The organism is Acinetobacter sp. YH16040_T (assembly GCF_024605785.1).
Taxonomy (GTDB): Bacteria; Pseudomonadota; Gammaproteobacteria; order Pseudomonadales; family Moraxellaceae; genus Acinetobacter; species Acinetobacter amyesii.
This window is the reverse complement of the sequence record NZ_CP094541.1, coordinates 1,729,566-1,787,236: the sequence shown is the minus strand read 5'-3', so window position 1 is coordinate 1,787,236 and position 57,671 is coordinate 1,729,566. Positions and strand designations below refer to the sequence as shown.

The following is a 57,671-nucleotide window of genomic DNA, read 5'->3' as shown; positions in this document are numbered from 1 at the left end:
AGTTGCTGATGAAAATGGCGATTGGTCGATGCTCAATCCTTTAACGACCACAGGTGCAATAAGTGTTGTGGCAATTGATCAGGACGGTAATCGTTCTGAGGCGTTGCATACAGCGCAAATCATTTTACCGCAAGCTGTTACGATTTTAGAGTCTGGCGCGGTGATATCAGGTACTGCCGCACCAAATACGACAGTTGTGATTGAGTCGGATCAAGCGGTCTATCGTATTCAGGTCGATGAAAATGGTGATTGGTCAATAGAAAATCCAGTGGCAAATGGTGGCATGTTGATGATTGTTGTGGAAGATCAATTTGGTCAGCAATCTCCTGCGATTGGCTTGGCATTTCCATTTATTCAGACCCCGCCTGAAAATCCAAGCTATGTACTGCCAGCGCCAGAAGTGACGCTAAATAGTGAAAAACTCGAAGGTAATGTATTTCAACAGGCTAAAATCATTGTGACAGCCAATGGTCAAGAGTACGTGACGTATGCCAATGAAAGTGGTTTCTGGTCGATGGATAACCCGATTCAAAATGGCGGTTTTGCAACAATCGTGGCGGAAGACAGTCGTGGTGTTCAATCGCCTGAAATCTCAATAGCTAAACTGATACTTGCACAACCTGAATCATCAGCTGAACTTACAGAGATTTTACTGGTAAGTGATGAACTGAGTGATGAACAAACTGAAAACCAAAATGACAGTCAAATTGAGCCGATTCAATCTGTGATCAATCTAGATACGCTTTTACAGGATGCGAATGAAGTCCCAATTGTATTGCACACCGATGAACAGGATTTGATCGCATTGGGCAGCGACGTTTCAAATCCGCCCGCTATACTTCCTGCGCTTGAATATCCAAGCTTACTCATTGAAGCTCCACTGACACCGTCTGATTGGCTTGCTTAGAAATATGAACCAGCTTCCGAGCTGGTTTTTTTGGTTTAAATTGACAGATATAATTTTTATTTAAAAGATTTGGCATATGAAATATTGACTCTAGCATCGTAGATTGGTGTTCTCAAAAAATAATATGAAAAAAATAACTCATCACAACAAAGGATTAAGCGGATGATATCTCTGTATATGCCTCAATGTAAACGTTTAAAGAACCCGTTATTGCGATGGATGGATCATTATTTTAAACACATGATACAGATGCTACTAACGATTTGCGTTGCCAGTAGTATTCAAGCTGCAGAACTGAACTTTCAAAAAGTTCTAGAGCAGGAAAGAGCTTGGGCGGGCTTGAGCAGTAAAAAAGTCAAAAATAATGAAATCGAGTGGACATATAGTGAAGGAGGAGATCCACGAAAACCGACGCTGTTATTGCTACATGGTTTGTCAGGCACGCGTGATAATTGGAACCGCGTTGCCCGTTATTTAACGCCCAATTATCATGTCATTATTCCAGATCTGCCAGCACATGGAGAAACTATTGTCACAGATCAATTTGATCTATCAATTCCAAATTTAACTGAAAAATTACGACGATTTATTGATGCTGCAAAGTTAGATCCAAATTTACATATCGCAGGGCATTCGATGGGTCGTGCAATTGCCATGCTCTATAGCGCTCAGTATCCCTTAGAAGTGAAATCTTTATTGTTGGTGGATTCGGCTGGTGTCTTTAAGTCGAGCAATACAGCGTATCTAAAAGATACGGCAAAGCTTGCAGAGCTAGTGGTCAGAAAAACCGGTGATTTTGATCGCGTGATGAAGATCGTGATGCAATCTCCGCCTTTTATTCCACAAGAATTAAAAATTGGGCAAGAAAAGTTGATGATAGTTCAGTCTAAACATACCAATAAAATGGTGGAACAACTGCAAAAAATGGCGACCTTGTATACGCCAGAGTCCTTTGCTTTGGCTGCACGAGGCATTGATGCACCTGTGTTTATTATCTGGGGGAAGCAAGATCAGATTATCAATGTTGAAGTGGCAGAAGAACTGAGAAGCTTATTTAAAAAAGCCAAAAAGCCTCTGATTTTAGACCATATTGGTCATATGCCTATCTTAGAAGCGGAGCAGTTAATGGCGTTGCCATATTTAAAGTTTCTTTCAACTGTTCAATGAATCAAATCGGTAAAGTGGGTGAAAAAAAAGCGAGAAATATCTCGCTTTTTTAAACTTAATTAGACACGTTGAGTCGATTTAAGTACGTACTTTAATTTCATAGCCCGTGTATTTACGAATATTGATCACACCGGTATCCAAAATCAGATACTGACCTTTAATCCCTTGTAATTTTCCTCGAATAATCGGTGTTTTGTCCAAATTATGCGATTTGATTTTTTCAGGATATTCGTCTACCGGGTAGATAAATTGGCGTGGCAACTCATCTTCTAGCAGTTCAACGGTTTCATTAAACTCTAAGTTTTGACTAAATTCTTCGCGAATGGTTTGAATTTTTGGTGCGAATTCTTCTACCAATTGGTCGCGAATTTCGATCAGGTTGATTGGTTCTGCTTCACCTTTGAGCAATTTACGCCAATCGGTTTTATCGGCCACATGCGTACCAAACATGACTTCAAGCTTACCAGATAAGCGACGTGAACCAACTTTCATAATCGGCAAAGCTTGCGTCGCACCTTGGTCCAGCCAACGTGTAGGCATTTGACCCAGACGGGTAATCCCCACTTTTAAGGCACTCGAATTGGCTAAATAGACAATATGCGGTTGAAAGCAAACTTCATGGGCAAAATCATCTTCACGACAAGTCCCAAGATGATAATGACAGGTTTCAGGTTTCATAATGCACATATCACAAGATGCCTTAGTCTTCATGCATTTGAAGCAATGACCTTGTGAATATGATTTAGGCGTTTTTGCGCCGCAAGAAATGCAGTAGATATTTCCAGTGGCTTCGATTTCAATTTCTTGGCCAAGGCTAAACGGTAGATCAACTTCTGAGCGATCTAGAATAAATTTATACTCAACATTTGCCTTGTGTGTATGTTGATCAGTTACACTAAGGTCTTTAAGACCTGCATGCATTTTATGGCAAATGCCTTGTAGTTCCATACGAATACTCACTTCATTATTAAGGATGCGGTCAATGGCTGAACAAAATGTCATCACTTCTATGCTAGACGATTTGTCAAAAGAGCAGCCAATTTCAACCGCAATCTGTATTGGTCAGGATCTTGAGCAATACAATCAATTTCATCCAATTCAATGGCAACATTTTAACGTAACTGAGTTTTTAAATCTGCCTTTTACCCAGCGTTTTGACCTTGGATTTGTGATTCTTGATACTGAAACCATGTTGAGTTTGGATCAGCAGCAGAAAACGCAGATGTTGGTAAAATTACGAGACCTATTCGCTAAACGCATCGTAGTGGTGAGTAAATTACACGATGAACAATTATTACGTGCTTTAGGCTTTACTCAGCTCATTGATAAAACCACGCATGAAAGTGATTTTGCTTTATGGCAGTTTAATATTTTGACTTATAAACACATTCCAGATTGGTTTAACTCTAAATTTTGGGCAAATCCTGAAAACTGGGATAAATTCCGTTGGTAACAAATACTTAGCCTGTGAAAAATTGCAAAAATTAACAAACATTTATGATGGAAATGTCTTTTTCCACGTATGCTGTAACTAAGTTTATCTAGGTTTTACTGGGAAAAATAAAATGACAAATTTAAATAATATTGTTGAAATTTTAGCAAAGCAGGCCCTTGGTGGTGCGAACAATCAAAATCAACAAGGTGGCTTGGGCGGTATTTTAGGTTCGGTGTTGGGGCAACTGGGTGCAAATGCAGGCGCTCAAAATACACAAACCAATGCTCAAAACCAAGCGGGTGGTTTGGCTGGAATTCTAGGCTCTGTGTTGGGCCAACTGGGCGGTGCAGCGCAGTCGCAGCAACGTAGTAGTGGTGGCAATGCTTCAACCATTTTAGTTGCAGTGTTACCTCTGGTGCTGGCTTGGATTCAAAAACAAGGTGGCCTACAAGGTGCTTTGGATAAATTACGTGGACAGGGCTTGAGCAGTCAGGTTGATGATTGGGTATCTACAGGCCCTGGCGATAATGCCGCTGTGAATAATCAACAAGTACAAAATTTATTTGATGATGCTGAAGTGGAGCAAGTTGCACAAGAAACACAAACTCAGAAACAAGATGTGTATAGTGCAATTTCAACAGTATTGCCGCAAATTATTGACTCATTGACGCCACAAGCTGGACAAACCAATCAGCAAGAAGCGAATGCTGATATTCAACAAGTGATGAATTTGGTCTCAGGTTTTCTTAAGCGTTAATCAAAATATCGCTTTAGGTATTTAATTGAATACAAGCCAGTGAACACTGGCTTTTTATGACTTGAAAAATGGTAACAATGTGTCGCTAAGATTGTCACTAGGATGGATTAAATAAACGGTTCGACACACTGATTTTTTTGCCAATATAGTGTGATTTTTTTTGACGAATCAAAATGATTTTTGACTGAAATTCTAACTCACCAAACTCTGGTTCAACTTGCACATAATGTAGTTGACCAAACTCATCACGCACACGCGCTTGAGCCGAAAAGCCGGGACGGGCATTTCCACTTGAAATGGTTGCTAGACGACCCAGTAGGTTAACGGTTTGTTTTTTATATTTGGGCGGTACAACCTGATCCAAACAATGAATCATAAATACCGTAAAGAATATGGCAATAATCAACGCAGGTAAAATAAGATAATAAGCGGGAACGAATTGACCTTCTTTAGCGTGAATACAGAACTGAAGTACATAGCCTGCAAAGCTAAAATTCATCAGTAGAAAGAACAAAATCAGAGTCTTGGAAAATTTGACATTCAATAATGCCAATTCTTGTATGCGCTGTGGGGCAATTCTTTTCAAAACTTGGCTAGGACTAATATTGATGTAATAGCCAATGGTTTCAACCATGCCCAATAACAGTACGGCCAATAAACTTAAATGAAAGGGTATTAAGTTATAGTCTGTTAAAAATGCGGACATGGTTGTATTCCAGTGTTTATTCTTCTGTGAGGTAGATTCCACCGTCAGAATGCACGTTAATGTTCACTTTTTCAAGGGCTTGACCTTGGCATGGGCCAGAAATACATTCCCCAGAGTCGACCATAAACAGTGCGCCGTGTGTTGAGCACTCAATAAACTCTTGGTCACGATCTAGAAACTGATTTTCAAGAAACTCAAGTTCCACGTGCAAGTGTGGGCAGTTATTTTGATAAGCGTAAAACATGCCATCACGTTGGGTGATAAAAATCGTTTCACCTTCAGGCGTTTCGAATGATCGTGCTTCACGTTCAGGCACATCATCCGTCATGCAAATTTTAAACATTAAGCACATTCCTTCTGAAATGATTGTAAAAGCTGAGCATAGTCTTCAACTGCTAGGCGTGGACCAAACTGAGCCACAACTTCACTTGAGATCAAGATGGCAAGTTCAGCAGCCGTTTGATAGTCATGACCTGCATTGAGTGCATATAGGAAAGCACCAGCAAAAGCATCACCAGCACCATTGGTATCTACTGCGGTAACTTTACGACCTGGCACGGTAAATGTTGCGGCTTCATTATGAATTAAGGCACCTTTGGCACTTAATGTAATGACAATGTGTTTGCTTAGTGATTGCAATTTCGTAAGTGCAGCATCTAAATGATCTGTTTCTGTATACATCAGTGCTTCTTGTTCATTACAGAACAATAAGTCCACGCCATCATCGAGTAATTCATCTAGACCTTGACGTGCATATTGCACCATTGCTGGATCAGATAAGGTCAATGCAATTTGTACACCATTGGCTTTGGCGATTTGGCGTGCTTGTTTTACCGCAAGGCGTGCGCTGTCTGATGTTGAAAGATAACCTTCGATATATAACCATTTCGCAGTATTTAAGCTGCCAAAATCAATTTGGCTATCAGTCAATTCCGCAGTAATACCGAGGTAAGTATGCATCGTACGTTCAGAATCAGGGCTGACCAATACCATACATGTGCCAGTTACACCTTCACTGATTGATTGAGTTGCAGTTTGGATGCCAGCGTCGTTTAAACCATTTAGGTAAATTTGACCTAAGTCATCATTGCCGACACGACAACCATAAAATGCAGTTCCGCCTAAAGCACTAAAAGCAACCGTTGTATTTGCTGCAGAACCACCAGAAGCTTGACCTTTATATTCTTGAGTGGCTTTTAGATTGTTATAAAGGGCTGCTTGAGTATCGCCATCTGTCAGTTGCATCGTACCTTTTTGCAGATTGTGTTGAATTAGGAATTCGTCAGAGACTTTAAATTCTTGGTCAATAAGTGCATTACCAATTGCAAAAAGGTCAACAGTTGCCATGTTGTATGTTCACATCAAAAAAATGAAAGTGCTAAGTTTACACGAATGCTCAGGATTGCTGTAGTTTGTTGAAAAAAATTCAATTAAAGGACAAGTGTGTATAAAAATCGGGCAAATCCATTATATTTTTACATTTTTTTTGAATTAGTTGCCGTTTTAATCAGCTTTGCTATTGTGCAAATCGAAAAATTTTACTTTTATAGAGCTATAGGGTGTTCAGACTGAATCAAGATGATTTGGTCATCATAAATAGATAACAGATTAAAAGTGTGAATATATGGAAATTACGATTCGTCCAGCAGAGCAACTTCCTGCTCAAATCGAAAATATTGCTGCTTTGGCGCAGCATGAAGGCTATACATTTATACACCGTTTAATTGAAGAATATCAAAGTGGTAAAAATCGTTTTGACCAAACGGGTGAGCAATTATTGCTTGCTTATGATGGCGATAAATTAATTGCTTGTGGCGGTTTAAATCAGCAATGGGGTGATACTGGTGTAGAAGAACGGATTGGACGAGTTCGCCGTTTCTATGTGCATCCGCAGTACCGTCAGCATGGCGTGGGTAAGCAGCTATTGGTGGAATTGGAAAAGGGTGCGAAAAAGCATTTTTCTGCACTGTGCTTAAATACAGAACTTAAAAATGCTGCAAAATTCTATCAAAAGCAGAATTATGTCTATGTTGAAAGTCATCCAAATTATAATTATTTCAAATATCTAGTTTAGTTTTAAATCCAAAAATAGACTCTAAATACTGTAAATGAAGCATCCGATATCGGGTGCTTTTTTTTCATTTAGTAATTCAAAAAAAGAGTGCTTTATTTTAAGCAAAGTTTTAAGCAAAAATTCATTTTAGTTATCGAAGATATAAGCATCAAAATAACTGCATAGAGTGATGCATATGCAAGTGTATGAGCTACAAGACTACGTTAAAAAGTCCCTGAGATTACCGCACTGTTTTGGTTGACCAAAATTTTTGCGACCATCTTTGGTGAAACCAGTGTTGATGCATTGTCCATGTCCTTAAATTTGGGCTATTTACTCAGTACCTTTATTTTCGCAGGCATATTTATAAGTCTGCTATATTTTCAAATACAGTCAAAAGCATATAAATCTTATTTATATTGGGCCACGATTATTGCCAGTATCACGGTCGGTACGACCTTAGCGGATTCTGTAGATCGTTCTTTAGGGATTGGCTACTTGGGTGGTAGTTTGCTATTTCTGAGTTTGGTGCTCATATCGCTTTTCAGCTGGTATCAGGTCGAAGGGGCAATTAATCCGAGTGTAGAGAATTTGCCGCGAACACAGATCTTTTATTGGTTGACGATTACATTTTCTCAAACGCTAGGTACAGCTTTGGGGGACTGGACTTCCGATAGTACAGGATTAGGCTATAGCGGTGGCATTTGGCTATTTTGTGGTTTAATTCTATTGATGGCGTTGTTGTGCTTTTTTAGTCGGGTCTCAAAGACGATTTTATTTTGGGCTACTTTTGTTTTGACACGTCCATTGGGCGCAGTTGTCGGCGATTTTCTAGACAAGCCAATCAGTTCAGGTGGATTGGATCTAAGTCGCTTTATGGCTTCTTTTGTACTGTTGTTGGCGATTGTGATTTGTGTCTATTGGTCAATACGAAATGATAGGCAATCCATAAAACCAGTCTAAATGTTTTAGTGCGAAAACAAGTGATTTTTAAAATTAAAGTTCAAGTTGATTAAAACAGTTGGAAATGTCGTTTCGGTGAATCTAGTTGTGATTTTTTAAGGTATACTTTGCCTAATTTAAATGAATAGATTAGGAGCACACATGACTGTAGATGTCACTGAAACCATTTCTCAAACTGTACATCCCGCGTTTCAGTTGATTCGTCAACATCATGTTGAAGCTTTAGACATTTTAGTGTCTGAATATAAACACAAAGTGACTGGCGCGGTGCATTATCACTTAGCCACAAACCATGATGAAAATGTATTTTTAGTTGCCTTCCGTACGCAGCCGATGGATTCAAAAGGTGAGGCGCATATTCTTGAGCATACAGCACTGTGTGGTTCAGAAAAGTTCCCTGTACGTGACCCATTCTTTTTAATGATTCGCCGTTCACTCAATACGTTTATGAATGCGTTTACCGCAGCGGATTGGACGGCTTATCCATTTGCAACACAAAATAAAAAAGATTTCCAAAACTTGTTAGAAGTTTATATGGATGCTGCTTTTGCTGCGAATTTGAACCCGCTTGATTTTGCGCAAGAAGGGATTCGTATTGAGCTAGAAAATGGCGAAGCAGTATATAAAGGCGTGGTATTTAATGAAATGAAAGGTGCCATGAGTTCACCTTCAGATCAGTTGTATCACCAACTTGCCCATCATTTATTCCCAGAAACGACATATCATTACAACTCAGGTGGTGATCCTAAAGACATTCCTGACTTAAGCTATGAAGAGTTGGTCAGTTTCTACAAATCACATTATCACCCAAGTAATGCGGTGTTCATGACTTTTGGTAATGAGCCTGCTTATAACTTACAAGAACAGTTTGAAACGCTTGCTTTGTCAAAATTTGAAAAAGGTCAAACGCTGTATTCAAAACCTGAGCGTCGTTTAACTGCGCCTGTAACTGTAACTGAAACGTATGCAGTTGATGCTGAAGACCTCAAAGACAAAACCTATCATGTGCTTTCTTGGTTATTGCCTGAAGCAAGTAATATTAAATTACGTTTAGGTATGCGTTTGGTTGAGGGGGTATTGCTTGAAGATTCTGCTTCACCATTACGTCATTACTTAGAAACCTGTGGTTATGCACAGTCGACTGGTCCATTTATGGGCGTAGATGACTCAAACTATGAAATGACGTTCTACTGTGCAATTCAAGGTTCAAACCCTGAGCATGCAGAACAATTTAAAAATGGCGTGTTTAAAGTATTAGAAGACGTTGCGGCTAAGCCTGTTGATTCGGCTTTAGTTGAAGCGATTTTGCATCAGATTGAATTGCATCAGCGTGAAATTAATGGTGATGGTACACCATATGGCCTAAGCTTAATTCTGAATGGTTTAAGCAGTGCGATTCACCATTCAGACCCTGTGGATGTCTGGGATGTGGATACGGCCATTGAACAAGTGAAGGAAGAGTTGAAAGACCCAATGTGGTTATCCAACTTAATCAAAACTTACTTGCTTGATAATCAACATCGTGTGCAATTAACTTTGGTTCCAGATGCTGAAAAAAATGCTTTGGAAGCGGCAGCAGAAAAAGCACGTTTAAAAGAAATAGATGCGAACTTAACTGAAGCGCAAAAAGCAGAGATTATTGCGCAGACTGAAGCATTGAACATTCGTCAAGATACGCCGGATGATTTGAATCTCTTGCCTAAAGTAGGTTTAGAAGATGTTCCTGCGCAGTTACAGATTGTACAAGGTCAATTACGTGAAATTATCAGTAATGGATTAGATACGCCGTTAAATCTTTACCACGCAGGCACCAATGGTCTCTACTACCAACAAGTTTTGATTCAGATTCCTGATGAAGTGGTGCAATCGCCGTATTTCAACCTCTTGTCGATTTTGATGGGTGAAGTTGGTGCAGGTGAATACGACTACTTAGAGCTACAACAGTTGCAAACAGCTGTGAGTGGCGGTTTAGGTATGGGTGCGTCGCTGCGTTCAAAAGTGGACGACAAAGGTCAAATTAGTGCTTGGCTGACTCTAACCACTAAATCATTGGTGAATAATCTTGAAGCTATTCGCTTATTGAAATTGGCTTTTGAACAGCTACGTTTTGATGAGAAAAACCGTATCGTAGAGTTATTGCAACAACGTAAAGCACGTTGGCAGTCACGTGTTTCTGGCTCTGGTCATAGCTATGCAATGCAAATTGCAGGTCGTCAACATAGTGCATTGGCGTTACGTGATTATCATAATACAGGCCTAGGCGCGCTGAACTGGTTGTCAGAACTTGTCAGCAAAATTGAGCAAGACGACACGGCTTATAATGCCTTGATTGATGAGCTTAAGTTAATTCATAACCGTTTGCTTAAAGCACCAAAACAATTCTTGGTGGTGTGTGAAGAACATCATTCAGACCGATTGGTTGAGGAAGTTCAAACCATTTGGGATAAAGTGGCGATTGACGATAACCCACATGCTTTAACTCAAGTGAATTTTGCAGATAGCAACAATGACGAAGCTTGGCTCATTCAAGCCAATGTTCAGTTCTGCGCTTCAGCATATCCTGCGGTGGAAGTGTCGCATCCTGATGCAGCACCTTTAATGATTTTGGCGGCTTATTTGCGTAATGGCTTCTTGCATAGCGCGATTCGTGAAAAAGGTGGTGCTTATGGTGGCGGAGCAAGCTATGACGGTAATGCATGTTCATTCCGTTTCTATAGCTACCGTGACCCACGTTTAGCTGAAACGTTTAAAGATTTTGACGCAAGTGTGCAGTGGCTACTGAATGCTGAACAACAACCGCATCAGCTAGAAGAAGCGATTTTGGGTCTAATTGCTAGCATGGATAAACCGGGATCACCAACGGGTGAAGCTATTACAGCTTGTTATGCTTTATTGCATAAACGCACTCCAGCTTTCCGTCAAATGTTACGTGAACGTCTTTTGAATGTGACTTTGGAAGATCTAAAACGTGTTGCTGTGGCGTACTTGGTTGAACAACAACCGACAAAAGCTGTGGTTGCACCGGTGGCTAAGCGAGATGCTTTGGTTGAGCTTGGTTTCGAAATAAAACAAGTGAATTAAAACAAAAAAGGGGTTTTTATGGCGTTCAAATCTCTTGAGCGTACGACATTGCAACTGAGCCTCATTGCGCTCAGTTCAATGTATGTCAATACTGTAAATGCACAAAATGCGGAAGTGGCTGTTAAACCAGCTACCGCTGAAGCATGTGTGGCACTTGAGTCAAATGCAGAGCGATTATCGTGTTATGATGCTTTGTTTAAAGTGCAACCTGCTGAAAAAGAAATGTTGGTTTCTGAGCGTCAAGCTGCCCAAGAAATCAAACCTGAGCCGACTGAAAAGCTGACTTTGAAAGAAAAAGTCAGTCATGCGTTTACGGACCGTTTATTTGCTGTAGAAGCACCGAACCTCAATCCAAATCTTTCACTATTGGATAGTCGTTGGGAGCTTTCTCCAGAAAGTAAATTGGGGACGTGGAATATTCGTGGCTATCAACCTGTGTATTTAATGCCGGGATATTGGACTTCGGATAAAAATGAACGTCCATCAAGCCCGAATGAAAACAACACGGTACAAGCCGATCAGGAACAAAACCTGAAATCGATGGAAGCCAAATTCCAATTGTCATTAAAAACCAAAGCTGTTGAAAACTTATTTGGTGATAATGGTGATATCTGGTTGGGCTATACCCAGTCTTCTCGTTGGCAAGTCTATAACGAAGACGAATCACGACCATTCCGTGAAACCAACTATGAGCCTGAAGCCAGTCTGGTTTTTCGTACCAACTATGAACTGTTGGGTTTGAACTGGCGTATGCTGGGCTTAACCTTTAACCATCAGTCTAATGGGCGTTCTGATCCCTTATCGCGGAGTTGGAACCGTGTCATGTTAAATCTAGGATTTGAACGTGACAATTTTGCACTGATGTTACGTCCTTGGTATCGTTTCGAAGAAGATACCAAAGATGATAACAACCCTGATATTACCGATTATGTGGGACGTGGGGATTTAACAGCATTTTATCGTCATAAAGATCATGACTTTAGTTTGATGTTACGTCATTCACTGAAAGGTGGTGATGATTCACATGGCGCTGTGCAGTTTGATTGGACTTTCCCAATCAATGGTAAATTGCGCGGCACAGTTCAATTGTTTGATGGCTATGGTGAAAGCCTGATTGACTATAACCATCGGGCAACCTACGTCGGTGTTGGTGTGTCATTAATGAATTGGTTTTAATGATTGCTCAATAATTAATTTACGGACGTAAAAGTAATTTCGCATTTTTAAGATGCTTTTAAGTCTAATCGACGGAGTCTTATATCTAGGGATTGAATAAAGGGATTAGCCTTCGGCTGGAGGTACTTTTGTTTCGGCAAAAGTACCCAAAACCATTGTCATCCGCAAAACTCGCTCTCTAGCGTCTATTTACTTAAAGTATCGCAAAAACATTTTTGATTAGAAGTCATCCTGTCTCAAACACTTGCGGATGACCTTACCGCGTATCGTTCTTTCATTTGAATCAAATTACGCTACTGATGTTACTATGTAACATCAGTAAATAAAAAAACCATGCTATGGCGTGGTTTTTTTTATGGCGGAGAGAAAATGTACAAATCAACCGATTTGGATCTCAGAAGGTGGGTGTTTTAACCGACTCTTCTTCGGTGTGGCAATCAGATAGGCCAGTGTTAAGGGGCCAAGTCGACCTGCGAACATTAATAACATCAGGGCAACTAAACTAGCAGGTTGTAAGTCGCTGGTGATGCCACGAGATAGACCAACGGTGCAAGCAGCGGATACCGCTTCGAACAACAAATCTAAAAAGCGTTTATCAGGTTCGAGAAGCAATAGACTGAAAAAGCCAATGAAAATCAACGTTACTGTAATGAAAATCACCGCTAATGCTTTAAAGGTGGTTTTTTCTGAAACAGAGTGGTTAAACACACGTAGTTCGTCTTCACGTCTTAAAAAACTGACAACACTGAGCACAACAATAATAAACGTTCCGACTTTAATGCCACCGGCCGTACTGAGAGAACCACCACCAATAAACATTAGTAACATCGTGACGAGTGATGATGCATCGCTCATGCTTTCCATGGGTAAGCTGTTAAAACCGGATGAACGTGGAACCGTTGCATGGAACCAAGCATTTAGGGCTTGATCACCTAGTGACATCGTGGCTAAGGTTGCAGCATTATTGGCTTCTAATAACCAAATGGTGATGAAGGCAAAGACATTTAAGCCTGCAATGGTCGATAAAATCAGCTTGCTATTGGTGCTGAGTTTTTTCCAACTTTTATTGCGCTTAATGTCCATCAGTACCAAAAAGCCGATACCACCGATGATATAAAGCATACTGATGGTAAATGTAATGAAATAACGGTCAGCGAAGCTCATTAAACTATTGGGAAATAATGAAAATCCACCATTATTAAATGCTGAAACACTATAAAAGGCAGCATAAAACAGGGCCTGGTTAAAATTGTATTCTTGCATCCAAGCGATGGTCAAAATAACCGTTCCCACCATTTCAAAAAAGAGTGAATAAAGCAGTACGCCTTTAATAGTCATGGTCACTTTGGCAAGGCTGGTTTGTCCAATGGTTTCTTGAGCCATAATTTGTTGTTTTAGCCCAATTTTAGGGGACAAACTCATAGCGGCCAATATCGCAAAGGTCATAAAGCCGAGACCGCCGCATTGTAGTAAACCCATAATCACGACTTTACCAAACACAGTATAGGCTTCGCCGACATTTACAACCGAAAGTCCTGTAATGGTTACGGCTGAGGTCGCTGTAAAGAGGGCATTGATCCAACTTAAATCGCCATGATGTGAATAAGGGAGTTTTAACAGCAAGGTGCCAATGATAATGAGCCCAAGAAAACCCAATGCCAAAATACTGGGTGGGCTGAGATTAATGGTATTACGCTGTTTATTGTGAAGTTTCATGTTTTTTTACTGTCATCTTGCGTGATTATGTGCAAAAGGAGCTCGACGCTGATTACAAAGTTGCTTTAAAGTGTTTAGCCAGTCGACGTAAATGTTCGAGTAAACCTTCAACCACTAAAATATCGCCTGTTTGTAAAATCAGGTTCGGATCTAAACTATATTGAAGCTGGGTGCCACGTTTATGCAAAATCGCCTTCACTTCAGGGACATGATCCATTATTTGATTTAGACGCGTGCCTTGTTGTGATTCTTTAATTTCAACTTTCACCAAATAATGATCATCTTCGAGCACCATGTAGCGACTCACCATCGGATAACTCAGTGACTGGGCAACACGGACGCCCATATCTTCTTCAGGATGGATGATTTTGCTGATGCCTAAATGGGTTAAAATCATGTGATGCGCTTTGGACTTGGCTTTGGCCCAAATTTTGTTGATCCCCATGTTTTTAAGATGGAGCACACATAAGATGCTGGCTTCAATATCTTCACCAATTGCGACTACGACTGCTTCACAATTTTGAATATTGAGTTCTTGTAAAACGTGTTCATCTGTTGCATCAGCAATCACTGCATGGGTCAGTTGGTCCGAAATACTTTCAACAAACTTTTTGTTGCTATCGATTCCAATGACATCGTGTTTTAAACCCATGAGTTCAGTGGCTACAGTTGCGCCAAAACTTCCTAAGCCAATCACAGCGAATTGTGCCATGCCGTATTCCTAAATTATTCTAAAGTTATTGAATATGTTGATGTTAGCTTGTTCAGCCTAGAGCGGCTATGAAAATTTACATAATCCATCTAAACCGAAAAGTTTTAATTTTTAATTTCTTCAGCGTTTTGATAGGCATAAAGTTCAGCAATATTGGGGCAATTTTCCATAACTTGTTGGTATTTAAAAATTTCATAACCTAATTTGTTTTTTAGAATGTATTGAAATTGATGCTGATCTTCTTTAATGACATTTAGGGTAGCTTTACGAACGAGCTCGGAATTGTTCTTTAAACGGTTTAAGCCATCGCATGAAAATTCACGGATAATGGCTTGAACAGATTCGGGAGCGGTTTGATCACTTAGCTCATCAAAGCGAATATATACAATGTAATTTGGATATTGATTCAACATTTCAGCCTGCGCGGTATAGCCGTAAATATTTTCTAGATTTTGCGTACGTGACTGATTTGGAATTTGTTTCATACTTTGACGAATCTTATCTTCCTCTTGCTTAAGTTGATAAGCCGGATATGCATAAAAATATCCACCTAAACCCACAATGACGATCATAAATAAGGCATAAAAATTCAATTTTAAATATCCATTTTGTTTTATTTTCAATGGATTATAGGGTATGGTGAATTTAACAACAATGACAGCGTTGATGAATTAATTTGATGAATTTATTTATTTTGATTCAGGAAATAGTTGATGCAAATAAAAAAGCTGGAACCTAGATCCCAGCTTTCATATAGAAATTTTACTTATTTCAAGAAACGTTGATAACCGAGGTTATTGGTAATCTCAACATATGGATAGGTAATATTTTCCAATGTTTCAATTAAACCATCTGGGTTTTGTTTCGCATCCGTTGCTTCCATACCCACCAATACACGGCCTTCAGCAGCACCGTGGTTACGGTAGTGGAATAGGGTGATGTTATGCGTTGGGCCTAGACGTTCTAAGAAAGTCAGTAATGCGCCCGGACGTTCGGGGAATTCCACGCGGAATAGGCGTTCATTTTCAATATCGGCATGACCGCCAATCAAATAACGGATATGGAGTTTAGCCACTTCATCATCGGAAAGATCGTCTACATCGTATTGGAATTTCAAAGTTTCAAAAATTTCCTGACGTTCTTTTTCGCCATTTTTGAGACTAATACCCACAAACACTTGAGCGGCACTTGAGTAGCTTGCGCGGTAGTTAAACTCAGTGATGTTACGGCCTTGTAGTGCACGGCAGAATTTAAGGAAAGAACCTTTTTCTTCTGGAATGGTCACAGCAAAGATCGCTTCTTTACGTTCACCCAGTTCGGTACGTTCTGCAATGTAGCGCAGACGGTCAAAGTTCATGTTTGCACCGCAAACAATCGATACCATATTTTTACCTTCTAGACCATGCTCAGCTACATACTTCTTAATACCTGCAAGCGCCATTGCACCTGACGGTTCTACAATGCTGCGGCATTCATCAAAGGTATCTTTAATCGCTGCACAGATTTCATCGGTATTTACCAGTACAACTTCACGCTCAACAATAGGGCCTGAGTTATCTGATTTTTGTAGCTGAATCACTTCAAATGGTTTTTCACCAATTTGAGCAACTGCTGTACCGTCGGCAAATAAACCTACAGATGGAAGAATGACACGTTCATTAGCTTCAAAGGCTGCTTTTAAACATGCTGATTCGTCATATTCAACAGGAATGACTTTAACATGCGGTGCCACATCACCAAGATAAGCAGCTACACCGGCAATGAGACCGCCACCGCCCACAGCAACAAATACATAGTCTACATCACGCCATTGACGCAAAATTTCGTTGGCAATGGTTCCTTGACCGGCCATAACGAGTTCGTCGTCATAAGGTGGAATAAAGGTCATACCTTCATCTTTTGCACATTGGATTGCGTATTTATTGGCTACGTCAAAAGAATCGCCATGCAGAACCACTTCACCGCCTAAGCGTTTAACCGCTTGTACTTTAATGTCTGGTGTGGTTTTAGGCATAACGATAATGGCGCGAATACCCAACTTTTTACCAGATAACGCCACGCCTTGAGCATGGTTACCTGCAGAAGCCGTAATAACGCCACGTTCCAACTGAGATTTCGGTAATTGACTAATACGGTTGTAGGCACCGCGTAGCTTGAAAGAAAAGACAGGTTGTAAATCTTCGCGTTTAAAGCGAATGTTATTGTTTAGTTTTTCACTAATTCGTGGCGCTGCTTCGAGTGGGGTTTCGATTGCAACGTCATAGACCGTTGCCTGTAATATTTGTCGAACCAAACGAGACAGCATGTTAATTTTCCATCTAACAGTTTAAAATAGGGGTTTATTGTAACAAACCACTGTACATTTGGGCTGAAAAATCAGCGTCTAATGTCAAAAAATAGTTGAGCCAAGTTATGAGTCTGTATGCAACCCAAGATGAAAAGAAACAAGCTGCCGCAAAAGCTGCGTTAAAGCATTTGCCAAAGGGCGGTATTTTGGGTGTTGGTACAGGAAGTACTGTGAACTTCCTCATCGAATTATTGCCAGAGCTTCAACTCGAAGCTGCGGTTGCAAGTTCTGAAGCAACTGCACAACGTTTGAAAAAATTAGGCATTGAAGTGGTTGATATGAACCACGTTGGCGGTTTAGATGCCTATGTGGATGGTGCAGATGAAATCGACCGTCATATGCACATGATTAAAGGTGGCGGCGCTGCGTTGACTCGTGAAAAAATCGTGGCGTCTATTGCGAAAAAATTCGTTTGTATCGTAGATGATTCTAAATGGGTTGATCAGTTGGCACGTGAATTTCCGCTTCCTGTAGAAGTGATTCCAATGGCACGTTCTGCTGTGGCACGTAAAATCGTTTCTTTAGGCGGCGACCCTGTATACCGTGAAGGCGTAGTAACAGATAACGGTAATGTAATTTTAGACGTACACAACTTAAATATCCTAAATGCATTGGAACTTGAAAAGACTTTGAATGACATTCCAGGTGTAGTGTGTAACGGTATCTTTGCTCTAAACAAAGCGGATATTGCTGTTGTTGCAACTGATAACGGTATTGAAGAGCGTACTGCGGTTTAATCTATAGAAAATTTAATTGTAAATTGAGTTTCGATTTATATTAAATTTCTAATGGAAGTTCCCTCTCCTTTGAGGAGAGGGTTAGGGAGAGGTCAATTTAAAAGTCCCCTCATCCTAACCTTCTCCCTAAGGGAGAAGGGACTCCTAATATATTTTTGAAAATATTTAAAATTCAATTTTATGCATTATTAATAAGCTTTTAAAAAGAATAAATGACACCAAACCTTCCTGAAATTCAAATCACTCGAAAATTACGTGCCACACGCTTAAGATTGCGAGTAGAACCAACTCAAATTAAATTAACGGTTCCCCAGTTTTGTACACAGCGCCAAGTTCAAGATTTTCTGAAACAAGCAGAACAATGGATGATTGAGACATGGCAGAAGCAGCAGGAAAAAACAGGGCAGATTGATAAAACGCTTCCAGCTGAATTAAAACTATTCAATTTAGAACAGCCTTTAAAGGTTATTTATAAAACGCAAAAAAACTCATTTATCTTGGATGAAGAAAAGCATCAGCTTTTCATCAGTGATCGGCAGCCTGAGCAATATTTAAAAAGCTTTGTGATTGCTTATGCCAAAGAGTATTTACCAATTTATTTAAAGCAAGTGAGCAGTGAAACAGGCTTAAAATATGGTGAGTGCTCGATTCGTCAGCCCAAAACTCGCTGGGGTAGTTGCTCTGCAAAGCATGACATTATGCTGAATAGCGGCTTGGTGTTGCTCCCATTAGAAATTACGCGTTATGTGGCTGTACACGAGTTAGCGCATACTCAGCATTTTGACCATAGCCCAAACTTTTGGGCTGAAGTCCAAAAGCATGATTCAAACTATAAAGATCATCGGAAAACTTTAAAAAGTGGTGTGATGCCGTGGTGGTGGTGCTAGTATATTTTTCATAAAACCTAAACTGATTGGGTGTATAGTTATGAAAAATAGAAAAATTCTGGGATTAATTTTACTTGCATATTCAGCACCAATTTTTGCAAATAGTTTTCAAGATCGGGATAGCTGGCAAAAAAAAACCGAAGTAATGATGGTTGATGATATTGATCTTAAAACAGATGAGCTGATTGAGCAGGGCTATGTTCCTGTGATGAGTGAAACATTTAAAAGTGTATCTACAAATAGGGGCTACAGCGATAGCATGTGGGACCTGAAAAATAAAGGAAATCAATTGGGGGCACAAATCGTTATTTTCACTAATACGCCTGTAGAGAGTGGAAATTATTATAGGTATAGAAATTCAAAGCCAGATTCATATCCGTTTTTAGTTGGTGATAAGTTGACAAAAATAACTAATCATGCGAAAAGGTTTTTTTAGTTAACAGATGTTCACACATGCCTCGGATTGTTTCTGTACCACTTAGTTTAGAACAGCGAGAACGACTCATTTTTCTGGCCAAACATGCAAAACATTGGCGTGAAAGACAACGTGCCCAAACTATTCTCTGGCTTTCCGAAGGTAAAAGTGTTGCAGAAGTTGCCACTCTACAAGAACGTATCCCAGAAACCATAAGGCTACAACGCCGACGTTGGGAATTGTATGAGTTTGAATCGATTAAAGAAGGTCATCGCTCAGGTCGACCCAATACATTGATCTCAGACTATCAGGCGAAAATCTTAGATTGGGTCAATACAAGTCCACTCAATGCAGAACAAATCCGAGTCAAACTACATGAAGAATACGAAGTGTCCGTGTCTGTTGAAACCATTCGTAAGTTTTTACGTGATTCAGGTATGGTTTTCAAGCGTACCCGTCATAGCTTGAAAAAAAAGAGATCCGATTGTATTTGAACAAGCAACACAGCAGATTGAAGAATTACGAGAGCAAGCGGCACGTGGTGAAATTATATTAGGTTATGTTGATGAAACAGGGTTTTCATCTACACCTGATAACCGCTATGCGTGGACAAAGATAGGTAATGTTCATGCGGTTGATGCAATAAGATTAAAACGAGTTAATGTCATGGGGTGTTTGCTTTCAACGGGGAAACTGGTGACAAGTTGTTTACAAGAGTCAGTTACAAGCACTTGGTTTTATGCCTATTTAACTGGAATAGCTCAACAAGTTAAACAGACGTATAACCTTCCATTGGTTCTTATTGTTGATAATGCCTCGATTCATAGAAGTAAAAAGATGGCTGATTACAGAGAGCTACTTAAAACTAACTTTTCGACGAATCTGTATTTTATTCCAGCTTATAGCCCTGAGTTAAATCGAATCGAGATGGTATGGAAGCAGATGAAATATTATTGGCGAGATTTTCAAGTCATGACAGCTGATAAAATAGAGCAATGGGTGGAGAAAGTATCAAACCAATTCGGAAAAGAATACATGTTTACTTTTTAATGACAACTTAATCAAAAAAGTGATTTAAATATTTATCCTGTAGGAACTATTGAGGCAGTTCCTCATCGTCTTGCGAACAGGACAGAATATTCCTCACGATATTTTTATAAATATAATTCAGTAACAGGAATTTATCCCACCATATTGTCTTCTAAGGATAAAATTAATAATGGCCTTCAGGGCGGAGTGATTATACAAAAAGTTCAAGCTGGCTCTCTAGCCAAAGGCGTTATTTTGCCGCAGGATATTATTATAAAAATGAATGATGATAATATTAATGATGTCAGTGCATTTGTTGAAAGTTCAAACTATTTAAGAGGAAACGTTGTAAAGTTTGAAATTCTGAGAAATGGACAGAAAATACCTTTAGAAATTAGTTTGAAACAATAATATTTGGCTGGAAGGTGGGACAATTGCACTTTTCATCCAATTTAAGTTTGGTGCTCTCTGAAAATATGTTTTTTCTTAAATTGATAAAAAGATCCGAATTGCAATAAACCCAAGCAAAACAGTTCAGAAATCCTCAACTTCCTGTCATACTACGCAGTCATCAAATGGATACTTTGAATAGAGGTAATGAGCGTGATTTCAGTAGGTATTGTCGGTGGTACAGGTTACACAGGTGTTGAATTACTGCGTATTTTACTGCGACACCCAAATGCGGAAGTGAAAGTTTTAACTTCGCGTACTGAAAATGGCCGCCGTGTGGATGATATGTTCCCAAGCTTGCGTGGACATACAGACCTTTGCTATTCAGATCTAAATATTGAAGAACTAAAACAATGTGACGTTGTATTTTTTGCGACGCCGCATGGTGTAGCAATGAAACACGCAGAAGAGTTAGTTGCTTCAAATACTAAAGTGATTGATCTTGCTGCTGATTTCCGTTTGCAAGACTTAGCTCAATTTGAAAAATGGTATGGCCTAGACCATGCATGTCCAGAGCTATTAAAAGATTCAGTTTATGGTTTGTCTGAATTAAACCGTGAAAAAATTCAAAAGGCTTCAGTGGTTGGTAACCCAGGTTGTTACCCAACAACTGTTCAGCTCGGTTTAGCGCCAGTATTAAAAGCTGAAGGATTAGTGAAACCTGAAAGCATTATTATTGATGCAAAATCAGGTGTGTCTGGTGCAGGTCGTAAAGCCAGCCTAGGTATGATCTATTCTGAAAATGCAGATAACTTTAAAGCTTATGGTGTAGCGGGTCACCGTCATCATCCTGAAATTGTAGAAGCCTTAGAAAATATTTCAGGTCAAAAAGGCGTATTTAACGAAATTTTATTCGTACCGCATTTGGTACCAATGATTCGTGGCATGCTGAGCACAATCTACATTGATTTGACAGACGCAGGTGCTTCTGCTGATTTACAAAGCTTATATGAACAGTTCTATGCCAATGAGCAGTTTGTAGATGTGATGCCTGCAGGAAGCTCACCTGAAACACGTACTGTGCGTGGTGCGAACCAATTACGTATTGCGATTTGCAAACCTCAGCCGAAAAAATTAGTGATTTTGGTGGCTCAAGACAACTTGGTGAAAGGTGCTGCAGGTCAAGCCGTACAAAATATGAACTTGATGTTTAGTTTTGCTGAAAATGCAGGACTTCAAGGCATTGGTTTATTACCATAAGAAACGATTTAAAACTTCACACACATTTAAAACTGGATTTAAATGTGTGCCTTGAGTGAACTAAAAATAAGAGATGACGATGTCGAATACAGAATCTAATTTCAAGTCAGAACCTGAAAACAGTGAAAAAACGCCTTTTATGAAGACGAATATGCCACTGGCGATTGGTGCAGTTGTACTTGCATTGAGCAGCGGTTTGCTCGGATATAGTATCGGTCATCGTCAGGGCTTAACAGTGGTCGGTTATGATGCAGATGCAGAGCAACTTGTTGATGTGGTGCAAAAGCAAAAAACTGAATTAGCAGGGCTAAATAAAAGTTTGAATGCGGCAATCCAAGAGCGTGATGTCGCTGTAAGTAATTCAAATGATTTATATTTGGCTGTTAAAAAAGCACGTGATGATCAAGAATTAACCGGTAATTTAGGTGTTTTGTATCGTGAAGTATTGCGCCAACGTGGTGGTATGCCTCTTGCAGTACAACATTTAGCGATTAAACCATTACCTGAAAATGCGTATGAATACCAACTTGATCTCGTTCAAGTTAGCCCATCAAAAAGTAATGTATCTGGAGGCGTTGAGCTGCGCCTAATTAAGGGTACAGAAGTACTTGCAGTGCCTTTAGAAGACAAAAACTTTAACTTTAGCGAAAGTGAACGACTCACTGGACGTTGGACCATGCCTAAAGGCTTTAGTCCAGACTTTATTGAAGTGCGTTTAAGCGGTTCTAAACCCGTTATTCGCCGTTTTAGCTGGTCGAAAGGTCAGCCTGTTGAAAATCAATCTGCCTTCCTTTCAGAAATTCCTCAAACTGAAGCAAGTGCAAACTAAGTGTGAAACCTAAATCCTATGCGAATCAATAAGCGTCAAACGTGTTTATCTGACATTAAAAATTCATTTTACCAATCTGGTTTAGTGGACTGGCATCTAAACCCGACTCTCAGCCAAGGTACGCAGGATGATGGTGATTCAGACATTCAAGTATTGACTGCGCCACCTGAGTTAAAGCGTCCTCCTATGTATGCTGTCGTTTTAATGAACGATGATTACACCCCAATGGACTTTGTAATTGAAATTTTACAACAATACTTTGCTTTGAATCTTGACCAAGCCACTCAAGTAATGCTAACTGTACATTATGAAGGAAAGGGTGTTGCAGGGGTTTATCCGCGAGACATCGCAGAGACTAAAGCAAATCAGGTCAATAATTACGCTCGGTCGCAAAGTCATCCATTACTTTGTCAGATTGAGCCAAAAGATTAATAAGGGGATTACATGCTCAGTCGTCAATTAGAAGTATCACTACGTTTGGCTGTCAGCATGGCTCGTCAAAAGAGACATGAATTTTTGACGGTAGAACATTTATTATTGGCTTTACTGGATAATGATTCCGCTGTTAATGCATTGAAAGCATGTGGCGCAGACATTATTGTGCTTCGCAAAGAACTTGAAGAATACGTAGAACAACATACCCCTAAGCTTGGCGAAAATAGCGATCAAGCGCCACATCCTACAGAAAGTTTTGATCGTATTTTGCAGCGTGCAATTTTCCATGTGCAATCGAGTGGTAATGACCGCACTGTAGAAGGTGCAGACATTTTAGTTGCGATGTATTCAGAGCGTGATTCATTTGCGGTGTATTTACTTAAACGCCATCAAATCAACCGTTTGACATTAACGCAGTATTTGTCTCATGGCACACGTAAAGACGAAGTCCAAGCCGAAGAAGAAATCGAAGAGCTCGATGGTGAAAACACCACGTCTTCAAATTCTGGCCCATTAGAGCTATATACGACCAATCTGAATGTTGAAGCTCAAAAAGGCAAAACAGATCCACTGATTGGTCGTGAAAAAGAGATTGAACGTACAGCTCAAATTCTATGCCGTCGCCGTAAAAATAACCCACTTTTGGTGGGTGATCCGGGTGTAGGTAAAACTTCGATTGCTGAAGGTTTGGCTTGGCTCATTGTAAATGGCAAAGCTCCTAAACCGCTTGAAAATGCAGAAGTATTTAGTTTAGACATTGGTGCTTTAGTTGCAGGAACTAAATACCGTGGTGATTTTGAAAAGCGTTTAAAACAACTGTTAAATGCATTGAAGAAAAAGCCCGAAGCTATTTTATTTATTGATGAAATTCATATGATCATCGGTGCAGGCTCAAGTATGGGCAGCACGATGGATGCATCGAACCTCATCAAACCAGCTTTGGCGAATGGTACTTTACGTTGTATCGGTTCAACGACTTTCCAAGAATACCGTCAAGTTTTTGAAAAAGATCATGCATTATCTCGTCGTTTCCAAAAAATTGATGTCAATGAACCATCTATTTCAGAAACGATTGATATTCTGCGTGGCTTAAAAGGCAAATTTGAAGAATTCCATCATGTGAAATACGAAGATCAAGCGTTGGTTTCTGCGGTTGAACTATCAGCGAAATTTATCAATGATCGTTTCTTACCTGATAAAGCCATTGATGTGATTGATGAAGCTGGTGCGCAGCGTCGTTTAAAAGCTGAGCAAGATGATACAGTCATTTCAGTTGAAAACATTGAAGATATCGTTTCGAAAATTGCGCGTATTCCACCGAAAACTGTCTCTAAAGATGACAAGAGCGTTCTTGAAAATCTTGAGCGTGATCTGAAACGTGTGGTGTTTGGTCAAGATGAAGCGATTGAAGCGCTTGCATCGGCGATTAAATTATCTCGTGCAGGTCTTAAAGCACCAGATAAGCCAGTGGGTAATTTTGTCTTTGCGGGTCCTACAGGTGTGGGTAAAACTGAAGTCACTAAGCAATTGGCAAAATTATTAGGCGTTGAACTTGTACGTTTCGATATGTCGGAATACATGGAACGTCATGCCGTATCTCGTTTAATTGGTGCGCCTCCGGGTTATGTAGGTTTTGATCAAGGTGGTTTGTTGACCGACGCGATTCATAAAAATCCGCATTGCGTACTTTTACTAGACGAAATTGAGAAAGCGCATCCAGATGTCTTTAATTTGTTATTACAAATTATGGATCATGGTTCATTAACGGATAACAATGGTCGTAAGTCTGACTTCCGTAACGTCGTGTTAGTGCTGACTACCAATATTGGTGCAGAATCAATTTCACGTGTGAGCATTGGTTTCATGGATCAAGATAACAGTAATGATAACCAAGACGCGATGAAAAAAGCCTTCTCTCCGGAGTTCCGTAACCGCTTAGATGGTGTTATTCAATTTAAAGCATTGCCAACAACTGTCATTGAAAGTGTGGTTGATAAGTTTTTAACAGAGCTTCAGGCACAGTTAGATGATAAAAAAGTGGTTCTTGAGGTTGACCAAGATGCACGCGAATGGATGGCAGAGCAAGGATACGATCGCTTGATGGGCGCTCGTCCAATGCAGCGTTTAATTCAAGAGCATTTGAAGAAACCGCTTGCTGAAATGATTTTGTTTGGCGAGCTTGCGGAACATGGCGGTAATGTTGGTGTTTCAGTGAAGAAAGAAAATGGCAAAGCTGTGGGCTTAAAACTCGAAGTGTTTGAAGACCAAACCGCTGAACCTGCTTAAGTAATTTAATTAACGAAAAACCCGTGCTTGCACGGGTTTTTTATATTTATTCGACGCTAGATTTGGGTTTCTCAATGATGGACATACCATTAACAAAAGTGCTGACCACATTTGGTTTATTTGCACTGACAGCATTGATGGAAATTTTAGGCTGTTACTTCCCATATTTGATTTTAAATCAGAAAAAATCGCAGTGGTTATGGATTCCAACAGCGCTTGCATTGGCTGCATTTGTTTGGTTATTGACGTTGCATCCAGCAGCTTCGGGTCGTATCTATGCAGCCTATGGCGGAATCTACATTTTCTCTGCATTGCTGTGGTTGCGTTTTGTCGATCACGTAGTTCTAACACGTTGGGATATGCTAGGTGGCGTCATTGTGTTGGTGGGCGCAGCTGTGATTGTATTACAGCCTCAAGGTTTAATTCGTTAAGTTAAACAATGCAAAAGTTAAACCAAGAGCTGTAAGAAATTAGATATTTATTTAAATTTGCACTCTGTATTTTTAATGATAATTTCGTATTGATTGCTACCCGAGCTTAGATCCATTTCAATTTTATATGGATTAACACGTTGAAATTGATGCTCGAATAGTAATTCACAGTTTTGGAGTGAATTATGCTTGATGAGTTGCTTCACCTTATGTTCACCGACTGATTGTTCAAATTGCGCAAAATCAGGGGTGGTGATAATACCATCAATTTCAATCTTATCCGCTTCAATTTCCATTTTTTCCATCAACATATTCTGATCAACTTGATAGGGAAGAGTGCGTGAATCTTCATCACTAATGGCAGCCAGTATTTCGTTTAAACCTGTTTTATTTTTAATTTTAAAATTGCTATCTAAAATCTGATTTTTCACCAAGTATTGATCTAATTCACTTGGTTCACCAGCAAAGCTAAAAGTAGATAAGCTCAATCCAAGAGCCAATAAGCAAATATTTCTTAAACGCATAATCTTAATCACTTATAAAAGTTATGGTTTTATTAAAGCATGCAAAAACAAAAAAAGCACCCGAAGGTGCTTTTTTATCTAAGTAAAACCTTAGTCTTTTTTAAGATTTTCGTTAATTAAGAATTCAACAAGTGCTTTTTGTGCATGTAAGCGATTTTCAGCTTCATCCCAAACCACAGCATTTTTGTGGTCAAGCATATTTTCAGAAATTTCTTCGCCACGATGCGCAGGTAAGCAGTGCATAAATAGGCAGTCAGCGTGAGCAAGATCCATCAGGCGTTCATTCACTTGATAATCAGCAAACGCTTTTTCACGAATTTTTTGCTCTTCTTCTTGGCCCATACTTGCCCAAACATCTGTAACGATTAAATCTGCATTAACTGCAGCATCTTCGGCAGAATCAACAAGTTCCACACAGTGTGCAAATTCAGATAAAAATTCTGCTTTAGGTTCATAGCCCTTAGGTGCAGCGATTTTTAATTTAAAGCCCCACATATGAGCCGCTTCAATATATGAGTTACACATATTGTTGCCATCACCAATCCAAGCAACCGTTTTACCTTCAATAGAACCACGGTGTTCAACAAATGTTTGAACATCGGCAAGTAATTGGCAAGGGTGGTGATCATCTGTTAATGCATTGATGACAGGAACTTTTGAATAAGAAGCAAAACGTTCAACAATGTCATGACCAAAAGTACGAATCATCACAATATCAAGCATGCTTGAAATCACACGTGCAGAATCTTCTACTGGCTCGCCACGACCTAATTGAGAGTCGCGAGATGAAAGGAAAATTGCGCTACCACCAAATTGGCTCATTCCTGCTTCAAACGATACACGTGTACGGGTGCTCGATTTCTCAAAAATCATGCCCATGACTTTACCAACGAAAGGTTGGAAAACTTCATTGTTATGCTGTTTGCGCTTGAGTTCGATACCGCGCTGTACAATTTGGTTAAGTTCTAAAGTCGATAAATCGCGTAAAGTTAGAAAGTGACGTAGAGCCATTGTTACTCCACAATAATTGCTGAATCAAAGAACAAAACAACAATTAGTTGTTGGTTGGTTAGAGAAAAAGGAATCGATTAATATACTATAAGAGAGGTAAATTGCAAAAAATCTAGCGCTTTTGGTGACCGTCTAGGAAACGATCGACGCAATAACTGATGTAATTGATTGTTTCTTGATCATTTTCATCAATGCTGATGCCCATGAGAACGCGCCATTCTAAATTACGCAGAATCCCAAAATAAAACTGAGCCGAAAACAGCGGGTTTTCACAATACAGCAAACCGTGTTGATGTGCTTGATATAAAATTTCGGCAACGGTGTTCTGAATTTGTTTCGGACCTTGCTCATGAATATAACGTGCTATTTCAGGATTACGTCCTGTTTGTTCTAAGACTAACCGCATAAATGCCGCATTTTCAGGCATCACGATATGCTGATGAAAGTCACTTAAAGTATTGATGAGATAAGCACGAATATCGGTGTCAGGGCTCACCGTAAATGGTAGGCAAATATCTTTGAAAAATAAGCAGCGACGATAGTCACAAATGGCCTTAAATAATCCGTCTTTATTACCAAAATATTTATAGATTGACGCTTTTGAACCACCTGCATGATTCACGATGTCATCTAATGAAACTGCATCAAAACCACGTTTTAAAAAAAGCTCCGTAGCACTTTCTAAAAGCGCAACACATCGTTCATGTCCGCGCCTCGTTTGTGGCTGGTCATGCGTTAGAGGTTCAATGTGTATTAAATCTTGCATAAAGTGATAATTTTTAACAAAAAAAGAGCTGATTTGACGATAATTATAGCAAAAAAATTAGTACTTTTCTGCTTTGCTTATAAATCAGAGATCTTTGACTAAAGAATAACAACAGATAGGTGACAAGTGAAATATTTGACTAAAGTTTTAGAGTTAATATTCTACAAAGCCATAGAGTTGGAAAAAAATATGGATATACTCAAACTTCGAAAATTAAAGTAAATGCCGTGGAAAGGAATATGACACAACAAACGTCTGCAGGCTTAAGATTTAGACAAGCATTGGAAGTAGAAAAACCATTACAAATCATTGGCACAGTAAATGCCTATGCAGCAATGATGGCAAAAGAAGTTGGCTATAAAGCCATATATTTATCTGGTGCAGGTGTTGCGAACTATTCTTATGGTTTACCTGACTTAGGCATGACCAGTTTAGACAATGTTTTGGAAGATGTTCGTCGTATTACTGAACGTGTAGATACGCCATTACTTGTCGATATCGATACAGGTTGGGGCGGTGCATTTAATATTGCCCGCAGTGTGAAGCAAATGATTGCAGCAGGTGCAGCAGCGGTTCATATTGAAGACCAAGTCGCACAAAAGCGTTGTGGTCACCGTCCGAACAAAGAAATCGTGTCACAACAAGAAATGGTTGACCGTATTAAAGCGGCTGTTGATGCAAAAACCGATTCAAACTTTGTGGTGATGGCGCGTACAGATGCATTACAAAAAGAAGGTTTGCAAGCAGTGATCGACCGTGCATGTGCCTGTGTAGAAGCAGGTGCAGATGCGATCTTTGCTGAAGCAATGACTGATATTACCATGTACAAAACTGTCTGCGATGCTGTTGGTGTCCCTGTACTGGCAAACATTACAGAGTTTGGTGATACCCCTTACTACACCAAAGAAGAACTAGGCGAGCAGGGTATTGCAATGGTGCTTTACCCATTATCACCAACACGTGCAATGCAAAAAGCGGCACTCGAAGTAATGCATGCGATCCGCAATGACGGTACACAAGTCAATGTACTGGATAAAATGCAACAACGAAAAGAACTCTATCAATTCCTCGATTATCACACTTTTGAAAACACCTTAGATAAATTGTTCACTGAAGGAAAATAAAAAATGGCTGAAGGAAAAGTACTCACGGGCGCAGGACTGCGCGGACAAGTAGCGGGTAAAACTGCACTTTCAACTGTAGGCAAAAGTGGTGCGGGCTTAACCTATCGTGGTTATGACGTTCAAGACTTGGCAGAAAACTGTCAGTTTGAAGAAGTCGCGTACCTGATTTTCTTTGGTGAATTGCCAACAACAGAACAACTAGCAGCATACAAAGCCAAACTCAAATCATTGCGTCAATTGCCGCAAGCATTGAAAGAAGTATTAGAACGTATTCCTGCTGACTCACACCCAATGGATGTGATGCGTACAGGCGTTTCAATGTTAGGTAACCTTGAAACTGAAAAATCATTCGATGAACAACAAGATGTTGCAGATCGTATTTTGGCAACGCTTCCTGCGATCATTTGCTACTGGTACCGTTTCAGCCATGATGGTGTACGTGTAGAAGAAAACACCGATGATGATTCAATCGGCGCTCAATTCCTACATTTACTGCGTGGCGAAAAACCAAATGAATTGCACGAGCAAGTGATGAACGTATCACTGATTTTGTATGCAGAGCATGAGTTTAACGCATCTACATTCACAGCGCGTGTATGTGCATCAACATTGTCAGATATGCATTCATGCATCACAGGTGCAATTGGTTCACTACGTGGCCCATTACATGGCGGTGCGAACGAAGCTGCGATGGAAATGATTGAAAACTGGACGTCTCCAGAAGAAGCTGAACGTGAAATGCTCGGCAAACTTGAGCGTAAAGAAAAGATCATGGGCTTTGGTCATGCGATCTATAAAGACAATGATCCACGTAATGGCATCATCAAAATTTGGTCTGAACGCCTAGCAAAAGACGTCGGTGATACTGTGCTTTATCCAGTATCAGTACGCTGTGAAGAAGTGATGTGGCGCGAGAAGAAATTGTTCTGTAATGCAGACTTCTTCCATGCATCTGCATACCATTTCATGGATATTGCAACCAAATTATTCACGCCAATCTTTGTGATGAGCCGTGTAACAGGTTGGGCAGCGCATGTGATGGAACAACGTGCGGACAACCGTATTATTCGCCCAAGCGCGGACTATACAGGCCCTGAACTGCGTAAAGTGGTGCCGATTGCAGAGCGTTCTGCGGCATAATTTTAAAGTGAAATAAAAAAGCCTCAAAAGAGGCTTTTTTATTATTTGTTAATTGAGTTAACAATCTATTTGGTTAATAAAACAGGATCTTCGACGCTATATCCCGTTTCAAATGGAATCCCTAGATATTTAACAGTCACTAAATAAAAAGGCTTTTGCACTACACGATAAGTTTTAGAGATTTTTAAACCTTCTTTATACGTCTCAGCCTTTTGTATGGCGCTTTTATACTGCGAATTTTTAATACGATATTGATAGGTCCATTTATCAATGGTTTCATTCGGGTCATACCAAGATTTTGCAGTGCCATTCATGGTTGTTAATAACTGTATTCGAGCATTATTGTTATTTACTGGTGTTAATTTGACTAAACGTTTTTTTATTTTCGCGATTTCTTTATCAAACTGGGTGCTGTCTTGATCGTAATCAATCCGTTTTGTCTTGGGATTAATATATAAAGATCTCACTGTAATTAATTGCGTCGGTTTTTGGCTATTTAATTGATAATAATATAATTGTGGTAAACGACCACGACCATCTTCAAAATGACGCATTAAATAGATTTTTTGGTCTTTTTTATCAAAACCTAAAACCTCAATGGTTTGAGGGCCGCCTACCGTCGCGAAAGCAGAGCAGGAAATTAGGGTGCTAATTGCGAATGCATTGAAATGACGTAGCTGCATTTTCTTGTCCTGATAAGTAAATTCCTCAATACAGTATGCGATGCAAAATGATATTTAAATATGAAGATTATGTATGTTTTATTCTGCATTTAAGATGTCTAATACACTGTGAGCAACATTTTCAGTTAACTGATCTAAGCGTTCTAAAGCCGTACCCAAAATAAAATAATGATAATTATAGATACGACCATCATGTAAAATTGAAATATAAAATGTTCCTTCGGGTTTTTCTACGGTTGCACTGCCACCGGGTTTGAGTAATCCAGTGCAGGCCACCACAAAGTCCGCATGTAAAAATAGTTGTTGTCCTTGCTCAGCCATCGCTTGAGTCACTTCTGCGGATTCGGCCGTAAATTTTTCTATTAGTAGAGGATCTACTTTTAAAATTTCACGCTTGATTGATGGATCATAGCTCACTAGTCCACCTAATAAGATATCTGCACCACTATTCTTATAAATTGAAAATTGACTACATAAATAACCAGAGCTTGCACTCTCGATAAACGCGATAGTCATGGATTTTTGTTCTAAAGCATCGCAACACTGTTTAAGCATGTGCTTACCCCAAAGTAGAATGGTGAATGATCATTAGTATTCTTAAAATTTTAGCATTGATTTCGCTCGCCTGTAATTTCACTAAAAGTCTAAGTTGGTACTGTGTGTTGTGGAATTCACGAAAATAGCGTGATTGTTTAGAAGCTGTACGAAAATATGAAATAAAGGTTTCTTCGGAAGGAAAACGATGTTAAAACTTAAAATAAAGAGCGTAACAAAAGTAGGTTTATTTCAATGAAAACGACTGTTAAATATGTAGTATTAAAAAGCCTAGACTATCAATTGGGCACGCCACTTTTTCAAGAAGAATTAGACGCAGATAGCCTGTATTTTGATCAAATTCCGGCTGTAATTCAGTATCAAAATCATCAATTCAAAGTGAAAAGCAAAGAGTTAAAGCGTGTTTATTTGGCGGAAGAAAATGAAGACATGCAAACCATTATTGTGAAAGTACTTGCCGTTTAATTTCGATCAATTTGTAGTATTAATAATACAGTTCTCATTGAGTTGGGAACTGTATTTTTGTATTTGCCTGATTCAAACTTTAGATAAGTCTAGATTCAAAAGGGATATGTATTTTTTAATGATCACTTGATCCATAGCTCTAGCTATTCGACCAACGGCTATTTAATCCCCGAGATATTATTGAGTATAATTTATTTGTTTTTTCATGGGGGAAGAAATAATAGATCTCTTTCATAAATCAAAAAACGATCTTCTTTTTGGTTAATATTTGCACTCCGGATTTCTTAGCATTCGTGCATAATCTGCGGATGAAATACATCGATTCAAACAAGCTTTCTGATCCTCAGTTCAAGCGATACACAGGCATCTCATGGTCAACTTTCTATTTGATGGTTGAGCAATTGAAGAAACATGTCCCTGCCAAAGGCAGACCGCCCAAGTTAAGCCTGGAAGACCAGGTTCTGCTCTGTCTAAGCTATTGGCGGGAATACCGAACCTTATTTCACGTTGCGACGAGCTACGGGGTTTCAGAGCCCACAGCCTCAAGAATTGTCCGTCATGTTGAAGACTGCCTGATTCGGTCCAATCTCTTTAATTTACCCAAAGATTTACCCGAGGGCGAAGGCATCGATTGGAATGTTGTGATCGTGGATGCCACAGAAATTCCAATCCAAAGGCCTAAAAAAACAGAAGAAAAGCTATAGCGGCAAGAAAAAGACCCACACTTTCAAAGTACAGGCCATCATTCATTATCAAACTCAAAAAATCCTGAGTTTATGTACGAGTCGTGGTGCCGTACATGATTTCGAACTCTTCAAACGTAACTTGAATCAGATTCCTGCAGGTGCATTTATCCTTGCGGATAAGGGTTATCAGGGAATTTATACAGTGTATCCGAATAGCTTGTTGCCATTAAAAGCAAAGAAGCACTGTAAACTGGATTCCGAACTAAAAATCTATAATCAGGAAATCAATAAAAGAAGAATTGGAATTGAGCATGTATTTGGCAGTTTGAAAACCTTCAAAATTCTTGCTGAGCGATATCGCAATCGAGGCAAAAGACTAGCATTGAGATTCAATCTAATTGCTGGAATTTATAACTTGGAGCTGAGTGAAAAATGACTTATGAAAGAAATCTATTGATGAAATTTAGAATTTCACATGATTAAAAATGATCAATTTAAAAATGGCACATAGTGATGAAAAAATTAACTTTGTTAGGTTCAATAACTTTGGCTTTGTCTGCGGCGGTTTCGCCAAGTGTATCTGCTGCACCAGTAAAACCCATTCAGTTTGCAAAAGGTGCTATTGGTACTACAGTTGCAGGATCATTTAAAGGCTACGATGACATTCAGTATAGTTTGAATGCTAAGGCTGGACAAACTTTAAGCTATAAGCTGACAAGCAATCATGATTTAGCCCAAATTAATATATATGCTCCTGGTGATAAACCAGGAAAAACAGAAGCTTTAGTGATTGGATCTACAACAGGAGTATCTGGAAAATTCAAGCTGCCAGAATCAGGCAATTATTTGATTCAGATCTACCAAATGCGGAATACGGCACGGAATAATAGAACGGTTAATTATAAATTGCATGTTGAAGCAGTTCGCTAAACTTACTTTATCTGGATCTGGATAACTTAGAAAGTAACCGAAGAAAAACCAACTAGATGAAATTATATAAGTGATAAAAAAATATTCAAAAAACCACCAAAAAGTGGTTTTTTGAATTTTGTATTAATTGGAAAATTATAAGAAATTAAGAAAAATGATATTGATAAATATAATGAATTTAGAATGAAGACATTAAATTGATCGTTTTCTTAATTTAATAAATTGCTTAATATTTAATTTAGTATCTAAAAATATGATAACATGTGCACATTCTAAACAGTGGCTTAGATTGAGTCAGCCTTTAATTTTCAATTTATGCACATGAATATTTTTAATATTTATCGTATAGAGCGAAATTACAATCGCCAGCACTCATCTTTACAAGCCTGTTTCTTCCGCAGTTAGCGGATATCTCTTTGATCAATTTTGATCTGTCTTACAAATAAAACGGAATAGGGAAGGTATGTCTTCATTGAAACCGTCATGGTATTCCAATGTGAATCCAAATGTGTTTATTAGCACAGTTGTTATTATCGGCATTTTCATTGCCATTGTATTTTTAGCTCCCAATGCTTTTGATCTAATTACTAAACAACTAAATCAATGGGTTACAAACTCATTCAGTTGGTTCTATGTGTTATCTGTAGCCATTTTTCTAATAGTGCTTATTTATATTGCCTGTTCAAATATGGGTAAAATTAAATTAGGTTTAGACCATAGCCAACCAAAATATAGTAATAGCTCCTGGTTTGCTATGTTATTTACTGCTGGTATGGGTATTGGCTTAATGTTTTTCGGTGTCGCGGAGCCAGTGATGCACTATGTATCACCTCCAACTGGTGATCCTGAAACGATCCAATCAGCGCAGCAAGCCATGCGCGTAACCTTCTTCCACTGGGGACTTCATGCATGGGCAATCTACACCATCGTTGGCTTAGCGTTAGCTTACTTTGCTTATAGACACAATCTACCTCTAAAAATTCGCTCTGCGTTATATCCTCTCATAGGAAAAAAAATCTATGGTCCAATCGGTGATGGTGTAGATACCTTTGCGACGATCGGTACTGTATTTGGTGTCGCAACGACATTAGGTTTTGGTGTAACCCAAATTAACTCCGGCCTGAATTATCTATTCAGGATTGAATATTCAACGACGACGCAACTAATTCTAATTGTCATTGTTACGGCTATGGCCTCTTTGTCCGTATTTATGGGCTTAGACAAGGGTATTAAACGATTATCAGAGATCAATTTAGGCTTAGCATTAACCCTCTTATTATTTGTATTTTTTGCTAGTTCAACAATATTTATATTACAAGCGACTATACAAAATGCTGGCCAGTATTTTTCAAACTTATTCAACATGACCTTTAATTTATATGCCTATCAATCTGATGGTTGGATTGGTGGTTGGACAATTATGTACTGGGCATGGTGGATTTCATGGTCGCCATTCGTAGGTATGTTTATTGCGCGTGTGTCTGAAGGACGTACTATTCGTGAGTTTATTGTAGGTGTTTTACTTATTCCAACAGGCTTCACGCTGATCTGGATGGGAGTCATGGGGAATGCTGCACTCTATAGTATTTTAAACGAAGCGAACACCTCGCTGATTTCTGCAGTGCAACGAGATTCATCCGTTGCGTTATTTGAATATTTAGGGACCTTGCCATTCTCAGGCGTAATGAGTTTTGTGGCGACCATTCTGGTCATGTTGTTTTTTGTGACTTCGGCAGACTCTGGGGCTTTAGTTACAGACTATCTAACTGCAAAATCTGAAAACTCTCCAACTTGGCAGCGATTGTTTTGGACAACGTTAATGGCTGTACTTGCGATTGTTTTGTTGTTTGCAGGAGGTTTAGGTGCTTTGCAATCTGCAACAATGTTGAGTGCATTACCATTCACTTTTGTAATGCTTTTAATTTGCTGGGGCTTAGTCAAGGCTCTACATTTAGATGCAACCAAGATGCAAGCATTACAGGATGCGCGTATTACACCTAAAGCAATTCATAATCCAAGAAGTTGGCAGCAACGTTTAGGATTGATTATGCATTATCCGCATACACGTGAAGAAGTTGAACAATATATTGATACAACGGTAAGCCAGGCATTTTCAAATCTACAGAAAGAGTTTAAGCGTCGTCATTTAGATGTGACGGTAAACACGATAGATGATGGCTTGCAGCTTCGTGTAAACCATCAAGATGAGATTAACTTTATCTACCAAGTAGTTGTCCAAGAAAAAAATACACCAAGCTTTATGATTGATTCAGGAGAAATTACGCAAGATTATCAAGCTGAAGTATTTTTGAGGGAAGGTGGTCAAAATTATGACATCATCGAATGGACGCAAGAAGATATCTTGCAAGATGTCATTGATCAATATGAGCGTCATCTGCATTTTTTAAATTTAGTTCGAACTAAGAGCCAATAGATAAAAAACCGCCCAAATGGGCGGTTTTTATTAACATATGAAAGTTTTATAAGTAAAAATAACATATTGTTTAATAAATAGAATAATGAGGAAATTTGATATTTTGATAAAATTATACAAATTTTGAAATAATTTAATTAAAATAAATTTGTATACTCGCCATATCCTAACCAAGCCTTTTAGATGCAAAAGTATACAACTCTGAAAAGTTTATAACCTATTGTAAATACAAAGGAATACAGCTTGATGCTTAACATTCCAATCCATTCCAAACTCGGTGGATTCTACTTTTTCTATTATTCAATAGTGGGTACATTCATGCCGTATTGGAGTTTGTATCTAGAGGATCAAGGGTTTAATTATCAAGAAATAGGTATTTTATCTTCGATTGCAATTGTCACACGTTTTTTTGCACCGTTTATTTGGGGTTGGATTGCAGATAAATCCGGCAAGCGCATGCTTTTAGTTCGAATAGCAACATGGATGGAAGCCTGTATTTGGTTTCTGATTTTTATAATTCCCAATAGTTTTCAGTCTGTTGCATTACTCATGCTGGTTTTTAGTTTCTTTCAAAATGCCATATTGGCTCAATTTGAAGGAGTAACTTTATTTTGGCTCGCTGAGCGTCGTGCAGAACTTTATGGAAAAGTCAGAAAATGGGGATCAGTTGGTTTCATTGTTGGGGTATTTGGAATAGGGGCTTTGCTAGAAATAATACCTGTTTCCATGCTTCCTATCATGTTGTTATGCATTGCATTTCTCGCATTTATTTGGTCATTTACGATTAAAGAGCCCGCTACTGCACCATCTTCACAGAAAAAACTTGAACCACTTTGGCCTATCTTAAAACGGCCTATTGTAGCGAGTTTTTTTATCATTGAATTTTTTCTGCTCTTTTCGCATGCACCGTTTTATAGTTTTTATAGCAATTACCTTAAGCAGGCTGATTTTTCGACGAGCCAAATCGGTTTTTTATGGTCTGTCGGAGTCATTGCAGAAATCATTATGTTTGCCTATGCCAATGTCTTTTTTAATCGATATTCTTGGCGTAACTTAGTGCTCATTTGTTTGGGGCTAACAGGGATGCGATGGTTGATTGTAGGCTTATATCCGGCGGTGTTTATCACTCAATTTGCTGCGCAAACGATTCATGCCTTCAGTTTTGGATTATTCCACTTAATCGCGATGCGAATCATTTTTCAAAATTTTACCGCAAGTCAACAAGGGCGAGGTCAAGCGCTATACAGTACCATGTGGGGCTTAGGTGTTGCGAGTGGCAGTATTTTAGCAGGTCGATATTGGGACATGCTTTCGGGACCCGTTATTTTTATGATCGCAGGACTGGCGGTTCTACCTGCCATGTTTTTGGTCGTGGGCTTGCCTAAAACGATTCAAAAGCCAGCTTGAAGCAATTCAGTATATTGATAAGTCTCAATGGACTAAAATCACCTGATTACGGCCGAGCTCTTTGGCTTGATATAAGGCCTGATCGGCTTGATTAATCATACTTTGCAAACTTGGAGCATTGGGCAAAGACTGATGAATCAGACCAATACTCACCGTAATATAAATCGTATTTTGTTCATCAATGAAAATAGGTGTGGTTTCAACGACTTTTCGGATACGTTCAGCGATACCTTGGGCTTCAGGTGCTGCAATGTTGGTAAGTAATATACTAAACTCTTCACCACCTATACGTGCAAATAAATCTGTTTCACGCAAATTCTTACGTACAATACCAGAAAATTCCTGTAAAACTTGGTCACCGACATAATGCCCATATTGATCATTCAATTGTTTAAAATGATCAATATCTATCATGATAATGGAAAAGTTAAGCTGAATTTGGTTTTGTAGGTAAAGCTCACCTTGCTCGAAAAAATATCGACGATTCATCGCATGCGTTAAACTATCATGATTTGCAAGGTATAAAACTTCTTTATACAGTTCGTGCCGATTGCGGCTAATAATACAAAGAATTAATGGAGCGATTATCAGCATGGCAAGGCCAATGCGTACAGAAATGGCTGTAGACAAGTAGGTGAGTGATGAATCATGTAAATAGAAGGCATTTAAATTGTAATAGGTCGCTAAAATGACTACGGCATTAATCAGAGATAGGGTAAATAATCGATAGGTTAAAGCTGCCCAAATCAGAGCCGCTAAAGGGTAGAGAATTGCGCCCGGACCAGTAGTCACTGTCGTTAAAAATACGCAGAAGATAACCGCAATAGCTGGAAATATCTTGTTGATTTGAAAGCTTTGATTGCGTCGGTCTTTGCAATACAGTTTAAGATCGGCCAGTTTAGGAAAAGACAGAATAAGCGGTAATATAATCAGCGCATTTAATATTTCAGTAATCCACCACATACCAAAATCAATCGACAATCGATCGGTCGACATAAACGTGTTGGGGATATAAGGCACAGTGAAAATAGCAAAAAGAGCACCTGCAAGGCATCCACCACAGGCGATGATGACAATCATGGTCAGAAAGGTGAAACCTTTATTATAGTTTTGATAGTTCACCTGAAAATATCGCATAAAAAATAGCGATACCATGCTGTTGGTTAAATTTGAAAAAGTGAGAAATAAAGTGAGTTGGAAATAATTGCCCGTCACTAAATCTGCGAGCATATAACCGGTAAATGCACCTAACGATCCTCCCAGATTACTCAGTTTAGGGAACCTTAAGAATATTGCTAACAATACTGCATTCGCAGGCCAAAAAATCGCTAAATAGCTTAATGGGCGGCTGAAAATACCGACTAAGCAGCAGCAAAGAATAACTGCAGCGACTATGACAAAAGCCATGCTGTGGCGTGCATTAAGCGGAGCAAGACTATTCGAATGCAGTTTCATTAGCTTATGTAAGCCTAAGTTAAATATGGGAGAATTCGTTTTTTTCGAATATTAAACGATAAAAAAGATTTTATATTATTTTATTGTAAATAGTGTGATTTGTTTGGCATTTAGCTGATTTGTAGTTTCGTTAACCGAGATTGATTTTTTGGATAAATAGGAAAAATGATTGTTATGAAAATGTGATAAACCGCGGATTTGTAAAAAAATGTGTTACTTTAAGAGCATGATTTATATGACTGATTAAATGTATGAAAATAGCATATCTTACAGTTTTACTCATGTTGAGTTCATCGTTGGTGATGGCGGCAGATAATAAGAATACAACTCAAAATTCAGAGGCTAAAAATCAAGTTGAAGCGGTGAATAGCTTTAGGGTGACAACACGTTCTGAATTGGTCGGCTTATGGGGTATGGAAATTCCGACCAATAAAAAGTGCGTTGAATATTATAATTTTAAGAGCAATAATGATGTTGTGATCAAAAGCGGTGAAGAGTGGTCATCTGGGGTATATGACTATCAACCTGCGCAAGATCCGAATGTGCAAATTCCAGCACTGATTTTACAAGTGAAATATGACAATAATCAGATGGATTGTTCGGGCAATATTCAAGATCAAACCGGCGAAATTTCACAGTACTTTGTAAAGTGGAAAAGTCCATCGGTTATTAATTTCTGTGCCAATGATCAGGCTCAGCAGTGTTTTGCGACATTGCGTCGAGTTTTGCCTTAAGCATGACTATAGATCTTTCTTATGAAAATAAAAAACCACTCATTTGAGTGGTTTTTTTGACGCTGAAGTTTTATTTCTCTTCATGTCCTTCGACTTTCTTTAATAGATGTTTTTCAAGATAGTGAATATCCATTGCTTGTTCGCAGAAATTTTTATCTTGAAGAATCAAATCTTTATGTAGCGGAATATTGGTTTTCACGCCAGTTAAGATAATCTCTTCGAGAGCTTGTTTCATGCGCGCAATAGAGGTTTCACGATCTTTACCATGCGCAATGAGTTTTGCAATCATTGAATCATAGTATGGCGGGATGCTATATCCTTGATAGATATGAGAATCTAGTCGGATACCTGCGCCGCCCGGTGCATAGAAATGATCGATTTTGCCCGGTGAAGGCATAAATGTAGATGGATCTTCTGCATTAATACGACATTCAATCGCATGACCTTTAAGTTGAATATCTTCTTGTTGAAGATCCAAACCTAAGCCAGCAGCAATGCGTAATTGTTGCTCGATAATATCTACGCCAGTCACTTGCTCAGTAACAGGATGTTCTACTTGTACACGAGTATTCATTTCAATAAAGAAGAATTCACCTTCTTCAAATAAGAACTCGAATGTACCAGCACCACGGTATTGCATCAATTTACAAGCATTTACACATGCTTCAAGAATATGCGCACGTGCTTCTTCAGGTAAACCTGGTGCAGGCGCTTCTTCAAGCACTTTTTGATGGCGACGTTGCAATGAACAGTCACGATCATAAAGGTGAATTGCATGGCCATTACCATCTGCAAGAACTTGCACTTCGACATGGCGTGGCTTTTGAAGGAAACGTTCCATATAAACGGTGTCGTCACCAAACCACATTTCCGCATCACGTTGAGCAGCTTGTACAGATTCGAGTAGTGTGTCTACACGTTCAACGATACGCATACCACGACCACCACCACCAGAGGCAGCTTTTACGATCAATGGAAATCCAATTTCTTTGGCTTCTGCCAATGCATTGTGAATCGTTACAGCATGGTCACAACCCGGAACAGTTGGTACACCAGCTTTTTTCATCGCAATAATGGCAGAAACTTTGTTCCCCATTAAGCGAATGTGTTCAGGACGCGGACCGATAAAGATAAAACCTGAGTTTTCTACAATTTCTGCAAACTCAGCGTTTTCAGATAAGAAACCATAACCTGGATGGATGGCATCTGCACCGGTGATTTCAGCCGCTGTAATAATGGCAGGGATATTGAGATAACTTTCGCTGCTGGCACCTGGTCCAATGCACACTGCTTCGTCACAGAAGCGTAAGTGCATTAGGTCTTTGTCGGCATCGGAATAAATCCCTACGGTTTTAATTCCTAAAGTTTTGCAAGCGCGGGTGATGCGGAGCGCAATCTCACCACGGTTTGCAATTAAAACTTTTTGCAACATTGTGATTCCCCGTGGTCTTAAGCGCGATAGCGGAATAATGGTTGACCGAATTGGATCACTTCGCCATTTTTAACCAAAATTTCTTCAATCACACCGCTTTGAGTTGCTTCAATTGGGTTCATGATTTTCATTGCTTCGATGATACCGAGTGTTTCACCAGCAGATACAGTTTGACCAACTTTAACAAATGGTGCTTCACCTGGATTTGGCGCAGCATAGAACACACCAACCATAGGAGACGGCTCAACAGCACCACGTGGTGAACGAGGTGCAGCAGGTGCAGCGGCGGGAGCAGCCATAGCAGGCGCAGCGGCAGCAACAACTGGATTGCGACGAGTTAGAGCGATAGATTGATCGCCTTCTTTAACTTCAATCGCCTGTAAGTCAGATTCAATCATCAAATCGATGAGTTTCTTGATTTTACGGATATCCATGAACAGTATTCCTAATTAAGATTGAGAAGTTGGTTGAATTTTTTCGATGGCGAAGTCTAGTGCTGCGGCATAGCCTTTTGCACCTAAACCACAAATAACGCCAACGGCTTTATCAGATAGATAGGAGTGATGTCTAAATGCTTCACGAGCGTGGACATTTGATAGATGTACTTCGATAAACGGAATGGCTACACCAAGAAGGGCATCACGCACAGCAACCGAAGTATGTGTTAGGGCTGCTGGATTAATAATGATGAATTGAACGCCTTCTTGTTGCGCTTGATGAATTCGGTCGACGACAGCGCCTTCCCAATTACTTTGGAAAGTGTCGAGAGAAATGGAAGCGTTTTGAGCCTGTGAAATCAGTTTTTGGTTGATATCTTCAAGTGTCAGATAGCCGTAAACTTCGGGTTCACGTTTTCCCAGTAAGTTGAGATTCGGTCCATGAATGACCAAAATGGTCGAGCTCATTCAGCCTGCTCCAATAAAAAGTTGCAAATTTACTTTGCAAGATACCTGCAAAGTTTGCTCATTATGGCATAAAATTCCACATTTTTTTTATAATTTCTTTGAATTGACGTGAAAAGCATGTGCCGAGAATGGGCTATATAATGCGAACTTTGCAGAGAATTGGCAATGTTAAAAGATTACATTTTTTATCATTATATTGTAGGGCATCATTTTAAACCCAATTGGCTAAAACTGTTGATATCTTTTGTGTAAACTTGCTTTATCGTGGTGCGTACGTTTAGCAATAACCAGCACAAATGACCTTAAATGTGAGATGCCTTGTGTATCCATCTTATAGATCGTCAGTTGAACTGCCTACGCATGCATAGTCGTAAAGATAGTATTTATTCAGCGCATTAAAAATTCTAAGGTTTAATTTATTTGTGCATAAAGAAATCTAAATTGCTCTCAGCTTTCAAGCGAGTTATTTAAAAGAATAAAGCAAGTCTGTATGCTAAGTATATAAAAATTAAAAGATAGTTTATTTTTTTTATGATTGATACAGCATATTTCCAAACCAATGAAATGTTTTCATAAATGATAGGGCTCAAGCTAGATATTTTGTTTGCCTCAGTGAATTGAATATTCTGTGGGAGCATTTCCTTATAAGTAGGCAGCTTTAGATATGATGAACATTTATTGCGTAGCTAAGTCATACTTTATAGACCTATATATAAGCGTATTAACCATCTTGTGTATTTTCTAGTCAGTGTTTTGAATGTATAAAGCGTGCAAGGCATTGACGATTTCTTTCATAAATCATGCAAGTTTGGAAAATTGGGTATTTGTCCAAATTTGTACAGGTATTGGCAAAAGTTAAATCTGTGGTGGTAAAGAAGCTTGCTGTTTGCATGCTGATTCTATTTTTTATTCGTCTATTTCTATGTTTTAGCGGTATATGTGTTGAATAAGTTTCCTTTCTTCTTGTTTATACTTTTAGGTGGAATCTACCGCATTGAGTCTTTTTCTATAAATGAATTGATAAAACAAGGCTCGAATGCTTTCCCGCGGAAAAAATTTATCTATATAAGTGTAATTCACGGTAGAATGCCCGAAACCTATATGGCCTGAGAACAAACATGGCAAAACATACGCAAAATTCATCACCTTTGGCAGAATTGATTGCAGAACAAAAACTTTTATGTGAAGAAGTGGGTTCTGCATATGTAGAAGTGCAGGGCGATGATGTAATTGCGGTGGCTGTTCATACCTTAAATAAAGATCCAATTGTTGGTATTCGTAAGCCTGCAGAAGGTGATGAAAATGTCAGTTGGTATATTTATGGTGGTGAGCTTGAAGGCGCAGATAACTTTGAAACAATGACTGTGCGTAAACTGCAAGATGTTGTGCCTGAAGTGCTACCGTATTTAGCTTTGGATGTAGGCTATCGTTTTATGATCGATGCTGATGATTATGAAGATGTCTGGAAAGAAGGTGATGAGGCTTAATTTATGCATTCTCCGTTGATGTATAAACTTTATGTCCTTATTTTCTCTGTGTTTACTGCTTCTGTAGCATATGCAAATGTGAATGAAGCGGTTACTCCACAACTGACTCAAGCTGAATATAATGCTCAGATAAAAGCATATACTGAGCAAATTAATTCAACCAAAGCCATTTTGGATGACCCAGCCTCTACAGCAACTGGTCAGCAGCAAACTCAAGCTTTTTGTTTAAGATTGAATGCATATCGACAGATTTTAGAAATCTCTCAACAAAATTCAGCTCTTGAAATGGCCAATCTAATGCAAGTGGCTTCACAGCATTATTTACAACAACAGCAACAAAGTATGCAGTCGTCTGGACTAAACGAAAGTGCGTTTTGTTCGAGTCCTACAAAATAAATTGAGACGTAAACTTTTTCTTCTAAAACTTTTTGGATTCTATTCGGTGATAAATCTAACGTGGATAACCTTTACATGATTCATGATGTAGCATCCGCACACATTTACTCATATACGACATTCTATTCGAGTACGATAATCAAATGATTTAATCACTTTGAATTTTTATCGAGTTTCTCTCAGTATGGTTGATGGATAAATAGACAAATATTGCGAGTATGATAAGATGATTGAACACATTATTTTTGATGTTATTTTTGATGTTTGAGGAGTTGTTTATATGACAGCTTATACTTCAGTAATGAAAGCAAGCCAATATGAGGACGATATGATCCCGAGCCTTGCTATCCATGCATTTCGCCATGCTTTTGAACAAGCAAGTGCGTCATCCACTGTGGTTTATGTAAAAGGTCTACAACTGGTTCAACGTCTTCAAAATGGTCAAGAAGTACAATTAAAAGATGTATCAGCCGACTTCGTACAAGTGGACGATCTACCTAAAATTTTAAAACGTAAAAAGAAAATAGAGGAAATTGTTTAATACATGCCTCCACAACCTCGCATTAGAATGTTCGCGGGTCCAAATGGTTCAGGTAAAAGCACAGTTAAAGAATATTTATTGCCTCATCATATTGGGGCATATTTAAATGCGGATGAACTCGAAGCTCAACTGAAACATTCACACCGGCTCAATTTGTTAGATTATCATCCCGCTTTAAAATCAGAAGCATTAATTGACTTTCTAGATACGAAAAAACGTCCCGCGAATGGAGAATTTATTCCGCTATTAGCACGAAAACCTCAGATATTAGATCCGTGGAAAATTGAATTTCATCCAGATCAGATTGATTCATATCTTTGTGCAAGAATTATCGATTACATCCGTTTGCAGTTTTTAGAACTAAAGATTAGTTTTACCTTTGAAACGGTGATGTCCCATATTTCAAAGGTGGAGTTTCTACGAGAAGCAAAAAGAAAAGGCTTTAAAACCTATCTATATTATGTTTCCACTATTGATCCTGTGATCAATATTTCACGTGTTCAGTACCGAGTGAAAACGGGTGGACACGGAGTGCCAGAACAAAAAATTCGCGAACGTTATTATCGAAGTATGGATTTGTTAATGCAGGCGGTAGAAGCAACGGATCGAAGTTATTTATTTGATAACTCTGCCGATGGACAGTATGCTTCTTTCATTGCGGAAATTGAACAGGCTGAAATTTTAAAGATGAATTCAGGTATTCAGCGTTTACCGTGGTGGTTTGTAGATAAGGTGCTTAAAGAGTTTGAGCCAAATTAATATCAACTGAATATAATACAAAATAACAGGATGAACCTATGCAGAATAACGACTATAAATTACAACAACATTCAAACTCATCTTCATTAGATCAAACTCATCTTGATCAAGCCATTGAGCAGCAAGCTGAACAAGAACAGCAAAAAAATAGTACATCATCTGATCCGTTGTCTTCTGTAGATTTGACTGACTTAGCTGAAATTGGTTCGAATATTATAGAATTGGGTTCAGATGCTTTAACGTGGGTGAGCGATGCACTCAGCGATATTAGTATTGATCTATAAATTATCTATTATTTCAATTAACTTCATAATAAACAGCCTTTATTGAATAATCTCCGAGGATATATTTTGTGATTTTTCAAGTTTATAAATTAATTCTAAATAAAAATAATCAAACACTCTTGAACCGTTAAATTTTTCAATTAGGAAAAGGCAAAATTAGAACGAATATTTCGGTTGGAGAGCTTGCATCTTTTTTTAAATAACATATTATAAAAACATATATTGTTTTTGTGGCTGATGAATATGCATCCATTTCTAACCGCTTTTCTCGGCGGGACCTTATTGGGCCTAGCCGCAGTTGGCTACCTATACGTACATGGTCGAATCGCCGGTATCAGTGGTTTAATTGCGCAAATGTTGAATCCTCAAACGATTTTAAAAACACCTGCGATATGGTTTTTAGCGGGACTTTTTATTGTGCCTTTTATCTACGGGAAAATGACCTCTGTGACAATTGAACTGGATGCAAGCCCATGGATGATGATCATTGCCGGGGTATTGGTTGGATTCGGAACGCGATTAGGTTCAGGTTGTACAAGCGGACATGGCATTTGCGGTATTAGTCGTCTTTCTAAGCGTTCATTCGTTGCAACTGCTAGTTTTATGTTGGCTGGGATTATCACAGTTTATGTAATGAGACATGTAATCGGAGCTTAATGATGAAAAATATATTGGCTTTTATTTTTGGTGGAATTTTCTCATTAGGTTTAATGATTTCGGGCATGTCTAATCCAGAAAAGGTCTTAAGTTTCCTTGATATTACAGGGCAGTGGGATGCGAGTTTAGCTTTTGTGATGATGGGAGCCATTGCAGTTGCATTTATTCCATTTCAAATGGCCGTTCGTCAATCAAAACCGACAACCTTTGATAGGAAGGCGATTGAATTACCGAGTAATAATCAAATTGATGCAAAACTCGTCATGGGGAGTGTTATCTTTGGAATAGGTTGGGGGATTGCTGGGATTTGTCCTGCACCAGCCTTTACTTTGATCGGTCTTGGTTATTATCAAGCGATTTATTTTGTTATAGCGATGTTTGCAGGCGTCTATCTACATCGTAAAATTTCGGGAGCAAAGTAATGTCAAATCGTGCACAGGTACAACATTTTTTTGATGAAAATACCAATACATTTAGTTATGTGGTATCTGATCTACAAACAAAACGATGTGCGATTATAGACAGTGTATTGGATTATGATGCTGCTTCTGCAACTACTCAAACGAAGCATGCAGATTTGATTGTTCACTATATTCAAGAAAATAGCCTAAGCGTAGAATGGATTTTAGAAACGCATGTGCACGCAGATCACTTAACGGCATCACAATATTTAAAACAGGTTCTTGGTGGCAAAATTGCGATGAGCCATAACATCAAGATTGTGCAGGAAACATTCAGTGCCATTTATAATTTTGATGTGAAATATTTTAATTCACATCAGTCTTTTGATTATTTATTTGCAGATCATGAAGCATTTAAAATCGGCGAGTTAAATGCGTATAACATTCCAACGCCTGGACACACACCTGCTTGTCTGAGCTATGTGGTTGGTGATGATGCTGTGTTTGTCGGTGATACCTTATTTATGCCTGATTATGGCACAGCACGCTGTGATTTTCCCAAGGGCAGTGCAGCAGTATTATTCGATTCAGTACAAAAGATTTATCAGTTAGCACCTGAAATGCGCTTGTTTTTATGCCATGACTATTTACCAGAAAATCGGTCAGAATACTGCTGTGAAAGCAGTGTACATGCACAAAAGGAGCAGAATATTCATATTCACGTTGGTACGAAAAAAGAAGATTTTGTCACAATGCGAACTCAGCGTGATGCAAATTTGGCTATGCCAAAACTGATTTTACCTGCAATACAAATCAATATGGATGCAGGTAAATTTCCAAAACCAGAAGGGAATGGTATTCGCTATTTAAAAATTCCTTTTAATCACTTTAAATCTGCAAATTAAAGACAAAAATCCTTTAGGTTGAATGTATAGCCAAATCCTAAAAACTATAGAACAATAGAGATATGGGATATTCAAAAGATTTTAAAGACAAAGTCATAGAAATTATGATTCGAGATGAAATGTCTGTGCGAAAAGCAGCACAGCATTTTAACATCTGTATACAAACGATTCAGAACTGGAAAAAGTCCACTACAAACAAACCTATTCCTGGCCGTCCAGCTAAAATTAGCAGAGAGCAAATATTGAAGGATGTTGAACAATATCCTGATGATTATCAGTATGAGCGAGCTGAACGTTTAGGAGTAAGCACTCATGCGGTATTTAATGCATTACATGCCGCAGGAATATCGCGTAAAAAAAGACGTTAAAGCATCCTAAAGCAGATCAAAATCAACGTCAGCAATTTCAAAATCTCATAGAGTGTTTAGAAGGGAAATTGCCTCTGATTTACATAGATGAAAGTGGTTTTCAAAGTGAAAGTACCAGAACTCATAGTTATAGCCTTCAAGGAACACGTGCTGAAGGTGAATTTAACTGGCAGTTGAAGAATTGCAGTAATGCGATCGGTGCAATTATCGAAAATAGATTGTTGACAGTTGGTGTGTTTAATTGTTCTGTGAATACAGAAGTATTTGAATGTTGGATTGAACAGGATTTATTACCTAAGTTGAAAGAAAGCAGTGTTTTGATTATGGACAATGCGACCTTTCACAAAGGGAAAAGACTTCAGGAGTTGATACGTTGTGCAGGCCATTACATTGTGTGGCTTCCTAAATATAGTCCAGATTTAAATCCAATAGAAAATATGTGGTCACGAGTCAAGGCGATTCGAACTAAGTTTAGAGTTAAAGATATTGATAAATTATTTAAAGATTACTGTAATGATTTATTTGGTATTTAGCTATAGCTCGCTATTTCATTTTATTAAATAGCCTAAGCAAATTAAATAGTTGTTACATAAAATAGCCTAAGTGTGATTAATAAATTTTAACGGTCATTTGATTTCATTCCATCAACTAGGCATCATAATGTCAATTTAACATAGTATTCAGAAATGATCCTAAATTACGAATATCATCAAAAATTAGAAGGCGAAACGCATCCACTAGTCTTTATTCACGGTTTATTTGGCAGCCTGAGCAACTTAGGGATGCTTGCCAGAGCTTTTCAAAATTCACATTCAGTGATTCAGCTCGATTTACGAAATCATGGTAAATCACCTCAAAGTACAGAAATGAATTATCGTGAAATGGCAAACGATGTACTTGAGACATTAGATGTAATTGGCATCGATAAGTTTTCAGTGATTGGCCATTCCATGGGAGGAAAGGTCGCAATGCAATTGGCTTTAATCTCAGAGCGGGTAGTGCAACTTGTTGTACTGGATATCGCGCCCTTTGCATATCAAGAACGTCATCATGATGAAATATTTAAAGCTTTGATCGCTGTACAAAATGCACAAATTCAATCTAGACAACAAGCGGTTGAAATTATGCGTGAGTATATTCATTTCGATATGGTGATACAGTTTCTGCTCAAGTCTTTTAGCAAAGGACAATGGTTGTTTAATGTAGATGCGTTGTATAAACAATATGACCAGATTATTGGTTGGGAAAATATTGAAAATACTTGGCAACAGCCTGTATTGTTCATCAAAGGTGGAGAGTCACCTTATATTTCAAAAGTGGAACATACCAATACGATAGAACAACAATTTCCAAATGCGAAAATTGTAGAGATAGAAGGCGCAGGCCATTGGTTACATGCAGAAAAAACAACTGAAGTAATAGAGCAAATACAAAATTATCTAGAATAATACAATGTGCCTTCAATTATATTTTGAAGGCACAACATCGAAATATTACTCAATTGAAATATTATTGGCTTGAAGCTGACCTTCAGAGGTGAGTAGTGCCGCCATCTCTGCAGTTTTTTTCAGGCCTGGCATACGATATTCTGTATGGCCATAATCTTGAATGGATTTCCAGCGTCCGCCCCATGTTAAACCGACAGACTCAGCGGCTTGACCGTAAAGTTGATAACCACGCATAGCCCAAGGGTCTCGTTCAGTAATGACCACTTTTCCATTGCGTTTAAAGGCGACATCGGCTGCTAAACCAAACTGATGATAACTTTGGAAGCCACGGGCACGAGTGGTATTTTTATTGGTGGCTAAATTATTTTGACGTTCTGGACTACGATAACCTTCAAGCAAAATCATTTCATAGCCATGTTGTTCACGCATGATTTTGAACACCATCAATAAACGCTGCTTATAACGAGGGTTCATTTTATGCCATTTACGATCTGCTGAAGGCACATCCGTAGAGTATGAATGCGTATGGATATCTTGAACTTCTGGATTAAAGCTTGAGGCCATAACAGATGGCTGCTCAATCATTGCAGCTTCTTCTGCAATTGCTTCTTGAACAAGATATTCTTCGACTTCAGGAGGGGCATCTAAAACTTGCCCATCGAGCATCGAGTAAATTTGAGGATCGACTTTGCGTAAATAATCTGCTTCTACTTTACTTGCAGTAATCGGGCGAGTAAAAGCAAATAATAAAATACTGGCAAACAGTAAAAAGCCTGCAAATAAAATCCACCATTGTTGTAAATGCCAGTGTGATTGAATCTGTTGTGGTGCTGCAGCATAGTTCAGTTCATAAGCAAAATTTTTGGCGTGTTGAATTCTTTTTTTACTTTGTGGAATGATTTGAAAGAAAAAATCTTGAACTTTAATTCTTAGCTCATAAGAAAAGCAAAGCACTGTCACCAGTGCTAAGACAAAGAAACAACTAACCAAAAAAATGATCATGGAGAAACTGTAGCGCTCACAGTCGCATTGGCAGTGCTTGTTGCAGCAACCACTTTTGGACGTTTGGTTTCAGAAATTTGCGTTCCGCCCATCGGTTCTTCGAAGTGCTCATCTTCTTTCACTACTTTCGTAGATGGCTCTGTAGGCTTGGTCACCTTGGCCGTTGTTGGCGAAGCTTTTGGTTTCGCTATAGTATTTGGAATATGTGATTTAACGGTTGTTGTAGCAGCTACAACAGGGCGCTGCGGTTGGGTAATTTCAAAAGGTGAACGGTTATTCGCCACAGCTTGAACAGGCTGAGTTGCCTTAGCCGTGTTACCATGATTGAAAGCAGTAGCTAAATCATTCGAATATAAGTCATTATCCGGATCTTTTTCTTCAGTTGCATGAACGGTTTGCTGCGCTTTTTCAGCTGAAGCTTGCTCATTTTCGTTTTGACGAGGTACAGCGGATGCCTCAGTTTCAACTTTATCTTCAGTTGGGGCAGAAGTAGTCATTTCTGCATTTGTAGGCTGATCGTCAGAATTTAGATAAAAATATCCCAGGCCAACAACAATAATCACCGCTGCACCAACAAGAAAGCCAATCGCAGCATGAGCTAAAGGCGGTAAATTATTTTTTTGAGTCGACTGTAAAATTCTAACGTTATTCGATTTTTCGTTTGCCATGGTGTCTAAGTCTTATGGTAAATGAATGGTGATATAAGCCTGTTCCGATGGGGCAGTTATGACGTTTTGATATTGTGATAACGCCTGATTATTTTGGCTAGATAACATATATCTCAGTCCACCAAATGCTAATACAGCAAACAAAGCCCAAAAGATAATGATCCAAAAAAATGGTAATTCACGGTGAATAATGTTTTTAATTTGATCCGGTAATGCCGCGAAAGGCGAAAACGCCTTTTTACCTTTCATATAATCAATTTCATCACCGACACGTGCAACGAGTGAATTGAGCATTTCAATCGATTCAAGTCGGTATTTACCATGAAAACCAAGGAGCATGCAGTAATGATAAACTTCAAGTGCTGCTAAACGATCTTTATTCTTAGAACGAATTTGCTCTAAATTTTCAAAAAAGCGGTAACCCGCAAGCTGTGAACCAAAAAGACTTAATTGCAATGGATTCATCATCCAATTGTTTTGTAAATCAAAAAAGCGTGCATCTTGTTGGGTGACAATGGTTTCATCTAATAAAGCGCAATAGGCATATTTTGCGTCCGTGATATCTTCATTGCTGAATTGAAGCTTACGGGCTTGGCTTTCAAATCGGTTTAATAGATCCATAATTTTTGTCCTGAAACTTTCAGGGCTGGATGGAACATATTGATTTTTGAGTAAGAATACGATGTAAAAACCATCATGCAGTAGATCAACTAAATTGGTTGAACTGTTGATTTTCGGTTCAGCACTTGGTTTTGAAGAGCCTAATCCAATTTGACCATCGTCAAAAAGTGAAGGGGCATTATTTGAAATATTCATGATTGCTCCTTAACCATTCATCACTGCAATAAGTTCAATCGAGATATCTTGGAAGCCAGCTGGTATGTAAACGCAGATGGATTCAGAATCAAGCATACGTTGATACAAATCATTATTTGGCTCAACTTCAAAATAACTCACACCTGAACGTACCGGAATTGCTGTTGGCACTTGCATCATATGTTGCAATGGAACAGCCGGTAATGCTGCCATGACACGCTGTTCAACATCGACAGTATTGCCGACTTTAAAGCGCAGTGGTACATAAGAAATAATGTCATGTGTAGGCATTACACTACTTGAAACAGCTAAATACAGGCGCGAATCGCGAGTAATTTTGTCACTTTCAAGACTGCCCACCCAGTAGGATTGACGGGTTTCTTTCAAGTTAATACTGATATATCGATTTGAAATAATCGTATCGAGCAACTCACGTAAAATCACATCTAATTGAGCAAAACTTTCTTGCAAATTATGATGTTGATATTGTGGGAGTTGATCTACATCATAAGCTGTAGAGAAGGTGAGTAAAGAACCTGTCAGACGTAATAATTCAAAATACAAACGTTCAGGATGAATCAGTGGATATTGCAATAAATGATTTAAGGTCGCATGTGCAGTATTCAGCGCATTAACCAACCAAAATGACACAATATCACCTGAACGGAATTCAATTAACTTTTGTTCGTTTTCACGATTATTCGATTGAATGGTTTTAATTTTAGCTTTGATAATATTGAGCGTTCGTTTAAGCCCAGTAATCAGCGAATCACACGAACTAATATGTAATATTGGTGGAATGAATTGATAATCTAAAACAAAATTACCTGAACTTTGGCGCTTAATTCGGCCAATAGGCATGTAAAGAAAACCATCAAGATTGTGCTGTGGTTCTTGGCCTAATTCAAAGATTTTAAACTCTGCACGGCGGTGTAATAAAGTAATTTCAGCAGCCGTCGCATCTGTAAACAAATCATGAGTTTCAGTCAAATGTGAATGATAGCGACTCGATTGGGTATTTTCTTCAAAATTGACGTTTCGTTTATTCGGTTGAACGATCGGTAATGCTAAATAAATTTGCATTTCACCACGTAAATTTAATGAATCAAGTAGTATAGGCTCAGGTAATAAATCTTGTGCAGGTGCTTGATAAATCTCGCCATCTTGCCAAATCATTTCGACTTTATTCAAAGCCAAAATATTAGTACTGAGTTGTGATTCATCAAAAATTAAACTTTGAATACCATAAGCGAACGGTATTGTTGCGCGAACCGTATGGTTTAAACGCTGTTCATGATAAGCATCTTGTAATTGAAAGTGTTGCGGGCGTAAAAATAATCCTTCACCCCATAAAATTTTTTCTGCTTTAAACATTGTTTTTACCAGTCGCTATTCGATTCATTACTTTGTTGCTGAACACCTAACATTTCTTGTACAGCTTCAAGAGGGTTTTCCTCCTTAATCACATGAGTTAACCATTCATGTAGAGGCATTTGTGACCATTTAATGGTTTTTTGCAGCATATAACTGACAGGGCTATGCGGCTCATTCACTTGAAAATAGTCAGCAATATCTTGCAAGACTTTCATGGCTTGTTCACGATTTTCAAGATGATTTTGCACTTGAGGTTTAAACTGCTGTGTATGCTGTTGTTGTATTATTTGCATATCATTCTGCACGGAAGTTACAGTGGAAAGTGTCTGGCTTTCAATTGGAGAATTTGATTGAACCTGTTCAGCGCTCGATGAATTGATAAAAGCATCTGCTTTATAGATTTTTTTTAAACTCAAGTGAATCATTTCGATTTGAGAGTCAATGCCAGCAAAGCTTGGCGCATCTAAACCCATCAAATCATCAAGAGTCGTTTTTAAGTTTTCCCAATGGTTTAAAATATCTAAAAACTGTTGGTAATACTGGTATTGAATTGATTTTGAGGTATTGAACAAGGCATGTTCAAACTGTTCCATACCATTAAAAGACTCTTCTTGATCATCATCTTCATGGTTGGATTTACGTCTTTGGTTTTGAACATGAAGTAGTCGATCATAGTCGGATAGGGAATAAGCTGCCGCGCCATGAACGATTGAAACTGATTTAATTAATGTTGGGATTTGATTAATTATCCCTTGTAATAAACCTAGACGTTGATCAAGGTCATCATCTTCAATTTCAGGATGAAGTTGTAGCCAAAAGTCTTGCAAACTTTTTTGTGTAAGTTCAATCCCTTTGGCAATCCCTTCGAAACCATGAATGTGAGTCCACGCTTCAAGCAACCAACCATATAAGCGAATATCTTTTGTATGTTCGCGAAGTAGATCTGACGATTTTTGGTGCACAAAGCCCCAATCTGCCTGTTTTGGTTCTGCGATCCAGTCGCCTTGATCCAAGAGCGGGTCATCTTGTGTTTTAGCTTTTTTAATTGCATGAAAATCATTTGAAAATGAAAAATCACTACCGCAAGGTAAATCGTCCGTAATCGGTTGCAATAAAGCGTCGAGCTCTAAACTCATATTCTACATCGTTCCTAACTTATGCTTCTAAGGTTTTAGTCTTTTTGCTGCTGCGTTTTTTCGCAGGTTTACTTTTAGGATCTAAAACATAAATAATTTCATCGTCTTTGACATCGATTTCAATGACTGATGGAATCTTTTGTTCACTCATTGCCATCAACAATTCAGTGGCTAAAGCAGGTAAGACCGTCGCATTTAAAATGTTGTCGACATTACGCGCACCACTATCGACCTCAGTACAGCGACTTAATAATAATTCGACTAAATCATCGGTATAGCGTGTTTGCGTACCATATTGTTTTTCAATACGCGCGGTGATTTTGCCTAATTTATGCTGAATAATGCGTACGAGCAGATCATCGTGCAATGGGAAATACGGCACGATACGCATACGACCTAAAAATGCCGGCTTAAATTGTTTATATAAAGCTGGTTTTAATACATCTAGAAGTTCTTCTGCTGACGGCCATTCTTCTACTGGCTGATTTAAACAAGCCTGCATAATGGCACTTGAGCCTGCATTTGAAGTCAATAAGATCGTGGTATTTTTAAAGTCAATGACACGACCTTCACCATCTTCCAAAGTACCTTTATCGAATACTTGGTAGAATAGCTCTTGAACATCGCTGTGTGCTTTTTCAATCTCATCGAGCAAAACCACACTATATGGATTTCGGCGAACTGCTTCTGTCAGTACGCCACCTTGGCCATAACCGATATAACCTGGAGGAGCACCTTTTAAAGACGAGACGGTATGTGCTTCTTGATACTCAGACATGTTAATGGTGATTAAATGTGACTCACCACCATATAACTCGTTTGCTAACGCGAGTGCAGTTTCAGTTTTACCCACACCACTTGGGCCAACCAGCATGAAAACGCCTTGAGGTTTATTTGGATCTTCCAATTTTGCCTTAGAGGTTTTAATGCCTTGTACCAGTTGATGCAGTGCATAATCTTGCCCCATCACACGTTGTTCTAACTGTGCTTCAAGCTTCAAAATTTGCTGAATTTCATCATTCACCATTTTACCAACAGGGATGCCGGTCCAGTCTGAAATGATTTCATTAATAATTTGAGCATTTACACGTTCAAAAACCAGCGGCGTTTGACCTTGTAACGTTGCCAGTTGGTTACGAATATTGCTTAAAGTTTCAATATTTTCTGGTTTTTGCTCGGACTCTTGTTCAAGCGTTTTAATCTGTTGAACGATTTCGAGTTCTTTTTTCCACTGCGTTTCTGTTGACTGAATCTCCTGTTCAAGCGCGGATATTTGTGTTTTTACACTTTCAATGCGTTCGTGGTGAATCGGAATATTCTTATGTTCATTTTCAAGAATCGCCAATTCAAGCTTCAAATTATGTAATTGAGCTTGAAGTTGATCCAATTTTACTGGTTGTGCATTTTGCGTTAACGCAACACGCGCAGAAGCTGTATCTAAGACACTAATCGCTTTATCAGGCAATTGACGGCCAGTGATATAACGGTGCGAAGCATGGACTGCAGTAACGATAGCTTCATCGTCAATTTGTAAATTGAAATGTTTTGCCATCACGGGAATCATGGCACGCAGCATATCGATTGCGACTTCTTCAGTCGGTTCTTCAACCTGAATTACTTGGAAGCGTCGGCTTAATGCGGCATCTTTTTCAAAATACTGCTTATATTCAGCCCATGTGGTTGCGGCAATGGTTCTTAACTCACCACGTGCAAGCGCCGGTTTTAACAGGTTTGCTGCATCATTTTGACCTGCTTGACCACCAGCACCAATCAACGTGTGTGCTTCATCAATAAATAAAATGATTGGATGTGCAGAGGCTTGAACTTCATGAATAACTTGTTTTAAGCGATTTTCGAATTCACCTTTAACACTGGCACCCGCTTGTAGTAAGCCCATATCTAAAGTATGAATGCTGACATTTTTTAAAGCATCTGGAACTTGGTTGGTTGCAATTTTTAATGCCAGACCTTCAACGACAGCAGTTTTACCAACACCAGGCTCACCCGTTAAAATCGGATTGTTTTGACGACGACGCATCAAAATATCGAGCATTAAGCGGATTTCAAACTCACGACCAATCACAGGATCAATGCCACCATTTTTAGCTTTTTCAGTAAGATTAATGGTGTATTGGTCTAGAGCTGGTGTTTTAACTGGCGTAGTTGCATTCGTTTGTGCTGCTGATTTTTCATCAAGTGTTGCAGTTGCTAAATCTTCATTTTCAATGCTTTTTAGGCAAAGATCTAAAAATTTATGTTTAATCGTATCGATAGGTAATAAATCGAAAAGAGAAGAAGCTCTTGCTGCAATTTGGTATAAATCTGGCGCGGTAAGGAGCGCAACAAGTAAATGACCACTACGAATTTGTGGATTTTGTTCAGCAGAAGCTAATAACCAAGCTTGTTCAAGTAAGCGCACAATGGATTGGGCAAAAATAGGAGTGCGCGTATTTCCTTTTGGAAGTTGAGCAATACTTTCTTTGAGGTCATCTGCCAAACCATCTGCAGAAACTTTGTATTTTTCTAAGAGTATTTGAAGGTCATTTTTATTGTTATAGGTTAATAATTCGAGTAAAAAATGTTCAATTTCGATTTCATAATTTTGCTGTGAAATACATGTATTGGCTGACTTTTCAAGTGAAATGCGGGCGTGAGGTGAAAGTTTAGTAATTAAAACTTTTAAATTATTCATAAATAACTCATCAAATTTAGAATCCACAGTACGAAATTTTACAAGTTTGACTGTGATCTCTTTTTCTTGCTATAAAAATAAAAACTTTAAAATCAACACCTTATATGTTATTAGTGTCTTGCTTTAGGCGATATAATACAGACTAAATAAAAAAAGGAAAAAGATTTTTTTATAAAATGAAACAAAAAAAAACAAATAGTCGACAAACTTTGAAGTATTTGGCACATTTTTGTATTGACTCTATGTGCTTATTTTTTGTTAAATCTGCAGCATATTTTTAATTTTGATAAATGAAGAGAAAACCCACGGGAAAATAAGTGGTGATTTCTCCACATAAATTAAGTTTTAGCACGTAGAAATACAGAGGCAATTTTGAATAAATTTAGTGTTTTATTACCTATAATTTTAGCAGCCAGTTTAACACAAACCGTTTTTGCAAAAGATAAAGCGGCATCTGTGAAAAAATCCTGTTTAAAGAATTATCCACTGGCAGTAGGTGATACAGATCCAGAGATTATTGGTTTTTATAATCAGTTATGTGACAAAAAAAATAAGAAAAATGAGAACTTAAAAAATGAAATTTTTGTAGATATTGCCAAAAAATATCAAGCCAATGGTTACAATTTAAAAGCATTGCAAGCGGTCAATCTGCTGCGAGAAAAGAACTATCAGTCGCCTGAACTTACTGATGTCACTTTTTTAGCAGGTATCGCTATTTCTTATAATGCGCTGAATCATATGCGGAGTAATGAAAATCGTACTCTAGA

Annotated in this window: 63 protein-coding genes (2 of these 63 cut by a window edge); 40 read left to right on the top strand and 23 right to left on the bottom strand. The window is 38.6% G+C overall.

Annotation, left to right across the window (positions count from 1 at the left end; all coding sequences use genetic code 11):
• On the top strand, positions 1-907 hold the 3' portion of the coding sequence (locus MST16_RS08660; RefSeq protein ID WP_180004654.1) for an Ig-like domain-containing protein. 443 nt of this gene lie to the left of the window's left edge; 907 of the gene's 1,350 nt are visible here — the last part of the coding sequence; its start codon lies beyond the left edge, outside the window; it ends in the stop codon at positions 905-907.
• A gap of 249 nt (positions 908-1,156) precedes the next feature.
• Positions 1,157-2,074 (top strand): alpha/beta fold hydrolase, encoded by a 918-nt coding sequence (locus tag MST16_RS08655; protein WP_373683057.1) that lies wholly within the window; start codon positions 1,157-1,159, stop codon positions 2,072-2,074.
• Positions 2,075-2,152: 78 nt separating this feature from the next.
• Here the strand turns inward: MST16_RS08655 and MST16_RS08650 are convergent, their stop codons facing one another.
• Entirely contained in the window at positions 2,153-3,022 is an 870-nt protein-coding gene (locus MST16_RS08650; protein ID WP_180010156.1) for a DUF2797 domain-containing protein, read from the bottom strand.
• A gap of 34 nt (positions 3,023-3,056) precedes the next feature.
• Between MST16_RS08650 and MST16_RS08645 the strand changes: the two genes are divergently transcribed.
• Both MST16_RS08645 and MST16_RS08640 read left to right on the top strand, forming a co-directional pair.
• Positions 3,057-3,527: a DUF6231 family protein gene (locus tag MST16_RS08645; protein ID WP_078188659.1), complete on the top strand. Its 471-nt coding sequence runs from the start codon at positions 3,057-3,059 to the stop codon at positions 3,525-3,527.
• 112 nt (positions 3,528-3,639) lie between these two features.
• Positions 3,640-4,266, top strand: coding sequence for a YidB family protein (locus MST16_RS08640; RefSeq protein ID WP_180010117.1), 627 nt, complete (start codon positions 3,640-3,642; stop codon positions 4,264-4,266).
• A gap of 97 nt (positions 4,267-4,363) precedes the next feature.
• On the opposite strand, the gene MST16_RS08635 is transcribed toward MST16_RS08640, so the two are convergent.
• Genes MST16_RS08635 through MST16_RS08625 form a run of 3 tightly spaced genes read right to left on the bottom strand, consistent with a single transcriptional unit; the run spans position 4,364 to position 6,319 of the window.
• Positions 4,364-4,972, bottom strand: coding sequence for an OB-fold-containig protein (locus tag MST16_RS08635; protein WP_168378601.1), 609 nt, complete (start codon positions 4,970-4,972; stop codon positions 4,364-4,366).
• 16 nt (positions 4,973-4,988) lie between these two features.
• Complete coding sequence (locus tag MST16_RS08630; protein WP_180004656.1) at positions 4,989-5,315, bottom strand: Rieske (2Fe-2S) protein; 327 nt, start codon at positions 5,313-5,315, stop codon at positions 4,989-4,991.
• Complete coding sequence (locus tag MST16_RS08625; RefSeq protein ID WP_180004657.1) at positions 5,315-6,319, bottom strand: adenosine kinase; 1,005 nt, start codon at positions 6,317-6,319, stop codon at positions 5,315-5,317. Before MST16_RS08625 ends, MST16_RS08630 begins: the two co-directional genes overlap by 1 nt.
• A 277-nt stretch (positions 6,320-6,596) precedes the next feature.
• On the opposite strand from MST16_RS08625, the gene MST16_RS08620 reads away from it, so the two are divergent.
• The 4 genes from MST16_RS08620 to MST16_RS08605 all read left to right on the top strand — a co-directional run bounded on the left by MST16_RS08620 (position 6,597) and on the right by MST16_RS08605 (position 12,245).
• Positions 6,597-7,046 carry a GNAT family N-acetyltransferase gene (locus tag MST16_RS08620; protein WP_078188654.1) on the top strand — a complete coding sequence of 150 codons (450 nt, stop codon included), beginning with the start codon at positions 6,597-6,599 and terminating at the stop codon, positions 7,044-7,046.
• A gap of 237 nt (positions 7,047-7,283) precedes the next feature.
• Positions 7,284-7,988 carry a hypothetical protein gene (locus tag MST16_RS08615; protein ID WP_257224585.1) on the top strand — a complete coding sequence of 235 codons (705 nt, stop codon included), beginning with the start codon at positions 7,284-7,286 and terminating at the stop codon, positions 7,986-7,988.
• 141 nt (positions 7,989-8,129) lie between these two features.
• Positions 8,130-11,069 carry an insulinase family protein gene (locus tag MST16_RS08610; protein ID WP_180010116.1) on the top strand — a complete coding sequence of 980 codons (2,940 nt, stop codon included), beginning with the start codon at positions 8,130-8,132 and terminating at the stop codon, positions 11,067-11,069.
• Positions 11,070-11,087: 18 nt separating this feature from the next.
• Positions 11,088-12,245 (top strand): phospholipase A, encoded by a 1,158-nt coding sequence (locus tag MST16_RS08605; protein ID WP_180004659.1) that lies wholly within the window; start codon positions 11,088-11,090, stop codon positions 12,243-12,245.
• Positions 12,246-12,623: 378 nt separating this feature from the next.
• On the opposite strand, the gene MST16_RS08600 is transcribed toward MST16_RS08605, so the two are convergent.
• From MST16_RS08600 to ilvA, 4 genes are all read right to left on the bottom strand, one after another.
• Positions 12,624-13,961, bottom strand: a complete 1,338-nt coding sequence (locus MST16_RS08600) for a TrkH family potassium uptake protein (RefSeq protein ID WP_168378596.1) — start codon at positions 13,959-13,961, stop codon at positions 12,624-12,626.
• A gap of 52 nt (positions 13,962-14,013) precedes the next feature.
• Entirely contained in the window at positions 14,014-14,673 is a 660-nt protein-coding gene (locus MST16_RS08595) for a TrkA family potassium uptake protein (RefSeq protein WP_180004660.1), read from the bottom strand.
• 104 nt (positions 14,674-14,777) lie between these two features.
• On the bottom strand, positions 14,778-15,266 hold the full coding sequence (locus MST16_RS08590) for a hypothetical protein (protein ID WP_180010115.1): 489 nt from the start codon (positions 15,264-15,266) through the stop codon (positions 14,778-14,780).
• A 173-nt stretch (positions 15,267-15,439) separates the two neighbouring features.
• Positions 15,440-16,978, bottom strand: coding sequence for a threonine ammonia-lyase, biosynthetic (ilvA, locus tag MST16_RS08585; protein ID WP_180004662.1), 1,539 nt, complete (start codon positions 16,976-16,978; stop codon positions 15,440-15,442).
• Between the two features lie 107 nt (positions 16,979-17,085).
• Between ilvA and rpiA the strand changes: the two genes are divergently transcribed.
• From rpiA to MST16_RS08530, 11 genes are all read left to right on the top strand, one after another.
• Positions 17,086-17,757: a ribose-5-phosphate isomerase RpiA gene (gene rpiA / locus MST16_RS08580; protein ID WP_078188646.1), complete on the top strand. Its 672-nt coding sequence runs from the start codon at positions 17,086-17,088 to the stop codon at positions 17,755-17,757.
• Between the two features lie 212 nt (positions 17,758-17,969).
• Positions 17,970-18,644, top strand: coding sequence for a SprT family zinc-dependent metalloprotease (locus MST16_RS08575; protein ID WP_180004664.1), 675 nt, complete (start codon positions 17,970-17,972; stop codon positions 18,642-18,644).
• Positions 18,645-18,684: 40 nt separating this feature from the next.
• Positions 18,685-19,080, top strand: coding sequence for a hypothetical protein (locus MST16_RS08570; protein ID WP_180004665.1), 396 nt, complete (start codon positions 18,685-18,687; stop codon positions 19,078-19,080).
• 17 nt (positions 19,081-19,097) lie between these two features.
• Entirely contained in the window at positions 19,098-19,553 is a 456-nt protein-coding gene (locus MST16_RS08565) for a helix-turn-helix domain-containing protein (protein ID WP_004973749.1), read from the top strand.
• On the top strand, positions 19,543-20,109 hold the full coding sequence (locus MST16_RS08560; protein ID WP_111886146.1) for an IS630 family transposase: 567 nt from the start codon (positions 19,543-19,545) through the stop codon (positions 20,107-20,109). The genes MST16_RS08565 and MST16_RS08560 overlap by 11 nt, the downstream gene beginning before the upstream one ends.
• A 144-nt stretch (positions 20,110-20,253) precedes the next feature.
• Positions 20,254-20,499, top strand: a complete 246-nt coding sequence (locus MST16_RS08555; RefSeq protein WP_180012194.1) for a PDZ domain-containing protein — start codon at positions 20,254-20,256, stop codon at positions 20,497-20,499.
• Between the two features lie 186 nt (positions 20,500-20,685).
• Entirely contained in the window at positions 20,686-21,738 is a 1,053-nt protein-coding gene (gene argC, locus MST16_RS08550) for an N-acetyl-gamma-glutamyl-phosphate reductase (protein WP_180005567.1), read from the top strand.
• Between the two features lie 79 nt (positions 21,739-21,817).
• Positions 21,818-22,567: a hypothetical protein gene (locus MST16_RS08545; protein ID WP_180005566.1), complete on the top strand. Its 750-nt coding sequence runs from the start codon at positions 21,818-21,820 to the stop codon at positions 22,565-22,567.
• Between the two features lie 18 nt (positions 22,568-22,585).
• Positions 22,586-22,999, top strand: a complete 414-nt coding sequence (gene clpS / locus MST16_RS08540; RefSeq protein ID WP_180005565.1) for an ATP-dependent Clp protease adapter ClpS — start codon at positions 22,586-22,588, stop codon at positions 22,997-22,999.
• A 12-nt stretch (positions 23,000-23,011) separates the two neighbouring features.
• Complete coding sequence (gene clpA / locus MST16_RS08535) at positions 23,012-25,288, top strand: ATP-dependent Clp protease ATP-binding subunit ClpA (protein WP_180005564.1); 2,277 nt, start codon at positions 23,012-23,014, stop codon at positions 25,286-25,288.
• 77 nt (positions 25,289-25,365) lie between these two features.
• The gene (locus tag MST16_RS08530; protein ID WP_180005569.1) at positions 25,366-25,719 is read left to right on the top strand and encodes a YnfA family protein; all 354 of its coding nucleotides are present in this window, start codon (positions 25,366-25,368) and stop codon (positions 25,717-25,719) included.
• 47 nt (positions 25,720-25,766) lie between these two features.
• Here MST16_RS08530 and MST16_RS08525 read toward each other — a convergent pair whose 3' ends face one another.
• The 3 genes from MST16_RS08525 to MST16_RS08515 form a co-directional block, all read right to left on the bottom strand.
• Complete coding sequence (locus MST16_RS08525) at positions 25,767-26,243, bottom strand: hypothetical protein (RefSeq protein ID WP_180005563.1); 477 nt, start codon at positions 26,241-26,243, stop codon at positions 25,767-25,769.
• A 90-nt stretch (positions 26,244-26,333) separates the two neighbouring features.
• A complete protein-coding gene (gene argF, locus MST16_RS08520; RefSeq protein WP_078193464.1) occupies positions 26,334-27,254 on the bottom strand; it encodes an ornithine carbamoyltransferase in 921 nt (306 codons plus the stop codon).
• A 112-nt stretch (positions 27,255-27,366) separates the two neighbouring features.
• Positions 27,367-28,020 (bottom strand): TetR/AcrR family transcriptional regulator, encoded by a 654-nt coding sequence (locus tag MST16_RS08515; protein WP_180005562.1) that lies wholly within the window; start codon positions 28,018-28,020, stop codon positions 27,367-27,369.
• 239 nt (positions 28,021-28,259) lie between these two features.
• Here MST16_RS08515 and prpB point away from each other — a divergent pair, with 239 nt between their 5' ends.
• Together prpB and prpC are read left to right on the top strand one after the other, a co-directional pair.
• The gene (gene prpB, locus MST16_RS08510; RefSeq protein ID WP_180005561.1) at positions 28,260-29,144 is read left to right on the top strand and encodes a methylisocitrate lyase; all 885 of its coding nucleotides are present in this window, start codon (positions 28,260-28,262) and stop codon (positions 29,142-29,144) included.
• Between the two features lie 3 nt (positions 29,145-29,147).
• Complete coding sequence (gene prpC, locus MST16_RS08505; RefSeq protein WP_180005560.1) at positions 29,148-30,284, top strand: 2-methylcitrate synthase; 1,137 nt, start codon at positions 29,148-29,150, stop codon at positions 30,282-30,284.
• A 65-nt stretch (positions 30,285-30,349) separates the two neighbouring features.
• Here the strand turns inward: prpC and MST16_RS08500 are convergent, their stop codons facing one another.
• Both MST16_RS08500 and MST16_RS08495 read right to left on the bottom strand, forming a co-directional pair.
• Positions 30,350-30,967: an aminotransferase gene (locus MST16_RS08500; RefSeq protein WP_180012192.1), complete on the bottom strand. Its 618-nt coding sequence runs from the start codon at positions 30,965-30,967 to the stop codon at positions 30,350-30,352.
• A gap of 78 nt (positions 30,968-31,045) precedes the next feature.
• Positions 31,046-31,522, bottom strand: a complete 477-nt coding sequence (locus tag MST16_RS08495) for a CinA family protein (protein ID WP_168379808.1) — start codon at positions 31,520-31,522, stop codon at positions 31,046-31,048.
• A 234-nt stretch (positions 31,523-31,756) separates the two neighbouring features.
• On the opposite strand from MST16_RS08495, the gene MST16_RS08490 reads away from it, so the two are divergent.
• From MST16_RS08490 to MST16_RS08465, 6 genes are all read left to right on the top strand, one after another.
• On the top strand, positions 31,757-31,987 hold the full coding sequence (locus tag MST16_RS08490; RefSeq protein ID WP_078190858.1) for a hypothetical protein: 231 nt from the start codon (positions 31,757-31,759) through the stop codon (positions 31,985-31,987).
• 308 nt (positions 31,988-32,295) lie between these two features.
• The gene (locus tag MST16_RS08485) at positions 32,296-32,691 is read left to right on the top strand and encodes a transposase family protein (protein WP_071851480.1); all 396 of its coding nucleotides are present in this window, start codon (positions 32,296-32,298) and stop codon (positions 32,689-32,691) included.
• On the top strand, positions 32,639-33,109 hold the full coding sequence (locus MST16_RS08480; RefSeq protein ID WP_180165512.1) for a transposase family protein: 471 nt from the start codon (positions 32,639-32,641) through the stop codon (positions 33,107-33,109). Before MST16_RS08485 ends, MST16_RS08480 begins: the two co-directional genes overlap by 53 nt.
• A 77-nt stretch (positions 33,110-33,186) precedes the next feature.
• Entirely contained in the window at positions 33,187-33,603 is a 417-nt protein-coding gene (locus MST16_RS08475) for a DNA breaking-rejoining protein (RefSeq protein WP_180005517.1), read from the top strand.
• 463 nt (positions 33,604-34,066) lie between these two features.
• Positions 34,067-36,037: a choline BCCT transporter BetT gene (locus tag MST16_RS08470; RefSeq protein WP_180005518.1), complete on the top strand. Its 1,971-nt coding sequence runs from the start codon at positions 34,067-34,069 to the stop codon at positions 36,035-36,037.
• Positions 36,038-36,283: 246 nt separating this feature from the next.
• Positions 36,284-37,444 carry an MFS transporter gene (locus MST16_RS08465; RefSeq protein WP_180005519.1) on the top strand — a complete coding sequence of 387 codons (1,161 nt, stop codon included), beginning with the start codon at positions 36,284-36,286 and terminating at the stop codon, positions 37,442-37,444.
• Positions 37,445-37,468: 24 nt separating this feature from the next.
• On the opposite strand, the gene MST16_RS08460 is transcribed toward MST16_RS08465, so the two are convergent.
• Positions 37,469-38,899, bottom strand: coding sequence for a GGDEF domain-containing protein (locus MST16_RS08460; protein WP_180092599.1), 1,431 nt, complete (start codon positions 38,897-38,899; stop codon positions 37,469-37,471).
• Between the two features lie 251 nt (positions 38,900-39,150).
• Between MST16_RS08460 and MST16_RS08455 the strand changes: the two genes are divergently transcribed.
• Positions 39,151-39,633: a hypothetical protein gene (locus MST16_RS08455; protein WP_078190792.1), complete on the top strand. Its 483-nt coding sequence runs from the start codon at positions 39,151-39,153 to the stop codon at positions 39,631-39,633.
• Positions 39,634-39,703: 70 nt separating this feature from the next.
• Here MST16_RS08455 and accC read toward each other — a convergent pair whose 3' ends face one another.
• From accC to aroQ, 3 genes are read right to left on the bottom strand one after another with little or no spacing between them, the layout of a single operon-like run.
• Entirely contained in the window at positions 39,704-41,065 is a 1,362-nt protein-coding gene (accC, locus tag MST16_RS08450; RefSeq protein ID WP_180005521.1) for an acetyl-CoA carboxylase biotin carboxylase subunit, read from the bottom strand.
• Between the two features lie 17 nt (positions 41,066-41,082).
• The gene (accB, locus tag MST16_RS08445) at positions 41,083-41,499 is read right to left on the bottom strand and encodes an acetyl-CoA carboxylase biotin carboxyl carrier protein (protein ID WP_078190790.1); all 417 of its coding nucleotides are present in this window, start codon (positions 41,497-41,499) and stop codon (positions 41,083-41,085) included.
• 15 nt (positions 41,500-41,514) lie between these two features.
• The gene (aroQ, locus tag MST16_RS08440; RefSeq protein ID WP_078190789.1) at positions 41,515-41,970 is read right to left on the bottom strand and encodes a type II 3-dehydroquinate dehydratase; all 456 of its coding nucleotides are present in this window, start codon (positions 41,968-41,970) and stop codon (positions 41,515-41,517) included.
• Between the two features lie 1,118 nt (positions 41,971-43,088).
• Here aroQ and MST16_RS08435 point away from each other — a divergent pair.
• The 11 genes from MST16_RS08435 (at position 43,089) to MST16_RS08385 (ending at position 49,216) form a co-directional block, all read left to right on the top strand.
• Entirely contained in the window at positions 43,089-43,457 is a 369-nt protein-coding gene (locus tag MST16_RS08435) for a hypothetical protein (RefSeq protein ID WP_078190788.1), read from the top strand.
• A gap of 3 nt (positions 43,458-43,460) precedes the next feature.
• Positions 43,461-43,853: a hypothetical protein gene (locus MST16_RS08430; protein ID WP_180005522.1), complete on the top strand. Its 393-nt coding sequence runs from the start codon at positions 43,461-43,463 to the stop codon at positions 43,851-43,853.
• Positions 43,854-44,133: 280 nt separating this feature from the next.
• Positions 44,134-44,394, top strand: a complete 261-nt coding sequence (locus MST16_RS08425) for a hypothetical protein (protein WP_180005523.1) — start codon at positions 44,134-44,136, stop codon at positions 44,392-44,394.
• 3 nt (positions 44,395-44,397) lie between these two features.
• On the top strand, positions 44,398-45,153 hold the full coding sequence (locus MST16_RS08420; protein ID WP_257222653.1) for a zeta toxin: 756 nt from the start codon (positions 44,398-44,400) through the stop codon (positions 45,151-45,153).
• 38 nt (positions 45,154-45,191) lie between these two features.
• Positions 45,192-45,437 (top strand): hypothetical protein, encoded by a 246-nt coding sequence (locus tag MST16_RS08415; protein WP_180012051.1) that lies wholly within the window; start codon positions 45,192-45,194, stop codon positions 45,435-45,437.
• A 243-nt stretch (positions 45,438-45,680) separates the two neighbouring features.
• Complete coding sequence (locus MST16_RS08410) at positions 45,681-46,094, top strand: YeeE/YedE family protein (protein WP_180005525.1); 414 nt, start codon at positions 45,681-45,683, stop codon at positions 46,092-46,094.
• A 2-nt stretch (positions 46,095-46,096) separates the two neighbouring features.
• On the top strand, positions 46,097-46,516 hold the full coding sequence (locus tag MST16_RS08405) for a DUF6691 family protein (RefSeq protein ID WP_168379500.1): 420 nt from the start codon (positions 46,097-46,099) through the stop codon (positions 46,514-46,516).
• Positions 46,516-47,400: an MBL fold metallo-hydrolase gene (locus MST16_RS08400; RefSeq protein WP_180005526.1), complete on the top strand. Its 885-nt coding sequence runs from the start codon at positions 46,516-46,518 to the stop codon at positions 47,398-47,400. Before MST16_RS08405 ends, MST16_RS08400 begins: the two co-directional genes overlap by 1 nt.
• A 62-nt stretch (positions 47,401-47,462) precedes the next feature.
• Entirely contained in the window at positions 47,463-47,768 is a 306-nt protein-coding gene (locus MST16_RS08395; RefSeq protein ID WP_087547287.1) for an IS630 transposase-related protein, read from the top strand.
• A 47-nt stretch (positions 47,769-47,815) separates the two neighbouring features.
• On the top strand, positions 47,816-48,301 hold the full coding sequence (locus MST16_RS08390) for a transposase (protein ID WP_227554803.1): 486 nt from the start codon (positions 47,816-47,818) through the stop codon (positions 48,299-48,301).
• A gap of 153 nt (positions 48,302-48,454) precedes the next feature.
• On the top strand, positions 48,455-49,216 hold the full coding sequence (locus MST16_RS08385; protein WP_168379488.1) for an alpha/beta fold hydrolase: 762 nt from the start codon (positions 48,455-48,457) through the stop codon (positions 49,214-49,216).
• A gap of 45 nt (positions 49,217-49,261) precedes the next feature.
• On the opposite strand, the gene MST16_RS08380 is transcribed toward MST16_RS08385, so the two are convergent.
• Genes MST16_RS08380 through tssH form a run of 6 tightly spaced genes read right to left on the bottom strand, consistent with a single transcriptional unit; the run spans position 49,262 to position 56,904 of the window.
• Positions 49,262-50,218, bottom strand: a complete 957-nt coding sequence (locus MST16_RS08380; protein WP_180005377.1) for a M15 family metallopeptidase — start codon at positions 50,216-50,218, stop codon at positions 49,262-49,264.
• Positions 50,215-50,886: a hypothetical protein gene (locus MST16_RS08375; protein WP_180005376.1), complete on the bottom strand. Its 672-nt coding sequence runs from the start codon at positions 50,884-50,886 to the stop codon at positions 50,215-50,217. The genes MST16_RS08380 and MST16_RS08375 overlap by 4 nt, the downstream gene beginning before the upstream one ends.
• Before the next feature lie 12 nt (positions 50,887-50,898).
• Positions 50,899-51,702 carry a type IVB secretion system protein IcmH/DotU gene (icmH, locus tag MST16_RS08370; protein ID WP_111885479.1) on the bottom strand — a complete coding sequence of 268 codons (804 nt, stop codon included), beginning with the start codon at positions 51,700-51,702 and terminating at the stop codon, positions 50,899-50,901.
• Between the two features lie 9 nt (positions 51,703-51,711).
• Positions 51,712-53,076: a type VI secretion system baseplate subunit TssK gene (tssK, locus tag MST16_RS08365; protein WP_180005375.1), complete on the bottom strand. Its 1,365-nt coding sequence runs from the start codon at positions 53,074-53,076 to the stop codon at positions 51,712-51,714.
• A gap of 5 nt (positions 53,077-53,081) precedes the next feature.
• Positions 53,082-54,212 carry a type VI secretion system protein TssA gene (tssA, locus tag MST16_RS08360; protein WP_180005374.1) on the bottom strand — a complete coding sequence of 377 codons (1,131 nt, stop codon included), beginning with the start codon at positions 54,210-54,212 and terminating at the stop codon, positions 53,082-53,084.
• Positions 54,213-54,231: 19 nt separating this feature from the next.
• Entirely contained in the window at positions 54,232-56,904 is a 2,673-nt protein-coding gene (gene tssH / locus MST16_RS08355; RefSeq protein WP_180005373.1) for a type VI secretion system ATPase TssH, read from the bottom strand.
• Positions 56,905-57,276: 372 nt separating this feature from the next.
• Between tssH and MST16_RS08350 the strand changes: the two genes are divergently transcribed.
• Positions 57,277-57,671: the 5' portion of a hypothetical protein gene (locus tag MST16_RS08350; RefSeq protein WP_180005372.1), read on the top strand. Its footprint extends 301 nt past the window's final position; 395 of the gene's 696 nt are visible here — the first part of the coding sequence; the start codon lies at positions 57,277-57,279; its stop codon lies off the right edge, out of view.

Excerpts from the sequence above, each read along its gene's own strand:
- MST16_RS08655 (WP_373683057.1), top strand. The coding sequence starts at position 1,157 with ATGCTACTAACGATTTGCGTTGCCAGTAGTATTCAAGCTGCAGAACTG.
- MST16_RS08650 (WP_180010156.1), bottom strand. The coding sequence starts at position 3,022 with ATGGAACTACAAGGCATTTGCCATAAAATGCATGCAGGTCTTAAAGAC.
- MST16_RS08645 (WP_078188659.1), top strand. The coding sequence starts at position 3,057 with ATGGCTGAACAAAATGTCATCACTTCTATGCTAGACGATTTGTCAAAA.
- MST16_RS08640 (WP_180010117.1), top strand. The coding sequence starts at position 3,640 with ATGACAAATTTAAATAATATTGTTGAAATTTTAGCAAAGCAGGCCCTT.
- MST16_RS08635 (WP_168378601.1), bottom strand. The coding sequence starts at position 4,972 with ATGTCCGCATTTTTAACAGACTATAACTTAATACCCTTTCATTTAAGT.
- MST16_RS08630 (WP_180004656.1), bottom strand. The coding sequence starts at position 5,315 with ATGTTTAAAATTTGCATGACGGATGATGTGCCTGAACGTGAAGCACGA.
- MST16_RS08625 (WP_180004657.1), bottom strand. The coding sequence starts at position 6,319 with ATGGCAACTGTTGACCTTTTTGCAATTGGTAATGCACTTATTGACCAA.
- MST16_RS08620 (WP_078188654.1), top strand. The coding sequence starts at position 6,597 with ATGGAAATTACGATTCGTCCAGCAGAGCAACTTCCTGCTCAAATCGAA.
- MST16_RS08610 (WP_180010116.1), top strand. The coding sequence starts at position 8,130 with ATGACTGTAGATGTCACTGAAACCATTTCTCAAACTGTACATCCCGCG.
- MST16_RS08605 (WP_180004659.1), top strand. The coding sequence starts at position 11,088 with ATGGCGTTCAAATCTCTTGAGCGTACGACATTGCAACTGAGCCTCATT.
- MST16_RS08600 (WP_168378596.1), bottom strand. The coding sequence starts at position 13,961 with ATGAAACTTCACAATAAACAGCGTAATACCATTAATCTCAGCCCACCC.
- MST16_RS08595 (WP_180004660.1), bottom strand. The coding sequence starts at position 14,673 with ATGGCACAATTCGCTGTGATTGGCTTAGGAAGTTTTGGCGCAACTGTA.
- ilvA (WP_180004662.1), bottom strand. The coding sequence starts at position 16,978 with ATGCTGTCTCGTTTGGTTCGACAAATATTACAGGCAACGGTCTATGAC.
- rpiA (WP_078188646.1), top strand. The coding sequence starts at position 17,086 with ATGAGTCTGTATGCAACCCAAGATGAAAAGAAACAAGCTGCCGCAAAA.
- MST16_RS08575 (WP_180004664.1), top strand. The coding sequence starts at position 17,970 with ATGACACCAAACCTTCCTGAAATTCAAATCACTCGAAAATTACGTGCC.
- MST16_RS08570 (WP_180004665.1), top strand. The coding sequence starts at position 18,685 with ATGAAAAATAGAAAAATTCTGGGATTAATTTTACTTGCATATTCAGCA.
- MST16_RS08565 (WP_004973749.1), top strand. The coding sequence starts at position 19,098 with ATGCCTCGGATTGTTTCTGTACCACTTAGTTTAGAACAGCGAGAACGA.
- argC (WP_180005567.1), top strand. The coding sequence starts at position 20,686 with ATGAGCGTGATTTCAGTAGGTATTGTCGGTGGTACAGGTTACACAGGT.
- MST16_RS08545 (WP_180005566.1), top strand. The coding sequence starts at position 21,818 with ATGTCGAATACAGAATCTAATTTCAAGTCAGAACCTGAAAACAGTGAA.
- clpS (WP_180005565.1), top strand. The coding sequence starts at position 22,586 with ATGCGAATCAATAAGCGTCAAACGTGTTTATCTGACATTAAAAATTCA.
- clpA (WP_180005564.1), top strand. The coding sequence starts at position 23,012 with ATGCTCAGTCGTCAATTAGAAGTATCACTACGTTTGGCTGTCAGCATG.
- MST16_RS08530 (WP_180005569.1), top strand. The coding sequence starts at position 25,366 with ATGGACATACCATTAACAAAAGTGCTGACCACATTTGGTTTATTTGCA.
- MST16_RS08525 (WP_180005563.1), bottom strand. The coding sequence starts at position 26,243 with ATGCGTTTAAGAAATATTTGCTTATTGGCTCTTGGATTGAGCTTATCT.
- argF (WP_078193464.1), bottom strand. The coding sequence starts at position 27,254 with ATGGCTCTACGTCACTTTCTAACTTTACGCGATTTATCGACTTTAGAA.
- MST16_RS08515 (WP_180005562.1), bottom strand. The coding sequence starts at position 28,020 with ATGCAAGATTTAATACACATTGAACCTCTAACGCATGACCAGCCACAA.
- prpB (WP_180005561.1), top strand. The coding sequence starts at position 28,260 with ATGACACAACAAACGTCTGCAGGCTTAAGATTTAGACAAGCATTGGAA.
- prpC (WP_180005560.1), top strand. The coding sequence starts at position 29,148 with ATGGCTGAAGGAAAAGTACTCACGGGCGCAGGACTGCGCGGACAAGTA.
- MST16_RS08500 (WP_180012192.1), bottom strand. The coding sequence starts at position 30,967 with ATGCAGCTACGTCATTTCAATGCATTCGCAATTAGCACCCTAATTTCC.
- MST16_RS08495 (WP_168379808.1), bottom strand. The coding sequence starts at position 31,522 with ATGCTTAAACAGTGTTGCGATGCTTTAGAACAAAAATCCATGACTATC.
- MST16_RS08490 (WP_078190858.1), top strand. The coding sequence starts at position 31,757 with ATGAAAACGACTGTTAAATATGTAGTATTAAAAAGCCTAGACTATCAA.
- MST16_RS08485 (WP_071851480.1), top strand. The coding sequence starts at position 32,296 with ATGAAATACATCGATTCAAACAAGCTTTCTGATCCTCAGTTCAAGCGA.
- MST16_RS08480 (WP_180165512.1), top strand. The coding sequence starts at position 32,639 with ATGCCACAGAAATTCCAATCCAAAGGCCTAAAAAAACAGAAGAAAAGC.
- MST16_RS08475 (WP_180005517.1), top strand. The coding sequence starts at position 33,187 with ATGAAAAAATTAACTTTGTTAGGTTCAATAACTTTGGCTTTGTCTGCG.
- MST16_RS08470 (WP_180005518.1), top strand. The coding sequence starts at position 34,067 with ATGTCTTCATTGAAACCGTCATGGTATTCCAATGTGAATCCAAATGTG.
- MST16_RS08465 (WP_180005519.1), top strand. The coding sequence starts at position 36,284 with ATGCTTAACATTCCAATCCATTCCAAACTCGGTGGATTCTACTTTTTC.
- MST16_RS08460 (WP_180092599.1), bottom strand. The coding sequence starts at position 38,899 with ATGAAACTGCATTCGAATAGTCTTGCTCCGCTTAATGCACGCCACAGC.
- MST16_RS08455 (WP_078190792.1), top strand. The coding sequence starts at position 39,151 with ATGAAAATAGCATATCTTACAGTTTTACTCATGTTGAGTTCATCGTTG.
- accC (WP_180005521.1), bottom strand. The coding sequence starts at position 41,065 with ATGTTGCAAAAAGTTTTAATTGCAAACCGTGGTGAGATTGCGCTCCGC.
- accB (WP_078190790.1), bottom strand. The coding sequence starts at position 41,499 with ATGGATATCCGTAAAATCAAGAAACTCATCGATTTGATGATTGAATCT.
- aroQ (WP_078190789.1), bottom strand. The coding sequence starts at position 41,970 with ATGAGCTCGACCATTTTGGTCATTCATGGACCGAATCTCAACTTACTG.
- MST16_RS08435 (WP_078190788.1), top strand. The coding sequence starts at position 43,089 with ATGGCAAAACATACGCAAAATTCATCACCTTTGGCAGAATTGATTGCA.
- MST16_RS08430 (WP_180005522.1), top strand. The coding sequence starts at position 43,461 with ATGCATTCTCCGTTGATGTATAAACTTTATGTCCTTATTTTCTCTGTG.
- MST16_RS08425 (WP_180005523.1), top strand. The coding sequence starts at position 44,134 with ATGACAGCTTATACTTCAGTAATGAAAGCAAGCCAATATGAGGACGAT.
- MST16_RS08420 (WP_257222653.1), top strand. The coding sequence starts at position 44,398 with ATGCCTCCACAACCTCGCATTAGAATGTTCGCGGGTCCAAATGGTTCA.
- MST16_RS08415 (WP_180012051.1), top strand. The coding sequence starts at position 45,192 with ATGCAGAATAACGACTATAAATTACAACAACATTCAAACTCATCTTCA.
- MST16_RS08410 (WP_180005525.1), top strand. The coding sequence starts at position 45,681 with ATGCATCCATTTCTAACCGCTTTTCTCGGCGGGACCTTATTGGGCCTA.
- MST16_RS08405 (WP_168379500.1), top strand. The coding sequence starts at position 46,097 with ATGAAAAATATATTGGCTTTTATTTTTGGTGGAATTTTCTCATTAGGT.
- MST16_RS08400 (WP_180005526.1), top strand. The coding sequence starts at position 46,516 with ATGTCAAATCGTGCACAGGTACAACATTTTTTTGATGAAAATACCAAT.
- MST16_RS08395 (WP_087547287.1), top strand. The coding sequence starts at position 47,463 with ATGGGATATTCAAAAGATTTTAAAGACAAAGTCATAGAAATTATGATT.
- MST16_RS08385 (WP_168379488.1), top strand. The coding sequence starts at position 48,455 with ATGATCCTAAATTACGAATATCATCAAAAATTAGAAGGCGAAACGCAT.
- MST16_RS08380 (WP_180005377.1), bottom strand. The coding sequence starts at position 50,218 with ATGATCATTTTTTTGGTTAGTTGTTTCTTTGTCTTAGCACTGGTGACA.
- MST16_RS08375 (WP_180005376.1), bottom strand. The coding sequence starts at position 50,886 with ATGGCAAACGAAAAATCGAATAACGTTAGAATTTTACAGTCGACTCAA.
- icmH (WP_111885479.1), bottom strand. The coding sequence starts at position 51,702 with ATGAATATTTCAAATAATGCCCCTTCACTTTTTGACGATGGTCAAATT.
- tssK (WP_180005375.1), bottom strand. The coding sequence starts at position 53,076 with ATGTTTAAAGCAGAAAAAATTTTATGGGGTGAAGGATTATTTTTACGC.
- tssA (WP_180005374.1), bottom strand. The coding sequence starts at position 54,212 with ATGAGTTTAGAGCTCGACGCTTTATTGCAACCGATTACGGACGATTTA.
- tssH (WP_180005373.1), bottom strand. The coding sequence starts at position 56,904 with ATGAATAATTTAAAAGTTTTAATTACTAAACTTTCACCTCACGCCCGC.